Annotated in this window: 31 protein-coding genes and 2 pseudogenes; 5 read left to right on the top strand and 28 right to left on the bottom strand. The window is 30.4% G+C overall.

Annotated features, from left to right (window positions below):
• The 3 genes from BR82_RS0107050 to BR82_RS0107065 all read right to left on the bottom strand — a co-directional run.
• The coding region (locus tag BR82_RS0107050) for a beta-N-acetylglucosaminidase domain-containing protein (protein ID WP_051592777.1) at positions 1-3,619 on the bottom strand (3,619 nt) is incomplete at its 3' end.
• Between the two features lie 387 nt (positions 3,620-4,006).
• Positions 4,007-9,541 carry a family 20 glycosylhydrolase gene (locus tag BR82_RS16790; RefSeq protein WP_084300744.1) on the bottom strand — a complete coding sequence of 1,845 codons (5,535 nt, stop codon included), beginning with the start codon at positions 9,539-9,541 and terminating at the stop codon, positions 4,007-4,009.
• Between the two features lie 255 nt (positions 9,542-9,796).
• The gene (locus BR82_RS0107065) at positions 9,797-11,449 is read right to left on the bottom strand and encodes a Na/Pi cotransporter family protein (RefSeq protein WP_027089611.1); all 1,653 of its coding nucleotides are present in this window, start codon (positions 11,447-11,449) and stop codon (positions 9,797-9,799) included.
• 305 nt (positions 11,450-11,754) lie between these two features.
• Here BR82_RS0107065 and queD point away from each other — a divergent pair, with 305 nt between their 5' ends.
• From queD to queF, 5 genes are read left to right on the top strand one after another with little or no spacing between them, the layout of a single operon-like run.
• Entirely contained in the window at positions 11,755-12,180 is a 426-nt protein-coding gene (gene queD / locus BR82_RS0107070; RefSeq protein ID WP_027089612.1) for a 6-carboxytetrahydropterin synthase QueD, read from the top strand.
• Entirely contained in the window at positions 12,173-12,838 is a 666-nt protein-coding gene (queE, locus tag BR82_RS0107075) for a putative 7-carboxy-7-deazaguanine synthase QueE (protein ID WP_027089613.1), read from the top strand. The genes queD and queE overlap by 8 nt, the downstream gene beginning before the upstream one ends.
• Before the next feature lies 1 nt (position 12,839).
• Positions 12,840-13,406, top strand: coding sequence for a GTP cyclohydrolase I FolE (folE, locus tag BR82_RS0107080; protein WP_024721208.1), 567 nt, complete (start codon positions 12,840-12,842; stop codon positions 13,404-13,406).
• A gap of 10 nt (positions 13,407-13,416) precedes the next feature.
• The gene (gene queC, locus BR82_RS0107085) at positions 13,417-14,100 is read left to right on the top strand and encodes a 7-cyano-7-deazaguanine synthase QueC (RefSeq protein WP_027089614.1); all 684 of its coding nucleotides are present in this window, start codon (positions 13,417-13,419) and stop codon (positions 14,098-14,100) included.
• A 4-nt stretch (positions 14,101-14,104) separates the two neighbouring features.
• The gene (gene queF / locus BR82_RS0107090) at positions 14,105-14,581 is read left to right on the top strand and encodes a preQ(1) synthase (RefSeq protein ID WP_024721210.1); all 477 of its coding nucleotides are present in this window, start codon (positions 14,105-14,107) and stop codon (positions 14,579-14,581) included.
• A 381-nt stretch (positions 14,582-14,962) separates the two neighbouring features.
• On the opposite strand, the gene BR82_RS0107095 is transcribed toward queF, so the two are convergent.
• From BR82_RS0107095 to BR82_RS0107215, 25 genes and pseudogenes are all read right to left on the bottom strand, one after another.
• Positions 14,963-15,520: a GNAT family N-acetyltransferase gene (locus BR82_RS0107095; RefSeq protein ID WP_034864382.1), complete on the bottom strand. Its 558-nt coding sequence runs from the start codon at positions 15,518-15,520 to the stop codon at positions 14,963-14,965.
• Between the two features lie 2 nt (positions 15,521-15,522).
• A complete protein-coding gene (locus BR82_RS0107100; protein WP_024721212.1) occupies positions 15,523-16,164 on the bottom strand; it encodes an HAD family hydrolase in 642 nt (213 codons plus the stop codon).
• A gap of 110 nt (positions 16,165-16,274) precedes the next feature.
• A complete protein-coding gene (locus BR82_RS0107105; protein ID WP_027089616.1) occupies positions 16,275-17,027 on the bottom strand; it encodes a MurR/RpiR family transcriptional regulator in 753 nt (250 codons plus the stop codon).
• A gap of 5 nt (positions 17,028-17,032) precedes the next feature.
• Positions 17,033-18,709, bottom strand: coding sequence for a glycoside hydrolase family 13 protein (locus tag BR82_RS0107110; RefSeq protein WP_027089617.1), 1,677 nt, complete (start codon positions 18,707-18,709; stop codon positions 17,033-17,035).
• A complete protein-coding gene (locus BR82_RS0107115; RefSeq protein WP_027089618.1) occupies positions 18,702-19,124 on the bottom strand; it encodes a PTS sugar transporter subunit IIA in 423 nt (140 codons plus the stop codon). Before BR82_RS0107115 ends, BR82_RS0107110 begins: the two co-directional genes overlap by 8 nt.
• Positions 19,125-19,138: 14 nt before the next feature.
• Positions 19,139-19,939 carry a PTS system mannose/fructose/sorbose family transporter subunit IID gene (locus tag BR82_RS0107120; RefSeq protein ID WP_240474526.1) on the bottom strand — a complete coding sequence of 267 codons (801 nt, stop codon included), beginning with the start codon at positions 19,937-19,939 and terminating at the stop codon, positions 19,139-19,141.
• Positions 19,932-20,723 carry a PTS mannose/fructose/sorbose/N-acetylgalactosamine transporter subunit IIC gene (locus BR82_RS0107125; RefSeq protein WP_027089620.1) on the bottom strand — a complete coding sequence of 264 codons (792 nt, stop codon included), beginning with the start codon at positions 20,721-20,723 and terminating at the stop codon, positions 19,932-19,934. The genes BR82_RS0107120 and BR82_RS0107125 overlap by 8 nt, the downstream gene beginning before the upstream one ends.
• A 17-nt stretch (positions 20,724-20,740) precedes the next feature.
• Positions 20,741-21,217 carry a PTS sugar transporter subunit IIB gene (locus BR82_RS0107130; protein WP_027089621.1) on the bottom strand — a complete coding sequence of 159 codons (477 nt, stop codon included), beginning with the start codon at positions 21,215-21,217 and terminating at the stop codon, positions 20,741-20,743.
• Positions 21,218-21,375: 158 nt separating this feature from the next.
• Positions 21,376-21,948, bottom strand: a complete 573-nt coding sequence (locus tag BR82_RS0107135; RefSeq protein ID WP_027089622.1) for an SOS response-associated peptidase — start codon at positions 21,946-21,948, stop codon at positions 21,376-21,378.
• A gap of 26 nt (positions 21,949-21,974) precedes the next feature.
• The gene (locus BR82_RS0107140) at positions 21,975-22,526 is read right to left on the bottom strand and encodes a DNA-3-methyladenine glycosylase I (protein ID WP_027089623.1); all 552 of its coding nucleotides are present in this window, start codon (positions 22,524-22,526) and stop codon (positions 21,975-21,977) included.
• A gap of 21 nt (positions 22,527-22,547) precedes the next feature.
• Positions 22,548-22,871: a hypothetical protein gene (locus BR82_RS0107145; RefSeq protein ID WP_027089624.1), complete on the bottom strand. Its 324-nt coding sequence runs from the start codon at positions 22,869-22,871 to the stop codon at positions 22,548-22,550.
• Between the two features lie 147 nt (positions 22,872-23,018).
• Entirely contained in the window at positions 23,019-23,723 is a 705-nt protein-coding gene (locus BR82_RS0107150; RefSeq protein ID WP_027089625.1) for a hypothetical protein, read from the bottom strand.
• Between the two features lie 110 nt (positions 23,724-23,833).
• Positions 23,834-25,387, bottom strand: coding sequence for an ABC-F family ATP-binding cassette domain-containing protein (locus BR82_RS0107155; protein WP_027089626.1), 1,554 nt, complete (start codon positions 25,385-25,387; stop codon positions 23,834-23,836).
• Positions 25,388-25,409: 22 nt separating this feature from the next.
• A complete protein-coding gene (locus tag BR82_RS0107160) occupies positions 25,410-26,240 on the bottom strand; it encodes a YwqG family protein (protein ID WP_034864387.1) in 831 nt (276 codons plus the stop codon).
• Between the two features lie 80 nt (positions 26,241-26,320).
• A complete protein-coding gene (locus tag BR82_RS0107165) occupies positions 26,321-27,166 on the bottom strand; it encodes a DMT family transporter (protein WP_027089628.1) in 846 nt (281 codons plus the stop codon).
• Between the two features lie 93 nt (positions 27,167-27,259).
• Positions 27,260-27,934 carry a PAQR family membrane homeostasis protein TrhA gene (trhA, locus tag BR82_RS0107170; RefSeq protein ID WP_027089629.1) on the bottom strand — a complete coding sequence of 225 codons (675 nt, stop codon included), beginning with the start codon at positions 27,932-27,934 and terminating at the stop codon, positions 27,260-27,262.
• A 120-nt stretch (positions 27,935-28,054) separates the two neighbouring features.
• Positions 28,055-28,723 (bottom strand): CatB-related O-acetyltransferase, encoded by a 669-nt coding sequence (locus BR82_RS0107175; protein ID WP_027089630.1) that lies wholly within the window; start codon positions 28,721-28,723, stop codon positions 28,055-28,057.
• A gap of 102 nt (positions 28,724-28,825) precedes the next feature.
• Positions 28,826-29,239, bottom strand: a complete 414-nt coding sequence (locus BR82_RS0107180) for a peptide deformylase (protein WP_027089631.1) — start codon at positions 29,237-29,239, stop codon at positions 28,826-28,828.
• A gap of 194 nt (positions 29,240-29,433) precedes the next feature.
• Positions 29,434-30,618 (bottom strand): annotated as a pseudogene (locus BR82_RS17880) (M15 family metallopeptidase).
• Between the two features lie 8 nt (positions 30,619-30,626).
• Positions 30,627-31,067 (bottom strand): alanine racemase C-terminal domain-containing protein, encoded by a 441-nt coding sequence (locus tag BR82_RS0107190; RefSeq protein WP_027089632.1) that lies wholly within the window; start codon positions 31,065-31,067, stop codon positions 30,627-30,629.
• A 46-nt stretch (positions 31,068-31,113) separates the two neighbouring features.
• Positions 31,114-31,734, bottom strand: coding sequence for a M15 family metallopeptidase domain-containing protein (locus tag BR82_RS0107195; protein ID WP_027089633.1), 621 nt, complete (start codon positions 31,732-31,734; stop codon positions 31,114-31,116).
• Positions 31,712-32,767, bottom strand: a pseudogene (locus tag BR82_RS15380) (D-alanine--D-alanine ligase family protein). The gene BR82_RS0107195 and the pseudogene BR82_RS15380 overlap by 23 nt, the downstream one beginning before the upstream one ends.
• 144 nt (positions 32,768-32,911) lie before the next feature.
• Positions 32,912-33,898 carry a PD-(D/E)XK nuclease family transposase gene (locus BR82_RS0107205; RefSeq protein WP_027089634.1) on the bottom strand — a complete coding sequence of 329 codons (987 nt, stop codon included), beginning with the start codon at positions 33,896-33,898 and terminating at the stop codon, positions 32,912-32,914.
• A 196-nt stretch (positions 33,899-34,094) separates the two neighbouring features.
• A complete protein-coding gene (locus tag BR82_RS0107210) occupies positions 34,095-35,423 on the bottom strand; it encodes an MATE family efflux transporter (RefSeq protein ID WP_027089635.1) in 1,329 nt (442 codons plus the stop codon).
• 181 nt (positions 35,424-35,604) lie between these two features.
• Positions 35,605-40,626, bottom strand: a complete 5,022-nt coding sequence (locus BR82_RS0107215; protein WP_161635126.1) for a discoidin domain-containing protein — start codon at positions 40,624-40,626, stop codon at positions 35,605-35,607.
• Positions 40,627-40,897: the final 271 nt, after the last annotated feature.

The following is a 40,897-nucleotide window of genomic DNA, read 5'->3' on the forward strand; positions in this document are numbered from 1 at the left end:
CACCTTCTAATTGAGGCCAGCTTGCTTCAGTATAAAGACTGCTGTCTAATCCTGTTAATTCATCATATTTTGCTTGTAATCTTGTCTTATCAGCTCTTAAAACTAAGTTTCCAATAGCATCAGTTAAGTTATTTAACGCTTCTTTTACATCACTTTCTAATGCATTTTCATCATTCATGACTTCAGTTGCTGCTTCGATTGCTTCTTGCAATGCTGTCCATGAATCAGTTGTATAATTTTCTTCTTCATAACCATTTGCTTCTTCTAATAAGGCTTCTAAAGCACTCTTATCACCTTTTACAAAGTCTAACATATGAATTGCATTTGCTAGACGGTAGAAAGCTGTATCAACCGCTGTTTGGTCTGCACTTTGATCAACTAAAACATTCTCTGCTTTTTCTAATGCACTTTCAAATTCAGTAACTACAGCTGGTACAACATTATCTAATGCACCTTGAGCTTTTAAGCTATTTGCTGTATCAACGGCAATTTGTAATGCTGTTTTATCTGATTCTACAGTTTCTTTTTCTCTTGCAATAATTTCATAAATTGTTGGAACTGGATTTCCAGCATGGAATGTTAACTTAACTTCTAAAATTGTTTTATTTACATCGAATGTATTTGTTCCACTATCTAAATTACCAATATCACTCCAATTTCCATCAACATCTTTTACACTTACAGTTGCATTAGAAATTGCTTCAGGATCTTGCATAATTATTAATGAACCAACATTAGTAATTGATGTCATTGCATAAGTTAATGTATCGCCATCAGTTACACTATCTGGTGCAAATGCAGTCGTTAAATCACGATCATATAGATTTGCAACATTACCAGATGTAATGGTTGTATCAACAACATCAATAGTATCATCACCTAATACATCAACTGTTTCATTATATGGAATTTCAAATACTTGAACCCAATTATCACTAGATTCAGTTGCACTAAATTTGATATAACGAGCCATCTGTCCTTCAGCATTATATGCTGCTTCACTTACTAACTGTCCGCTTACTGTTTTAGATTGATAATTTTCATCTTTAATAACATCCCCGATTTGTGTCCATGTTACACCATCAGTTGAGATTTCTAATTTTGTAGCCGCAAATCCATCGATTCCATATGAAGTTCCTTTTGGATTACCGGCATAATATATAGCTACATCATATAATGGAATTTCTTTACCTAAATCAACTCGAATGTAGCTTCCAACAGTTGCTCCGGCACTTGAATAGAATTTTGTTGATATTCTACCGTCTAGGGCATTAGAAATAACATAATTTTGATAAGTTCCTAAATCTGTTTCTACTACTCTAGTACCTGTATTATATACTGGTGATACAACGATTTTATCAATTGTAACATCAATACTATTATTATTTTTATTTACAACTCTTGCATATGTAGCTGTTGTATTGATTGCAGCTATCATTGTTCCATCTTCAATTGTACTTTCAGCACTGATCCAATTGATTCCGTTAATAGAATACTGGATTTCTAAATCATCCAAATTATCAGCAGTTACAGATATATTAGCAACTTTCATTGCTTTTGGTAAAGCAATACCTGCTGTTTCATTTGCATTCATTACACCACTAATAGTATTTACTTCATAATTTCCTTTATTGATTTCTACTGTCTTATCAGTTAATCCTGACATCGTTCCAATTACAGCAGGCTTACTTTCAGGGAAAACATTTTCCATTAAAGTAGATTTAATTTGATCAACTGAATCTTTTAAAAGCGGCTTGATCCGTTTTTCACAAACTTTTACAACATTCATTTTAGTACCATTTGTTTCAAAACTTTCTACTTCATAAGTTTCAGCCTCATTTAATTTAATTTCAGTTGTATTAATATTTGATAAACATGAATCAATATCTCCATTTTGAGCATCGATAAATGCTGACATACTTGCAATACCGGCATCAGCAACAGCTTCGTATGCATTCAAATGCTGTTCAATTTCTTCATATAAATTTCTATTTTCAATATTTCTTAAAGCTGCTACATCATTTTTCATTGTTGTAAATTCAGCTTTTAATGCTGTAGCTGCCTCTGTTATTCCTTCATTATTTTGAAGAGCCGTCTTAAATGCTTCAATCGTATCCACTAAATATCTTGATTCATCAAATTCAAAGCCATCTTTAATATATGAAATATTATCAGCAAAACGCTGGAATGCTTCACTTGCTTCAGGTACTAATTCATCAATTGCTCTAACCCAGCTGCTTGTTCTTTCAAAATCACTAATATTCCATGAATAATCAGCACCTGAGAAAATAGCAACTTTACTTGCTTCAGCTTGTGACATTGGATTTAAGAAGAATCCACTTAAATTATCAACATCATTATCAAGATTTTCTAATGGAGACATCATTAAGTTACCATCACAATAATCATTTACTGGATAGTTCCACCAAGCTGCAAGATTTTTATCAGTTACTCCAGTTTGAGTTTTTGGCCATTCATAAGCATCTTTTGTAATTGCTGACATCGTATTAGCGCCTGTCCACATTACCACAACATCATCATCTAAACTTTGCCAGAATGGTCTAAAATAAGATGACATACTTGGTCCCCAGCCATTACAATAACGGGTTCCAACTACAATTAATGGTTTTACATCACCTTTAACTTGAACAAACTCTCTATTTACACGATTAATTAAATCAGCATGCTGTTGTCCATTATAACCACTAGCTAAATCATCGTAAGAAATCCCAAATTGACGAACTCCTAAACTATATAACTGTTCAAATTTAGCAATTAAATAATTATAATCAGTATCTGTGGAATAATTAAAACCATCACCTGGATGAATATTCCAGCAGAAACTCATATTATCTTTTCTACCTTCTTCAGCTAATTGGCGAAGTTGTTCTGCTTCATCTTCTGGATATAATTCACGCCATTGATCTTTATGATATGGATCATCTTTTGGCGCATAGATATATGTATTCATTTTAAATTTGCTTGACTCGCTCATTAATGATAAACGATCTTCAAAACTCCAAGGATATCCATAAAATCCTTCTACAAAACCTCTTAACTTTACACTTGGATAATCAGAAATGACTGTTTCTGCAATCTTATCATCAGTTTTTTGTTCAAACATTTGTAATAAAGTTATAACTCCATAGTATGCGCCATCACTATCTGCCCCAATGATTCTAATTTCTCCATTTTCATTAACATCATTACTAGCACTTAAAATATAACCTTGCTCTTCACTTAAAGCCTGACTATTTCCGCCTAATTCTTCAGTACATTGATCACAATGACTGCTATCTGAAGAGACTAAAATATTTGCTTTTTGATCATTTACTTCATCAGAAATAATATAACTAATATTATTTTCTTGTAATAAATTTTCTAATTTAGGCAATGTTGCTTCGTTTTGATCACCATGTACTACTACATTGACTTCACCCTTTAAATTCATACCTTCATTTGAAATATATGAAATTTCCTGTGGTTTTGGATAAATATCTACTGTCACATTTTCTTCGTCCTGTTTGGCATTTACCCAAGTCGGATTTGCAGTTACTAGTGAAAAAGCAAATGTAGCAGCTAATGCACTTTTTAATACTTTTCCTATTTTGTTCTTCACTTTTATTTCTCTCCTATTTTTTCTTTTTGGCTGATGATTTAAATAACTCCCTCCTTTATAATGAATTTAGATTGCAAATTTAAAAAGACCGCAAAATCATACCCTCTTATAAGGGTATAAATATTACGGTCTTGCCTAATTAAAGTAACAATCCTATAAACATCTGCCATCTATACTAATCATAACACCTTATTAAAATAACATCAATAAATATATTTTCTTTTTTTTTAAATATTAGAGCATTAGAATCTTTAATAAAAACCAAACAATAAATATTTTATTATCAAATTCATTAATTCTAAATAGCATATCTAAGATTACACTATTTTTAAAACAAACTTTATTATAAAAATTTCCGGATACCTTAAGTATCCAGAAACATTTTAATTAATCAATATTTTGTTGGCTATTAGCTCTTCTTTTCTTATTTTCAAATAAAACAATTGATGTCACAATTAATCCTACAAGTGCATACATTAAATTAATTGTATCTCCAGTTTTTACACTTGATATCATATCTCCAGAATTTACTTGATTGTTTGAATTCACTTCTAATCCTGCTATTGCTTTTGTTAAAGCATCTTTAGCATTATCTACCTCTGTTTGACTTGCTTCAGGATCATTGAATACTGCTTTAGCATCATTCAATGTATCATTCATCACTTTCCATGATGCTGCTGTGTAATTTGCTTCACTTAATATATTAGCTTGATTGATTAAACTACTTAATAAGTCCTTATTTGGTTTTAATCTTAAGTTCAAGTACGCTTTGACTAATTCACTATATACTTCATCAACTTCATCCTGCATTGCATTTTCGTCAGCTAATACAATATTTGCTTTTTCTAGTGAAGGTAACATTGCATTCCATGATGATTCAATATATTTATTTTTATCTAAACCATTGATTTGATCTATTTGTTTTTGTAATGCTGTTTTATCACCTTTGTAGAATTCTAACATCTGCATTGCACCTGCTAGTCGAGCAAAGGCACTATCTACTTCACTTTGCGTTGCATTAACATTATTATAAACTGTTTGAGCATTTTCTAAAGCTTCATTGAATTCAGCTACTACAGCTGGTACGACATTTTCTAAATCAGCTTTTTCAGCCATTTCAATAGCAATTTGTAAAGCTGTTTTATTAATTTCGATTACTTCTTTAGCTTCATAAACTTCCAATTCATAAATAGAATATCCATATTCTGTAGCCCGTTCAATACCTTGAACCTTAACATAACGAGCATTAATAGGATCAAAGTAATGTTCTTTTAATCCACTTTCCACATCTTCTACTAAACATACTTCTGTATAATTTTGTCCATCTATCGAAGTTAAAATCTTATATTTGCTAGGGCGAGCATTTTCCCAATATATTTTTACATTATCAATTAAATACTCTTGACCTAGATCTACTTCCAACCACTCACTATCATTATATTCTGATGACCATCTCGTATTATCAATATTACCATCAACTACATTTTGTGGATCAAATTGTACTAGATTATCTTCAATACTAGATACTGTTACATTTTTATGATATGCCAAATTTTGAGGCGTTTCATCATCAATTATATTTACCGTCGTTTTTGTTGTAAAACCTGTAATAGCTCCAACAACTTTACTGATTCTTACTTTAAATGATCTATTTCCATCTATTTCATCATTATCAAACAGCTTCACTGAAGCAAATGCTTCACTCTGTCCATCTTTAAATGTTACATCTTCAATCATTCTTTGGAAATCTTGATCCTGCAAAGCTGTTCCACTTTCAAGTGAGAATGAAACAGACACTTCACCTTTAGTACCGCCAACACGTTTAATAGGAATTTCTACTCTTCCAGCATCTTCGTTAACGATAATATCATCATTAGCTATTTCAATCATACCACTTTCACTATCTAAAACATATATAGCATCTAAGTGTGCTGCATATCCTCCACCATGAGGATTTTGACCACTTAAAACTAATTCTACAGTATGTTCTCCATATGCTAGTTCTTCACTTTCATACACAATCTGTTGCTCTAAAAAGTCTTCTGTTCCATAATTATCTACAACTATTGTTTCTTGACCATCTATTCTCATATTAAAAGTACCATGATTTGGACATGTTGCAGATAAAATATAAAATTTAGATCCTTTAAACTTAAATGTCGCTTTAGCTCCAATAGAATTTGTCCAGTGACTTGAATTATTATAGAATCCATCTTGTGTTTTGCGATCATCCCATGTACCTTCATACTGAATTTGATTTAATCCAGTTCCAACATCTTGATCATCAATAACAATTAATCCATCTGGCACATTTGATTCTAACTCAATTGCTGAGTCAGCCTTGTATACACCTACATTATTAATAAGCGGTACATCTTGTGAAGATAGAATATTGATTCTTATTTTTGAAGCAGTCATTGGAGCAAGACGTACTAAACGTTTATATCCGATTGTTTGACCATCAAACACTTCTTTCCATGAATCAGTATTTTCATTGTATACTTCAACACTAAAATGTTCAATTCTTTGTCCAAGCGGTATATACTCTTGAATGTTGATTACATCAAATAATGTTTCAGAACCTAAATCAATAGTTAATGAACCTGTAAATGTTCCGTCATTAGTTGCCCAATAAGTATCATAATTATTATCTGTAATATTATTTGGATTATACGTTTCTACCCCTTTATTTTCACCACGATAACTTGTTGCTGTTACTTTACTATTTATAGCAAGATCTTCATCAAATGTATTTGTAATCACTCTGTTTAATTCTCTTAATCTTGCTTCATCATCTTCATTAATTAAACCTTTTTTATTAGGTGGTACATTTAATAATAATGGTGTGTTTCTTCCTACAGAATTAAAATAAATATCTACTAACTTTTCTAAAGATTTAGTTTCTTGACTTTCATGGAAAAACCACCCTGGTCTGATTGAAGTATTAGTTTCTCCCATGATCCAATGAGTCCCTTCAGGATCACCGTGATTTAAATAATCTGTATCATAATGTGGCAATGTTAATGTATCGCCTTTAATTTTTGACCAGCAAGGTTCACCGGCATAACCTGCTTCATTTCCGATCCATCTAACATCTGGTCCCATGTCAGAGAAAATCAAAGCATTTGGCTGTAATTCTTTTACAAGTGCAAACCACTGATCAAAATAATATGTTTGTGTTACATTTGATCCTTTAGCACCATCAAACCACACTTCTGAAATTTCACCATATTCAGTTAACAATTTTGTCAACTGATTCATAAAATACACATTATAATCTTCCCCACGATCATCACCATAATTAGGTGAATTTTGATCCCAAGGTGATAAATAAATCCCTAATTTTAATCCATATTTTTCACAGGCAACAGATAATTCTTTTACAATATCTCTACCACGAATATTTTCATTAATTGCTTCATTAGTTATATCATGATCTGTACCTGGACTATCAAACAAAGCAAATCCATCATGATGCTTTGCTGTAATAATTACCTTTTTAAAACCAGTTTCACTTAAAACTTTTGCCCATTGATCTGGATCCAATTCCGTTGGATTAAAAATAGCTGGATCTTCTTGTCCATCTCCCCATTCTTTATCAGTAAAAGTATTCACTCCAAAATGGATAAATGCAGATCTTTCATCTTTATTATATTCTAATTGTCGATCAGTTGGTACTGGACCATAAGCCTTTGGTACTGTAACTTCACCACTATCTTCTTTACCTGCTAATTCTCTGATTTCATCAGCAGTTAAAACTCGATTAAAGATATTTAGTTCATCTACTGATCCATATAAATTTCCAGAATCTTCCAATCCTGCTTTGTTATTTGCACCGATTCGCTTAGCTGGTCCATTGATTACTGCACTTACTCGGTCCTGATATTCTCCATTTACATATAAGCTTGTTCCACTACCATCACATACAAATGTTAAGTGTACCCATTCTCCTATTGGCGCACTGTAATTGAATGTATAATCTTCTACACCAAATTCTGTGACCCCTACTTTCCCTGTCTTATTATACTGTTCTAATTTGAGTTCTCCCTGATCTCCTGATAATAATGCAGTATTCGTTGTTCCAGCTGGGCTCTCTCCTCGATTTACCCATATGCTGGCACTCCAGTTTCCTTCTAAATCTTTGATCCCTAGATCGACAAAACCATTTCCATTAAACTGAAGTCCTTTTCCTTCGATTCCTTCTGTCCAGCTTACTCCTCCCTGGATCTCTCCTGGATATGATCCTTCACTATCTTTTATTGTTGCTCCTGTTCCTTCGTCCATTTTCCAGCTCGTATTTACTTCTACATATGGCTCTTTCCAAATTGTTTCATCTTTATAATAATTGATTCCCTGGTTCTCTAGTCTTTCACCATGAGCGATCAATCTTTCCTGATATTCATTCCAGCTGCGATCTTCTTTTGCCGTCCAGCCTATTTCTGCATATCCCAAGATTCTTGGAAATGCCATATATTCTAATGATTCTAAGCTTGATAATGTCTCTGCCCATAATGGACATTCTATTCCTAATACCTGATCTTTTGATCCGTATTTTGTTGGTTCAAAACTGTATGCTTTTTGAATCGATATCATTCCTGCCCATTGTAAACCTAGTTCACAATTACTATCATATTTCATATCTAGATATGCATAGTTTGCTGGTGATACGATTTGTTTAAAATTACCTACAAATGATGAACCGTTTGTTTGCCAGTATTGGATTATAGCATCTTCACTTTCTACTATATCATCATAATGCTGCCATCCAATTGGTGTCTTTCCATATTTTTGAACTATCTCTGTTACTCGATTCATGAAATATGAATAATCTTCATCTGATGTTGAGTATGCTTCATCCCCACCTACATGAATATATTTTGATGGTGATATCTCTGATACCTGTTTAATTACTTCATCTATAAATTTATATGTATTTTCATTACGACATTCCAATGATGCCCATCCAACATCCCATCCTTGATATGGTTTTGTATTGTCATAACCGCTTGCATATGGTTTTCCATCCTCTGTACTGTTTAACATTGGCAATGATACCAACGCTGCCCAGGCATGTCCTGGCATATCAAATTCTGGTATTATTTCTATATATCTTTCTTGAGCATATTTTATAATTTCTTTAAACTCTTCTTGGGTATAGAATCCTGGTCTTTCCCCATTATGTGTACAAGATGTTGAAGCCCCCAAATCTGTTAAGTTGGCATATTCTTCACCTTTGATTTCTAAACGCCATCCCTGGTCATCACTTAAATGCATGTGTAATTTGTTGATCTTATATTGTGCGATGTTATCAATATGCTCCTTTACATCATCAACAGAAAAGAAATGTCTTGAAACATCCATCATTGTTCCTCGATATTCATATTCCGGTTTATCTTCGATATGTGAACCTGGAATATTCCATTCTACATCACTAACTACTTCTGACTTTTCAATATCTGCTGGTAACATCTGTCTTAAAGTCTGCACTGCTCTAAATACACCTGCTGGCTGATTGGCAACGATTTTTACCCCATTATTAGTAGTATCGATCGTATAACCTTCTTCACCCTGATCTTCATTATCAGCTGTTGTTAAAACAATGCTGTTATCAACTACATCACTGTCATTTACAACTGCTAATAGATATCCAGTTGATGCTCTAAACTTAGTTGCAATATATTCCCCAATTTTAGCTAATTCACTTGTTTCATCACTAGTTCTTCCTTTTACATTAATAACAGTATTAGTATTTAAGATAAAGTTTTCCGAATTAATTTCAAGACTATTTGGTAAAGGTATTAATGCCGGTTGTGCATTTTCAACAGTTGCGGAAATATTATTAATATTTAAAGGTGTCACTATTGTTGTCAATACTATTACTAATACTAATAATAGCTTAAATAAATTTTTCCTTTTTTTCATAATTTGTCCTTTCCGTTATAAAATATAACAATCTCTATAATAGTCCCCTTATATTCCCCTTTCTTATCCAGTTATCATCTCCTTTTTTATTAAATTTTCCTTAAATTTATTATACATTATTTTAAAAACTCTTGACATTTACAATTTATTTCATATTTTACCAAAAAAGTAACATTTGATCTAAATTGTTACCCCCAATATTATTTAATAAAAATAAAAACCTTAATACTAAAATTAGTATCAAGGTCATTTCAACTATGCCATTGAAGTCAAATCATCTCTAATTTCATCAAAAGCAATAGCAATATTTAATCCATGGTCACCTATTCTTTCAAAATCAATCAATGTTTCTGTATACAAAGCACTATGTTCAACCGTACACGTTTTATTTCGTAAACGTTTTAACTGATTGACAGAAAATTCATGAGTCATATTATCAATACTATCTTCAATATTATCTACCTTTGTAATAATATTATGTAACTCTTCTCGATTTAATACATTCAATTCCGTTAAAATATTTTTCGTCAAATCATTCATAATAGCGATTTCTGCTACTGCCTCATCTGAGAAACTTTCATTTTCATCATGAAGTTTCTTAGCCCGGTTAGCAATATTTACAGCATGATCGCCTACTCTTTCCAGATCTCCAGAAGTCTTTAAAAATAAACCAATGGATTTCGATTCTTCAATTGGCAATTCAGAAGAAATAGCGTTAGTTGTAAATTGAATGATCTCCTTATTCAAATAATCTATATACTTTTCATCTCTTAATAACTTTTCATGTTTTTCTTCATCATATTTAACAATCAATTCAAAAGACCTTTGCACATTCTTTTGAACAACATTTAACATATTTTGCGTCTCATTAAACAATTGTGTATTTGCAATCGTGCTCGTTCCAATATGATAATCATTAGTAAAAATAGACTCATCTAAATACTTAGTTGACATTTTATCTTCAAATCCTTCTTTTTCTGGAAGAATCATAAAGGCTAATTTAACCAGTTTATCACCAAACGGTAACAACAAAATTGTCGTTACAACATTAAATACTGTATGCACATTGGCAATTTGCGCCGGAATATTTGTAGGTGTCAATGACTCCATCAACTGTGCAAATGGGAAAAGTAAACTAATTATAACAAAAATCACTGTTCCAATAATATTAAAAGATAAATGAATGATCGTTGTTCTTTTAGCATTTCTTCCTGTTCCGATACTAGCAAGTACAGCTGTGATACAAGTTCCGATATTTTGTCCAAATAGTACATAAATTGCTGAAGGTAATGTAATTACCCCACTTTTAGCAAGAGCCTGCAAGATTCCTACTGATGCTGAAGAACTTTGAATGATTGCTGTAAAAACAGCACCAACTAAAATTCCTACTAATGGATTTTCAAAAGTACTAACAATATTAACAAATTCAGGTGAACTTCTAAGTGGTACCATTGCTCCAGACATCATTTCCATGCCCATAAATAAAATACCTAGTCCCGCAATAATAGTTCCAAAAGCATCTAACTTTTTACTCTTAAAAAAAGCAATCAGTGCCACACCAATAAATGCAATTACTGGTGCTAATGCTGTAATATCAATAGCAATCAATTGTCCAGTAATCGTAGTTCCAATATTAGCACCCATGATTACCCAAACAGCATTTTCTAATTTCATCAATCCAGCGTTGACAAAACCAACCGTCATAACTGTCGTTGCTGATGAAGATTGAATAACAGCTGTAATAATAGCTCCGACACCAACGCCTAAAAAGCGATTAGTAGTGAGCTTTTCTAAAATACTCTTCATTTTATTTCCGGCAGCTAGTTCTAAGCCATTGGACATCATTGTCATTCCATATAAGAATAGGGCTAACCCACCGAGCATGGTAAACAAATCTGTAAGTTTCATTTTTATCCCCCTGTTACACAGTTTATTTTATATCCTAAGTAAATTTAACATAAAATTTACAATATGCAAATACTATTAACAAATATTAACAAATTCTTAACTTTTCTATCTTTATTTTTAGTTTTTTTATCTTTTATTATACAATTATCTTGACAATTAATAAAAAACAATTACCATTATTATTAGACAGTTCATTTGTACCATCCTGTCTATAAACAAAACTAGGGCTATGCTTTTTTATATTGCTTTGAAGCAGGCTTTTTAGTGAGTCTGCTTTTTTATTTGATGGTATAGAAGGAGGAAGAATGTATTATTTAAAAACTGAACAATGCTTTGATAGCGCCCACTTTTTACATGGCTATCATGGTAAATGCGCCAATATTCACGGTCATCGCTGGAAAATCGTTGTGACCATCAAAAGTAAAGAACTGCTTAATAACCAGCAAAATAATGGCATGATCATTGATTTCAAAGATCTTAAAAATGATTTAAAAAAAATTACCGATGATTTAGACCATGCTTTGATCATTGAAAAAGGCAGTTTATCAAAAAAACTATACCAGGCATTAAATGATGAAAATTTTAAAATTATTGATTTACCATTTCGACCAACGGCAGAAAATCTCGCTAAATATATTTATGAGCTGTTAGCCAAAAGTTATGATGTTGATTGTATCGATGTTTATGAAACCCCAAATAACTGTGCCAGCTATCGAGGAAAAGATGAATAATTATCGTGTCGTTGAAAAATTTATTAGTATTAATGGTGAAGGAAGTAAAGCTGGTCAGCTAGCTGCCTTTATTCGTTTTTATAACTGTAATTTAAATTGCAGTTATTGTGATACTAAATATGCTAATGGTAAAAATGCTAAATATGAAATCTTAACTGATCAAGATATTTTGAATTATTTAGATATAAATAAAGTAATCAATGTGACTTTAACTGGTGGTGAACCATTATTACAAAAAAATATCGATTCATTAATTACATTATTATTAAAAAATAATTATCGTGTTGAAATAGAGACCAATGGCAGTATTGATATTAAGCCATTCATTACAGATGATCTACGGCCGCTTTTTACTTTGGACTATAAAATGCCTAGCAGTAAGATGGAAAAATATATGCTATTAGATAATTATCAATATCTAACTAAAAATGATGTTGTTAAATTTGTAATTGGTGATCTCGCTGATTTGAATAAAGCAAAAGAAATAATTGAAACGTACGATCTTACAAACCGTGTCAAAGTTTATTTTAGCCCTGTCTTTGATATGATTAAACCTCGTACAATCGTTGATTACATGATCAAACATCACTTAAACAATGTATTTATGCAATTACAATTACATAAATACATTTGGGATGTGAATAAACGAGGTGTTTAAAATGATCGATACTAAAAAAATTGAAAAACATATTTATGGAATTATTGAAGCCCTAGGTGATGATCCAAATCGTGAGGGTTTAAAAGAAACACCTCAACGAGTCGCTAAAATGTATGCAGAAGTTTTTGCTGGCATGAATTATACAAACAAGCAAATCGCTGAGATGTTTAACAAAACATTCGATGATGACCTCGATTTTGCCAATCAAGAAGTTATTGTCGTTAAAGATATTGATATTTTTAGCTATTGTGAACATCATCTAGCTTTAATGTATGATATGAAAGTTACTGTTGCTTATATTCCTAATGATAAAGTAATCGGTCTTAGTAAGATTGCCCGAATTGCCGATATGGCAGCCCGTCGCCTTCAGCTTCAGGAAAGAATTGGAAGTGACATCGTTGAAATCATGAAATTGATAACTAACTCTGAAGATATTGCTGTTATCATTAAGGGAAAACATAGCTGTATGTCATCACGAGGAATTAAAAAAGTCAACAGTTCGACAACAACTTGTACATTATCAGGCCGTTTTGAAACAGATGATAAATTACAGATATATTTATATTAAGGAGATTAAAATGAAAGCATTAGTATTATTTAGCGGTGGTGTGGATTCTACTACTGCTCTAGCCATAGCTATTGATAAATATGGTAAAGATAATGTCATTGCCTTATCAATTAGTTATGGTCAAAAACATCAAAAAGAAATTGAAGCTGCAAATAATATTATAAGTTATTATCAAGTCGAACATATTTATCTTGATTTAACTGAAATCTTTGCTTACAGCGATTGTTCTTTGTTACAACATTCCAATAGTGATATTCCTCATGAATCATACGCTAAACAATTAGCTAAAACTGAAGGAAATCCGGTTTCTACATATGTTCCTTTTAGGAATGGTTTATTTTTATCCACTGCTGCTAGTATTGCTTTATCTAAAAACTGTAGTATTATCTACTATGGTGCTCATAGCGATGATGCTGCTGGTAATGCTTATCCTGACTGCAGTGATGTTTTCAACAATGCTATGAATCAGGCAATTTATGAAGGAAGTGGTCATCAATTAGAAATCAGAGCTCCTTTTGTGAAAATGACAAAAGCTCAAATCGTTAAAATTGGCCTAGAGTTAAAAGTTCCTTATGAATTAACCTGGTCATGTTATGAAGGAAATGATAAGCCTTGTGGAACCTGCGGAACTTGCCGCGATCGTCAAAATGCTTTTTTAAAAAATGGAATTATCGATCCATTATTAGGAGAATAAAATAATGAGTGAAAATTTAACTTTATTAGGAAATAAAAATACTATTTATAAAGATGATTATGCTCCAGAAGTATTAGAAACTTTTGACAATAAACATCCTGAAAATGATTATTTTGTGAAATTTAATTGCCCCGAATTTACAAGTCTTTGTCCGATTACTGGACAACCAGATTTTGCTACTATTTATATCAGTTATGTCCCTGATCAAAAAATGGTTGAAAGTAAGTCTTTAAAACTGTATTTATTTAGTTTTAGAAATCATGGTGATTTTCATGAAGACTGTATAAATATTATTATGAAAGATTTGATTAAGTTAATGGATCCTAAATATATTGAAGTGTGGGGAAAATTCACACCTCGTGGAGGGATTTCTATTGATCCCTATTGTAATTATGGAAAGCCTAATACCAGATGGGAAACAATTGCTTTTAACCGTTTAGTTAATCATGATCTTTATCCAGAAAAAATTGATAATCGTTAAATAAATTTTAACTTGATTTATTATTTGAAACTATTATAATATAGTTGAAATTAGTGAAACGCGTTCGCTAATTAATTAGATATTCCATAAGAAAACGAAGGAGGTTGGTCCTTCGTTTTCACTATTTTGGGCGTGCTTTTTTATAGTCTATTTAGATTTTAAACGATCTAAATAAACTAAGATCAATAATAAAAGAATTAGATATTCCATGTATGGCATATCTTTCTATTATCAAATGACACGCCCGTGGAGATAAACATAAAACCATTTATCTATACCTCCCTAAATAGGGACGGCCATCCTTACTTATTATATCATTTTTAATATTCAAAAACGTCTCAAATTTATCTCAAAAAAATTTACATATAAATAAAGCTTTTTTTAAATGAATCGTCCTTTAGAGAATCCTAAATAAATTGTGCTATTGCTTATTTCCCTAAAATTATCCATAGCTTTTTTAGAAAAAACTCTCATCATAACAATAACATCTAAATTGCTGCTTGATAAAGCATCTTTATCATTATTTGCTACTAATACGACATTAGACATTGATTTCCAATTTCCAGCCCGTTGATAAAATTCTCTTAAGTCAGGTGCACAAGTAAATACGCCAAAATCAAGATTATCCTCCATCCATTTTGTCGCTCTTGCAACAATTTTAGAACTAAATCCTTGTCTACGAAATACCGGCAAAGTTGCCACGCAGCTTAATCCGCCTATTTGATATGATTTTTCGTTGATAATCACTTTTAATTGAACAACTGCAGCATAACTAACAATTCTATTATCAACCATGATATAAAAGCATTGCTCTATTAAATCACTATCATGTTCATCTGAATCACTTGTAGTTGGCCAAACGACTTGTAATAACTCATTAATTTGATTTTTTATTTTTAATGAGGCTTGCTGATACGAAATATTTTCAACTTTAATCATAGTTATAATAATAGATCAGTTAATTTAGCGACTGTATCAACAAGATAATCAGCTTGATTTTCCATCAATTCTTCCAAACTACCATAACCATATAGGACCCCCACACAAGGTAAATTATTTTCATGAGCCCCAATTATATCATGTTTTCGATCACCGACCATAATTGCATCAGCTGCCAAAATTTTATTTTTTTCTAATACATAATTAATTACTTCTGCTTTTTTTTCACGACTATTAAATTCACTGCCACCAACAAAATCAAAATATTGTGCTAAATCAAAATGATCAATGATCTGCTTCGCAAACTTTTCGGGTTTTGATGTTGCAACCAGCAATACTTTACCATTTTCTTTTAAAGCTTTTAAACAATCAACTATACCATCATATACCTTATTATCAAAAATTCCTTTAGTAGAAAAATACTCACGGTACTTAATTACAGCCTCATTAGCCTTAACCTCATCAAAACCATAAAAATCTCTAAATGAATCTCTAAGCGGTGGTCCAATAAAAGGTAACAGATCATTTAGATCATTTACTTCAATTCCATAATAATTTAAAGCATAACGCACTGATTTAGTAATTCCCATCATAGGATCAGTTAATGTTCCATCAAGATCAAACAATATATATTTTTGTTTCATAATCATCCTCCTATACACTAACCCAATTCTAACATCATTCATCCTATCTATTAAAGTTTTATATCAAAAAAATAGTAAAATAAATCAATTAGATTCATTTTACTATTACATTATTCATCATAAAAAACAAACTCTTGATATTTTCTAACTAATATTGTTAAAGCAACACCTAAACAATTCATCGAAACAATTTTTTCACTTTCTAATGAAAATTCAGTAACATCATAATAAAGTTGATAAGTAGAACTTTTAGTTAAAAAATTTTTTCCTAATTCAGTAACAGATAAAATAGGAATACTTTTCATATTTAAACCATTAACAGTTTTAACAATTCCTGAAGTATTACCTGAAAAGGAAATAATAATGACAAAATCTTCACTTGTAAGAGAGTGCGAAATAACTTCAAAATTTGATTCACCAGAGACAATATAATTAGAACGTCCCGCTAAAAACAGCTCACTTGAAAATTGTTTTGCATAATTATTTTGGACAAAACCCGTAGCATATATGATAACTTGTCGAGCATGATGGATATCATATACTAAAGGAACGTAATTGACCTGGGTAGCGTATTCAAACGTTTTATTGATTTCCTTTTTATATGTTTCTACTAAATCTGTTGGGATGATTGCTTTTTTTACTATTTCTTTTTTTAATGCATATTTTAGTTCTGAATAACCGGTAAATCCTAATTTTTTTGCTAATCTTAAAACTGAACTTTTTGACGACAGCAAAATTTTTGCTAATTCATTGATCGTCATATTTATAACTTCTGGTTTATGACTTTTTATATATTGTATCATTTCTTTTTCACTATCATTTAAATCAGCATATAACAATTCTGCTTGTGTGTCAAAATCCATTATTATTACCTCTCTATCATATAAACTATTGCCTGGTATGGTTCTAGCATAATTGTTTTATCGTCTTTTGTCAAAATATTATCGTAATTTGAAATAATTAATTTTCTATTTTGGCAATTTTTTGGTAATGTATAATTCACTCTTTGTGATGAAAATGAACAAATACAAAGTAATATCTGATCTTTATATTTTCTTTGATAAGCAAAAATGTCTGAATCGTTTTCATCAATTAATTCAAATGTTCCCTCTACAACAATGGGATTTTCTTTTCTAATTTGAATAAGTTTTTGATAATAATAAAATACCGAATTTTTATCTTTCAACTCATTTTCTAAATTAATTTCTTTATTATCAGGTGAGTGATCGATCCATGGCTTACCTTTTGAAAAACCAGCATCATCCTGACCATTCCATGGAAATGGTGTACGAGCATTATCTCTTGATCGTAAATAAGCACATTTTTTTATATATTCTTCATCTTCACCATTTTCGCGCATCTTTTCACATACAAAAATTGTTTCTATATCTTTGTATTGTTTCAATGATTTAAAAGGAACATTTTTCATTCCTAGTTCTTCACCTTGAAAAATATAAGGCGTTCCTTTCATCATATGCAAAAGAGTTCCTAACATTTTAGCCGATTCCACACGATACTTTTCATCATCACCAAATCTAGAAACCGCCCGAGGCTGATCATGATTATTCCAATAAAGAGAATTCCAGCCTTCATCTAGTTCTTTAGCCCATAAAGTTAAACTTTTCTTTAAATCACTTAATTTAAATTTGATATCTGAAAACTTACCATATTTTCCATAATCCAAATGCATGTGATCAAATTGAAAGACCATATTCAATTCTTTATTATTAGGATCAGTATACAACTTTGCCTGTTCTACTGTGGTATTAGCCGTTTCACCAACTGTCATTACATCATAATGAGAAAGTACTTCTCTATTCATTTCTTGTAAAAACTCATGAACTCTTGGCCCATTTGAAGCCCCTTTATAATATGATTTAGAATAATCATATTCACCATCTGCAGCATCTGGAAAATCTTGCTTTTTACTAATCAATGAAATAACATCCATTCTAAAGCCGTCTATTCCTTTATCTAACCAAAAACGCATTTCATTATAAACTGCTTTTCTTACTTCCGGATTTTCCCAATTTAAATCAGGCTGTTCTGGGGCAAAGCAATGTAAATAATACTGATTTCTCTCTGGTACATAACTCCATGCTGAACCCCCAAACGTAGCACCCCAGTTATTAGGTAAACTGCCATCTTCTTTAGCATCTTTCCAAATATAAAAGTCAGCATATTTATTATCCTTCGAAAGCTTTGATTCTTTAAACCATTGATGCTGATCACTTGTATGATTGACAACTAGATCCATGATTATTTTAATATTCATTTGATGAGCTTTTTCTAATAATTCCTCGAAATCTGCCATTGTTCCATAAATTGGATTAATTTCTCGATAATTTTCAATATCATATCCATTATCAACCAATGGTGATTTATAAATCGGATTCAACCAAACAACATCAATACCTAATTTTGATAAATATGGTAATTTCTCGATGATTCCTCTCAAATCACCGATACCATCATCATTAGAATCTTTAAAACTTTGCGGGTATATTTGATAAACAACGCTGCTTTTCCACCAATCTTTACTCATCTTCGTCATCTGCCTCCAAATTTCTTACAATATCATTTACAAAAACCGTTTGCTGTTTGGCATCTTCGATTGCACTACGAATAACTGTTTCATCAACTTTATCATAGTTAGATAAAGATAGCACGACACTTAAAACAATAGGCAAACTCATTCCCGTAATAATATAAACATTAGGATATTGCAAATATTTTATTGCTTCTTGATTAACACTGCCACCTAACATATCAGTAAAAATAATATATTCATCATTTTTATCGATTACGCCGATTGCATTTTTTAATTGCTGCTCTACTGGTACATTATCCATATATGCACAAACGGCTTCTATATGATCTAAGCTTGAAACTATATATTGAAGGGTATCTTTTAATCCCTCAGCCATTAAATGATGGCTCGCTAAAATAATTTTTCTCATATCCATATCTCCAACTAAACTGATAAAATTCCAAAAAATGAACAAATTAAAGCTATTATAATGATTAAGAAAATAACCTGGATTACCGATAATTTTTTAGAAGCTAATAATTTATAAACTAAAAATGTTAATCCTACTGGTAATAACGCTGGCATTATTTGATCTAAGATGCCTGATTGAATAGCTAGTTCTACTTCTCCTGATTGATAAACAAGACCTACTGTAACTTTAACAACCGATGGAATTAAGGCCCCGATAACTGTTAATCCCATGATTGATGCTGCTTCTGTAAAAACTGATAATTTATCACCTAATTTAGTAATCAGCTTTAATCCTGAATCATAACCTAAATGAAATAATTTAATTCTAAAAACAAAGAATACCAAATTCAATAATAACCAAATAACAGCACCGGTCGGATTACCTTCTAAGCCCATATAAGCTGCAATTGAGCCCATGATTGTTGGATATAATACCCAGATAAGAGTATCACCAATACCTGCTAGCGGTCCCATCATTCCTGTTTTAAAATTTTGTACTGTATCGATTGCTTTTATCCCATCTTTTTCTTCCATCGCTACACTGGCACCTAATAAAATATTTCCCATCCAGGTCGTTGTATTAAAATATTTATAATGATTATTTAATGAAGCAATATATTCTTCATCATTTTGATAAATTTTTCTAAGTACCTTCTCTAAACCAAATACAACAGCTGGTCCCTGCTGATTTTCATAATTAAATACGTTACATGCCATAAACATATAACGAATAGCTGCTTTAGTTAAATCTTTCTTTTCTACTTTATTACTCATCCCAATCATCTCCTTCTTCAAATGTAACATTTTCATTTGTTGATAACTTTTTACTTTCAGTTGTGAAAAAGTAATATGCTAATGCTAAACCAATAATTGAAACCCCAAACATTGGAACATTTAAATATGCAGAAAAGACAAATCCAATCATAAGCATTGATAAATACTTTTTAGCTGGCATTACTTGTAATAATAACGCAATCCCAACAACAGGTAACATATTACCAGCAATTGATAAGCCATTTGTAAACCATTCTGGTACTGCTGTTAAAATTGTATTGACGATCGTATCACCAAACAATACACATAACGTCGTTGGAATACCTGTAGATAATGCAAAAATAGCAGGTCCTATCCATAAAATATGATTCATTTTCTTAAATTTCATTTCATTACATGCTCTTTGTGCTGCATGAGTTACATATGTATTCAATAATTTAGCAAATACGTCTAACTGAATTCCCAGCATTCCAACCGGCACCCCTACTGCCAAAGCTACTGCCTTTGCTTGTTCAATATCATTTGTTGTTTTACAAGCAACATATACGCCCACTAAAGAAGCAAGTCCCCAGTTAGGAACTGATGAACCGCCAATATTGGCAACACCTAAATTCATTAATTGAAATGTTCCCCCGATAACCATAGCTGTTTGCATATCCTGCATAATTAATCCTGCAAAAAAAGCTACCATGATTGGAAACCATGTCGTTATAACTAAACCTTGTTGATCAATAACCATCCACATCGATAATAGGATGATCAAAATACCCTGTATTATTTCCATATTTTTATCCTGCTTTCTTATTTAATGTATGTTTCTAATGTCTCTTCAGTTTCACTTGGCACATAGTGAAATGTAACTGGAATATTCATTGATGCTAATTTCTTAAAATCATTAACTTCTGTTTCATCAACAGATACCATTTTTTTTACTGTCCTTTTTCCTTCACCATCAAACATGATTCCAATATTAACTTTAGGAATAACAACCCCATTTTCTGCTAATTTAACTAATGTTGAAGGTTCCCGTACGATCATAAAGACATTATGATTATCATACTTTCCAGCCTTAAAGTTTTTGATTGCGGTCTCTGTATCGATAATTGACATTCCTGTTCCTGCTGGTTTGGACATTCTCATTGCAGCTTTTTGAATGTCATCTTTACTCACCTCATCATCAACAACCATTAATCTTTTTGCTTTTGTAGCTCCTGCCCATTGGGTAACTACGATTCCGTGAATTAATCTTTGATCTACTCTTGCTAATACTAAACTCATTTTTTATATCCTCCTTGTCCTTTGACGTAACTTAGTTTATCTATTTTTGTAAACACTTTCAATGGGTTGGGACGTTTATGGAACTGGTTCCGAAAAAATGAAAATAGTGTCATAAATACGGAAATTTTCTCAAAAAAATAAGCATATATATAATATGCTTAAAATAAACTAGTCTGTAATGATCCAGATATTATTTTTAGTGGTAAAGGTTTTACTTTTAATAAATATTTATAATCATTACTCTTGAGCCAGATATTTTTTTGTTGATAATTAAAGATCAAGGGCATTCGCTGATGAATTCCTTCCATACTTTCATTAGCATCTGTAGTAATGATTGCGACTTCTTTTTGACCATTAACAATGCGATATAGTCCTGCCATCATCATTAACTGGCCATTTTCATTTTCAAAAGTAAATTTATGTTTGTGAATATCCCACTCATAAAAACCATTAGCAGGAATGATACAGCGATGATTGATAATATCTTTTTTAAATAAAGATTTTTCTTGGATCGTTTCTTGACGGGCATTGATAACCAGCTTATTATCAAATATCTTGTATCCCCATCTTGCTTTAGATCCAATTAATTTATCGTTGTTATTTTCAATTATAAAAATATTATCGCTAGGATAGTAATCTATCTTATCTTTTAATGCCAGTTCGAAAGGATAATCAATTTTATCCTCTAGTTCCATTAATGCTTTTAATTCTAAAAAATATCTACTGCACATCGCAATTAACACTTCCTTTAAAATATCTATTTATTGTAACAAAAACAATTTAATTCATGATCATTAACAATTCCTACCGCCTGCAAATATGAATAGATCGTTATCGATCCTACAAAACTCATACCTCTTTTTTTCAAATCATTAGAGATCTCATCCGATAATTTTGATGTAGTTTTGAAATTATCGTCAATATTTTTGATGATTTGATTATTACTAAAACCCCAAATATATTTAGAAAAACTACCAAATTCATTTTGAATATCCATAAAAATTTTAGCATTTTTAATTGCTGCAGCAATTTTTCTTTTACTCCTAATTATTTTTTCATTATTTAATAACTCAGTTACCTTTGTTTCATCATATCGAGCAATCTTTTTTACATCAAATTGATCGAATGCCTCTTTAAACGCTTCACGTTTTTTTAAGATCGTTATCCAAGATAAACCAGCTTGGAAAGTCTCCAATAAAAACATTTCATATAATTTTTCATCATCATAAACAGGTCTTCCCCATTCATGATCATGATAATCTTTATATATCTCTGATTTTTCATCTACCCAAGTACATCTTTTAACCATTTTACTTTCTCCTCGTTTATATTATTCATTAGATATTTCTAATTTATCATCAAGTATCGTAACCCAAAAAGCATCACTATCATCAAAATCATTATTTTTAAATGGATATGAAGGAATGATCTTACTATTCATCGAAACATATATATTATGTAACACATTATTTTCTTCTGATGCATCGTATTCAACTAAAATAAAACATTTCTTAGAATTATTACGTCCAAAATATGTTTCATAAACGGTAATAGCTTCAGTTTTAAAAAAATCTGTTTCTTTCTTTTGCGATGAAGTAGTTTGGTATATTTTATCATTTTCAGGATCTTGATACGCGATTTTATAACTGTACATCCCATTAATATTAGCTAAACCTATATTTAACTGCTGGCAATAAATTTCATCTTTTAAATCATCGATTACTAGATAATTATAATACTTATTATCATCTTTAAATAAATATGCTTGAACATTCGCTACTTTATTACCTTTTTTATCATATCAAACAGCTTCTTGATAATCTAATGCTGTATCAGGATCAAATCTTAGCCACTCTTTATTAGTTTCATAATGATAATAAGTTGTAACACTTATAAATGTCATGACTAAACATAAGGCTATTGTAACTACAGAATATCCTAAACCTAATTTAACTGAAGTTATTCTAACCTCAGAAACACTGATATTATTATTTTCAATAATCGTTTTCTTCACTTTTTCAAAATGATAGATCATGAAAATAAAACAGCCCATAATTATCACTACTAACAACCAGGATGCTTTTATCCCTAGTAAATAAGCTAAAAATGCTATCAATAAACTAATTAAATAATATATCAAGATCCTTTTTATATGATGTTTATCTTCTAAAAAATCATAAAACCCCCTAATCATAAATAATATTCTACTTATACCAATAAATATCAAAATATATTTAAGAGCAAACACTTGATATGGCGTTGCCTTTAAAACTAAATCAAGCATATTAACAATTATAAAAACCAAAGCAAAATAATATGCAAATCTAAACGATCTATTAATATCTTTGATCATTCTGATCGCTAAATAAAAAAACAAGCCTGATATCAATGATATAATACTAGAAATTATCTCAAATTTAATATCAATAAACGATAAAATAAATCCGGCTATAACCCATTTAAAAATCCAACTAATATCTTTATCCCTTTTATTAACTGCTTCCATAATTTTCCCTCCCTAACTTACTAACTATATCTTATCATTTAAATATACATCGATACAACATTTAAAGATGCGCAAATCAAAAAATCATATTCGCTTGAATATGATCTTTTCTAAATTATTTTTGTCGAACATTCTTCTAAATTAATCACTTCATCAACAATCGGTAAATAAAACTCTGGTTCATGACTAACTAGAATAACCGCCCCTTTAAAAGCTTTAATAGCACTTTGTAATGCTTCTTTAGCATCAACATCTAAATGATTAGTCGGTTCATCGAGCACCAAAACATTAGCCTCTCGATTCATGATCTTACAAAGACGAACTTTAGCATTCTCTCCACCAGACAATACTTTCATTAATGATTCAATATGTTCCCTCGTTAAAGCGCACTTAGCTAGCATCGATCTAATTTCACCATTATTACGATCTGGAAATTCTTCCCATAAATAATCTAATGCTGTCATCGAAACGATAGCCTCTTCCTGTTTAAAAAAACCAATTTCAACAAAAGGATCTTTTTCTACTGTGCCACTATAAGGCTCTTGCATCCCAACCAGTGTTTTTAATAATGTTGTTTTTCCTAAACCGTTGACACCTTTAACAGCAATCTTTTTATTTCTTTCAAAAACAAGATTTAGTGGCGTAGTTAAAGGACTATCATAGCCAATTACTAGATCTTTACATTCAAATAATACTTTGCCTGGAGTCCTCGCTTCCATAAATGAAAATAACGGTTTTATTTTTTCTTTTGGCTTTGAAATCAAATCCATTTTGTCCAATTTCTTTTGTCTTGAACTAGCCATATTTCGAGTAGCTACTCGCGCTTTATTTCTTGCGATAAAATCTTCAAGATCAGCTATTTCTTTTTGTTGTTTTTGATAACTTGCTGCTTGTTGTCTCTTTTTTAGTTCCGCCTGCTCTAAATAATAATCATAATCACCCTTATATCGTGTCAATACCCCATCTTCTAAATGATAAATAACATTTATGACCTGGTTTAAAAAACTAATATCATGACTAACTAAAATAAAAGCATTATCATAATTTCTTAAAAAATTAATTAACCAGTTAACATGCTGTTCATCTAGATAATTAGTTGGCTCATCAAGAATTAGAATCATTGGATTTTCTAATAATAGTTTTGTTAGTAAAACTTTTGAACGCTGTCCCCCGGATAAAGCATCAACTGGTTTATCTAAACCAATATCATTTAAACCTAAACCACCTGCAACCTCCTTGATCTTTACATCAATGGTATAAAAACCACCATGATCTAAAATTTCCTGAATCTCACCAACTTCTTCCATTAATTTATTCATCATTATATCATCACAATCTGCCATCTGTTCATACATTGCCAGCATTTCCTGCTCTAGATCATAATAATATCTAAAAGCATCTTGTAATACTTGATAAATCGTTTGTCCTGGTTTTAAAACTGTATGCTGGTCCAAATAACCAGTTGTAATCCGTTTACACCACTCTACCTTTCCCGAATCGGGAATGATTTTACCAGTAATAATATTAAGAAATGTTGACTTACCTTCACCATTAGCCCCAACTAAGCCAATGTGTTCACCATTTAACAACCTAAAACTGGCATTTTCTAATATTGTCCGTCCGCCAAAATCATGACTAACATTTTCTACATTTAATATGCTCATTTTTCTCTCCTGCTTACATTATTTAATAACAATCCCAATTATATAATACTTTTGAAAAATCTTTATCTTTCAAATCAGCTTCTGTGATAAAAAAATTACAAATGCCACTATCGCCCCACATGATTTCTTTATCTGCAACACCAATACTGTCAATTTGCAATAACAAAATATATTGACTGTAACTAACCATACTTCGTGGATCTACTTGAGTAAAAGCTGGGTATCCAAATAATTTATGCCCGAATCCACTATTTTCATTAAACTCATCTTCTGACAATATTTCCTCTGGTAAATCGTAATATGATTCAATTAAATTATTGGGATAAAAATGATTCCACTTATTAGTAAACAATTGATCAAATTTATAATCACCTTGACAAATTCCTTCTTTACTACTAACAAAATTTAATTTAAAAGTATCTTCTATCGGAAAATAACCTTCTTTATCAGGTGAATATTTTTCGATGATTTCTGTTTCTCTAACACGATAATCGATTTCTGGATAATAGATAACACGACTCTCTTTTTGAGAAGTCATATCATCAAAATCCAAACCATATAAATCATTATCCAAAGCCCAAAACTGTAACATTCCTTTATGTAGATCATATTTATTTTTTGGTAATTCCTCTAAATTTATTTGTCCAATCAGTTTTAATTGCTGATTATTATCACTGACTGGCACTAAATCTTTTTTTCCTAAATATGGCAGTCCACCAAACTTACTAGTAAAAATACTACAATCATCAATACTTAAATTTATCTTAATAACATCTTTAATTGTTTCCTGATTTAAACTAGTCATTACTTTTAAAACCATTTCTTTAGTAATTTTATTTTTTCTTTTAAACATAAACTATCCCCTTTAAATTAATCATAAATCTTGTCACTTTTAATCTTAACATGAATCTTGCCCCATATCTAAGTACTTTATTATTTATCAATCAATGAAGCATAAAAAGCTGTCATTAAGACTATTGACCCACCAAAAACTTCTTTCATACTAGGCATTTCATGTAATAAAATCAACGCTAGAACGATACTATAGACACTTTCCATTCCCGAAATTATACTTGCTGTATGGACTTTTATTTTTTTCAAACTACTAATATATATACTATGAGCTATCGCTGTACAAACAATCCCCAAAAAAACAAGTGCTAAAAAATCAACTATTGTTAAATTTATTTTTACAATAAATAAAGATGGTAATAATACAAATGCTGCTACACCTTGTTCATATAAACAGATCGTTTTACCATCATAAGATTTAGAAAAATATCGATTTATTAAGCAGAGTAAAGCATAACTCAGTGATCCTATCATGCCAATTACTATTGCTGATGTCATTTGATTTTTTAAACTAAACTCAGGAATCGTTATTAATATTCCTAAAAGCATTACAATAGCAACAATAATATTTTTTAGCTTTAATTTTTCTTTATAAAAAAAGGGTTCTAAAAAAGTTACAAAAAGCGGAAAAGTTGAAAAAGTAATTGTCCCAACAGCAACAGTTGCCATTTCAATAGCCTGAAGAAATGTAAACCAGTGAATTGCCATTATTACACCTGCTAGACCAATTAAACAATAATCATTTCTACTATTTAGTAAAATGTTTTCTTTTTTTATTAACATGACGATCAATAAAAAGACGGCTGAAAAAAATGCCCGTGCAAACGTAATGAAAATTGCAGGTAGTCCTACAAATTTACCAATTACTCCAGCTAGACCAAATAACATTACAGCTGCATGTAATGAAAAAATTTCTTTGTTTTTCATTTTATCACTCCAGTTATTACTTATGATAACTATTTAAAATACTTTTGACAAGAAAAGATCTTAATAAACACTTACTAAGATCTTCAAAATTATTTAGATAACATACAAAATAATACATAAAAAATGTAATACACTACCTAATAAAATCCATAAATGCCAAATACTATGCATATAGCGATGTTTGTTTTGAAGTCCGTAAAAAACCGTTCCAATTGTATATGCAACACCACCCAATACTAATAACCAAATACCATTATATCCGATTGCTTCAGGTAAAAGATTAATTTTAAAAATAATGCACCAGCCCATTGCCAGATAACAAATCATCGAAAATTTTTGATTACTTTCAATATCAATAGCATTCAAAACAATTCCTAAAACTGTACAACCCCAAACAATCGCAAAAATAGTCCAAGCCCAGAATTCATCGATCGGTCTAATTGAACATAATAATACTGGTGTATAAGTTCCAGCAATTAAAACAAAGATCGAACAATGATCCATAATTTGAAAAACTTTTTTACTTTTAGTATTTGGTGATAATCCATGATAAATACTGCTCATCGTATATAAAAGAATCATTGAAACACCATAAATAATTCCTGATCCAATTCCATACCCATTACCTCTAATAGCACCAAAAACAATACACAATACTAATACTGCTATCCCAAAAACGCCACCAACAATATGTGTAACCATATTAAATATTTCTTCACCACGGGTATATACTGGTAAAACACGATCATCTAATTTTATTCGCTTCATTAAATACCTCCACTCTATAACTATGTATATATTCCTATTCCATCATAAATTCATATATTAATAAAACAAAAATCTATTATATCCAGGAATATTATTACTAGCTCATTATATAAAAGCTGATCAATAATTTTTATTCCTATCAAATAATATTTTTTTTATCTCTTTTCTTACCTCATTTAAATCTTCATTACATAATAATGGTAACAATTCAACAAGCTCTTCAGGTGTAGAATCCCACCAGTTCAATTTTTCTAATAATTCAATTAATTCATCAAAACGTTTTTTTATCAAACGAGCTGGATTGCCACCTACTACACAATATGGCGCAACATCTTTAGTCACGATTGAGTGTGCTGCAATAATCGCACCATTTCCAATCTTAACACCTGGCATAATTGTACTTTTTCTTCCGATCCAAACATCATTTTCAATCACTATATCTCCTTTAAATGGTAATTGTTTTAAATGAGGTGGTGTTTTTTGAGCCCAAATTCCCCCAAACACATTAAAAGGGTATGTTGAAATACTGCTAATTCGATGATTAGCACTACCCATTATAAATTGAGTTCCACAAGCAATCGAACAAAACTTGCCAATTATCAATTTATCACCAAATTCCGGCCAATTGAAAAGAACATTATTTTTTTCAAAACCCGTTGGATCAACTGGATCATCATAATATGTATAATCACCAATAAAAATATTGGGAGCTGTAATTACGTTTTTTATATAACATGATGTCTTATATTCATTTGGAAAAACATCATTAGGATTAGGGATATTATTCATTCTTATTCACTCCTTTTTTATCTCACATCCTTTCACCTATTATTACCGTAGCAACTGCTCTAATTATTTGAATCTTTTTCATTCACATACCTCCAGTTACATTTAAATCAAGATTCCTTGACAATGATCTATTTCATGTTGAATTATTTGTGCCAAATAATCTTGAAATGTTTTTATTTTCTTTTTAAAATTCTCGTCAAAATAAACAATTTTTATTTTTTCATACCGTTTAGTTTTTTTAACCCCCTGATGTGATAAACAACCTTCCTCGGTTTCATAAAATCGTCCTGATGTTTTTAATACTATGGGATTGATCATTACTAAATATTTACCGTTATCATTAACTACAATGATATTTTTGTTTACCCCAATCATATTGGCAGCCATCCCCACGCACTCTTGTTCATGAGCTTTTATTGTATCCAACAAATCTTGAACAACTGGTAAATCTTCTGGTGTTGCCAAAATTGATTTTTGACTTAAACTAAATTGATCTGTAACTATATCTCTAATCATATTTCCTCCAATTTTGTCTTTAAAATATTTTATATAATTCAAACTCTTTTTTATTTTATCATTTTATCATCTTATTATAAAGGACTGAAGCATTTAGCACCAGTCCTTTATTAAATATCATTCATTTTAATACATGTCTCGACTATTTCCTAGGAAATTTTCGATAAACTGTTATCCTTATTTTTACACTTCTATTAATCTACTGCTTTTAATTCATAACTAAAACCATATTTAAGAATATAATCTTCTAGAGTCCAATCATTATCATAAATGATCTTTGCCGCTTTTTTACCTACATAACGAAAATGCCACGGTTCATTAGCCATTCCTGTAAGCGATGCTTTGTTTTTAGGATAACGCAAAATAAAACCATACTTATATGCATTTTTTACAACCCATTTATATTCTTCAGTATCTCCAAAAACTAATTTTTCTTTGTCAATAACACTTTAACTAGTTAAATCTACTCCTAATTGATGTTCACTTGACCCTGGCTTTGAAACTAATCCAGATGCTGTAATAGCATCATATTTTTTAAAATATTCATCATATATTTTAGTTTGACTTTCATATGAGCGATATCCACTATTTAAAACTAAGTGATAATCTTCATCCAAAGCGTCTTGATACATTTGTTCTAGTGCTTTTGCAGCATCTTTTCTTAATTTTTTATTTTCTGTATCAGGAGCAATAGAAATATTAGGTTCTACTAAATCTTGAAGCTCATAATCTTTAGGTAAAACAAACCCTTTTTTTATTAAAACTAAAGTATTTTCAGGCTCTAATATCTCATATTCTTTAGTTACCTTATTTTTAGCATCAATAAAAGGATAAGTCGTTGATAAAACTGCTGAAACTGGTTCTTTACCGGATGTTATGTATTCATTAATATTTTTAAAAGACATTCCTTTTACATCCAAATATGGTTTTATTTTTGCGTAAGAATATTTATTATCAATAATCATTTTAAAATCTTCTATATCTGCAATTTTCATCAGCTCTATCATTTCTTCATAGCTATATTTAAGTTTTTTTAATTGTTGATAACAATCTTGATAAAACGTATCAATATTTTTGATAATATCTTTTTTTAACAAATCTTTTTTATAGTTTTTATAAGTTTGATATTCTAAGTAATGATGATGATTAGAAAATTCATCCCATTCACTAATAGTTATTAATTCATCAGTTTCTAAAATACGCTTAACATCTTCTTCATCAAGATTTAAAATAATACTTTGTTCACTAAAATTATAGCCTTTTATCATTAATATAATTCGATCATAATTAAAAATCGCAATGATCGATAAAATAACAACGACAGCTAATATTGCAATAATAACTTCATACGATAATCTTTTTTTCTTTTTATGTAACATCTTTTTTTTCAAAATCCTTTCCCTCCTACATACACTTTTAGTAAACGATTCCCTATCTGACTTAATATTTCATTACTTATAGTTTTTGCTGCCTGTGCTAATTCTTCAATACGTATTTCATTGTGACCATCATTACCAACAATTATTACTATCTCATTATTATCAAGATCATTTACCTCAATGACATCTACTAACATTTGATCCATACATATACGTCCAATGATTGGACATTTTATTCCTTCGTCTATTGTCGCAACTGCATATGCTTTAATACCTAATTTCTGACACTGCTTCGCTATGACTGCTAAACCATGACCATATCCATCAGTTATAACAACCGCCATTAATGATGTTTCTCTATGGAGCAGTGCTAATAATTTATTAAGATTATAACTAGGGGCATCTAAATCAATTTCTAGCCAGCTGCGACTAGTCAATGTATCTATCATAAGTTTTTCCTTTCATAATAAAATCTTTAATTAATGAATAACTTTTTTATACATATGACTGCCAGATAATAATAATGAATCCATCTTGATTATTACCTGATATCTGGTATTTTCTTTTATTGCTTAAATATAATCGTGTTTTGCTACTCAATGCACAAACAAAAAAGACTTCAATAATTTTATTTTTATATTGAAAAATGTAGGGATTATAAATAGAATACTTTTTAATCTTGGCATGGTATGTTTCCAAACTCCATTGTTTTTGATTAATAAGATACGCTGGAATAGTTCCAACATAACGAAAACATTCTTGTTTAATATGATTTGAAACATTTTTTAAACTTCGTTCAATAAAACCATGATTATACATTTTGTGCTTTAAATCTAGATATGTATTTAAATCACTACAAACTATATCATAGCATAATCCTGTTTGATATTCACTAATATTACTAGTAGCATCTAAACCTTTAATTAAGCTAATTTTAGGATCATTATTAAGCTCTTTAAATATTTTATTTATCTTCGTTATTACCCTTTTTTCTAAAACAATTTTTTGATAAGAATCTATTTCAATACAATATTCTTTTGGTAAAGGGTAATCTTGATTTACAAGAATTTGTGTCCCTTGAAAGATCTGCTCTTTATTCAGTACAATCGTTTCCATCTTTAAGTCCCATTTCAATAATCCTATCTATCAGTTCAATAAAATCATAACCTATTCCTTTCATCATTTGGGGAAAACGACTGTGTGTAGTAAAACCGGGAATAGTATTAACTTCATTAAAATAGATTTCATTATTATTTGTTAAAAACATATCTACTCGTGCAGACCCTTGACAACCTAACGTACGATAAATGAGCATTGCTGTATCTTGAATTTTTTTAGTTGTTAGCTCATCGATTCTTGCTGGCAAATGAATTTTTGAAGTTTTAAGTGTATACTTTTCATGATAATCAAAAAAACCATCAGCCAATTCTATCTCATCTACCAAACCTACTTCTAAAATATCTTTACCTATAATCGCACATCCTACTTTCCTCCCTAATATTGCTTCTTCAATAATTACTTCATTGTCATATTTAAAAGCATTATCAATTGCTGGTTTTAAATCCTGTATATCCAGCACTTTTGAAATACCATAAGACGAACCTGCTTTAACTGGTTTTACAAATAACGGAAATTGCAGGGTACTAATTGCCTTACTATAATCACTAGTATTTTTTATGACAATAGCATCAGCTACTTTTATCCCCTGATTTTTGACTAGTTCATGAGCTCTTTGCTTATCCATACATAATGCTGATGATAGTATTCCGCATCCAATCACCAGAATATTCGCTAATTGCATCAATCCTTAAACTGTTCCATCTTCACCATTTTTACCATGCAGAATAGGAAAAGCAACATCAAGATGACAATACTTAACTCTATTTACACTAATTTCCATTATTTCCTGACACTTTGGATTTAGACAAATACACACACTAATATTATTTTCTAAATACTAAGTATCATCCAAAATCTTATCAACAGTGCCTTGATAATAATACCATTTTCCCTCTCTAGTGATACCAATCATATACAATTCGTATTTATGATAAGAAAAATATTTTATCACTGTATTAGCTGATTGTAAAGAAACTTCGTATTCACTTAAATTCCCGCCAAATAAAACTGCTATTGTTTTTTTCTCCATATCATATCCTCTCTTCAAAAGAAAAACACTTTTATTTGATATCTATATGATATCTAAAATAAAAGTGCTATTTTTTAATATCTTCATATAAAAATATAACAAAATCCCCATTATTTTCTTACTTTTTTCTGATATTAGAAACAATTAATTACTATCTATTATTTGTTTAAATACTTCAAAATCATCTTCTTCAAATATATATTCATATATCAATTCCATTTGCTTTTCATTTAAACTCTCTACCCATTTGTGACAGTCTTGATGATACTGCTTTTCAAGCAATTTAATACATGTTTGTTTAAGCGTTTCTTTTTTCCCTATTTCAACTCCTTCTTCTCGTCCAATCTCAATACCCTGTTCAATCCCTTGTTCGATTCCTTCTTCGATCCTTTTGGCTGTCTTTTCTTCGCGCTCCATCTCTAAGGATTCGGTTCTAAGCTTCGCTAAAGCTAACTGGTTCGCTAATGACCATATCGGCTCATTACTTCTAAACTTGTCATACATCTTTATCACCATCTCCACGATATCTTCTTCTCTTTCCTTCATTATAGCAGGATATTCATTTTTTATAAACAAATAACATAATCTTTCTAGATCATTTAATCCTGCGATTCCTTTTTCTTTGATGATCTTATCGATATGTCTCATCTTGATAAAATAACGGTAATTAAGATTACCTTTTTCCACCTCTCCCAGATCATCTCGAAACGCATAATCTTTGATCAAACGATCATCATCTTCATTGATAAAGATGATTTGATATACCGGTCTTAGCTGATGATATTTTTCACCGGTATCGATCTGTTCTACTAACAGTCTGGCCCCATAGAACTGAAAGCGGGTACTTTCGCTTTTACTATTGCCGGCCATCTGCATTTCAATATCAATAATTCGGCCCTTTTCATCAACCGCACAGATATCGAGGATGATATTTTTAGCGAGGACCGTATTTTGATTGATTTCCGGATTTTTAACGATCATTTGTTGGCAGTCAAGATGAGTGACGGATTTAACGATAAACTTTCTCAGTTTTATAGATTCTAAAGTATCTCTGGAAAGCAGATATTTAAAGAACAGGTCATTACTAAAGCGAACATTATTATTATCAATAACAGTTTTTTCATGAATCATATTTTTTCCTCCTCATTATCTTTTACAAGATTATTAGAGAAATTACTTCTTTTTAATTCAAAATTATAAATTTTAATTAATATTTATTTGTTGTTAAAGTTTTTATAATAAACTAAATGTTAGTCTCTATTATAATTATTTATGTAATTATATTGAAAGTTTATTTTTGTTAATAAAATAGGATACTTCTCGTATCCTATACCAATTTTCGATTCATCCATTTACCACTTCTATATCGCCAAACAAAGAAAATGCAGCGCACTACCCAATCGATAAACATTGCAATCCAAACACCTAATAACCCTAGATTCATATATTGACCTAAAATATAACTAAAACATAATCTAAAAATCAGCATTGAAGCTGCAGATACTATCATTGTAAATTTAGCATCATTAGCTGCTCTTAAAACATTGGGAAAAGTAAATGATAAAGGCCAAATAGTGGCAGCAATGATTGCATGCAAAAAAATACATTGATATGCAAGATCAGTAGTTTTAGATGAAAGAGAATAAAAAGTTAAAATAGTAGGTGTAGCTATAACCAAAACACCAATTAAAACTACCATCGAAATATATGTGATCTTCATTAATTTTTTTACATAGTATTTTGCCTGCTTATAATCATCAGCACCAACACATTGTCCTATTACAGTAACCATGGCTAAAGACATTGCCATTCCTGGGATGATTTGCATTTGAGCTAAATTATTAGAAACAGCATTTGCTGCAATCGAATAAGTACCGAAGGTAGCGATCAAACTTTGCACTAAAATCTTACCAAATTGAAACATTCCATTTTCTAAACCCGAAGGAATTCCAATTTGTAGAATCTTTTTTATATACGTAAAATCAAATTTCCAATGCAAATAATCATCTATACAAATATCTAAATCTTTATGACTTAATGTTTTTAAAATAACACAGCATGCCACAGCTCTTGCAATTAATGTTGCTAAAACCGCACCAAAAACACCCCAATTTAATCCAAAAATAAATATTGCATTTAAAATGATATTAATTACATTCATTACTGCACTATTGATCATTGAAATCTTTGAATTACCAATTGCTCTAAACAAAGCAGCACCCGAATTATATAAAGCAATAAAAGGATATGACATGGCTGAAAACAAAAAATAGATTTCAGCATTTTTCATTACTTCAACTTCAACATTACCAAAAATTAAATGTAATAAAGAAGCATTAAAAAAGATTACAATAGCCATTATCACTAATGAAATTATAGCTGTAATTAAAATTAGCTGCTTAGCTGAATGTTTTGCCTTATCTACTGCCCCCTGTCCAATAAATTGAGCAGCTACTACAGCACCCCCAGTTCCTAAAGCCGAAAAAATATTGATCAGCAAAATATTTATACCATCAACTAATGAGACTGCAGATACAGCAGCCTCACCAACACTAGCCACCATTACAGTATCAAAAAAACCAACCATAATAATTAGTAACTGTTCTACAACGAGCGGTCCAATTAATTTTTTTAAATCTTTATTACTAAATAACATATATTTTCCCCCTATGCAAACATATTATACGCTTATCTATTTTGAATAGTAAACAATTTCTATTTTTGAAATACAAAATAAAAATATTTCTTAACTGCTTTAAACTATTAATTTAAATACTTTTAAGGGTACCCAATAAACCGGATACCCTTGTTATTTAATATTCACTAAGTTTTTATACTTAACACTGAACTTTCTTCTTTTTATTAATTTGAGATAAAGCTATCAGAGCAGATAACGCACCAATTGAAACAATCGGCATGATTGTAATAGTATCGCCAGTAGCGACACTTGCTGTTGTATCGCCTGCTTTGACTGGATTGCTAGTTTCTTTTATTTCTACTTGTAATCCCGCAATTGCTTTTGTTAAAACAGCTTTTATAGTATCTACTTGAGTCTGTGTTGCTTCTGGATCATCTAGTACTGTCTTGGCTTCATTTAAAACATCTGTCACTACCGCCCATGACTCAGCACTATAATTAGCAGCATTTAAACCATTGGCCTTATTGATCAATTCTTGTAATAAGTCTTTATTTGGTTTTAATCTTAAGTTCAAGAACGCTTTTACCAATTCTGTGTATACTTCATTAACTTCATCCTGCATTGCATTTTCGTCAGCTAAAACTGAATTTGCTTTATCCAATACTGGTAACATTGCCTGCCATGATGATTCGATATATTTACTTTCATCTAAGGCATTGATATCATCTACTTGTTTTTGTAATGCTGTTTTGTCACCTTTGTAGAATTCTAACATATGCATTGCATTTGCTAGTCGATCAAAAGCATTATCTACTTCTTCTTGAGTTGCATTAGTTTTTGCATATACTTCTTTAGCGTTTGTTAAAGCTTCATTAAATTCAGTTACTACGGCTGGTACGACATTTTCTAAACTTGCTTTTTCAGCCATTTCAATAGCAATTTGTAATAAATATTTATTAGCGCTATTTTTTAATTCTAATGCTACAAATGCATCAGTTAATTTATTGCATAACTCATCTAATTGCTCTTGTGATAATTCATTTGGATCTTGAATTGCATTATTTACATTCTGTCTCGCTTCTTCAAATACTAGCCAGCTTGCTTTAGTATATAATTCACTATTTAAATCATTATAACTTTCTAATAAATGTTGAGCTTCTGTAATATCAGCTCTTTTTAATAAATTATTTAATGCCTCATTAAGCGCATTTGCTGCTTCATCAATTTGTGGTTGGGTAATATAATCGGTATTAAAGATTTCTTTAGCATATTTTAATATTTCTAACATTGAATTATAAGTAGATACAGTATAATCATCTTTATTACGCTCATTTGCATCATTGATCACTTTTTCTAAATCATCCTTATCTACATCTATTACGGTATCTTCATTATAAAATAATTCAAATTCAAAAATTGATGGTCGTGATGCACTTGTAATATTTAATCTAATTTTTGAAGCTGTAATAGTATCAAACTGACTACCGAATTCATATCCATTCGTTACACCAGCAACAGCCATTTTTTCAGAATTATCAACATTATAAGTATGTCCAACAACCCAGTTTTCACCATTCCAGTACTCTATATTATAACTTGTGATATAATTATATGCTGCTTTATATTCTACGATTCTCGTTTGATTTACTGATACTTCTTCATCAAATGTTAATTCTAAAGTTGCACTAGTAATATCATTAGTTGTTGCCCAGCGTGTCAATAAAGAACCGTCGATTGCTTTAATTCCTGTAAAGTTTTCATTATAGACATTGCTTGCCACCGCATCAATTGCTGTAGATGCAATATTTTCTGGACCTGCAATTTCAATTTTTTCATTAACGATTTTGAAATTATCAAGTTTTCCGATAATACCACTACCTATTTTTTCTGTTGGCAATATCATTGATGTTGATAAATTCTTAGTAACATAACTTCCAAATTCTGTTCTTTTTCCAGCACTAATTAATTTATCATTTACATAAAGATTAGTACCATCTTTATCGGCAGTTATCATAATTTTTAACCATTTTTCTGTTTCCACTTCATAATCAAAAACATATGTATAACCATCTCGTTCATATCCTAATTTACCTGTATATTCACCAGCTTTATTTTTTTGATTAAGATTGATCTTACCATCGTTTCCTTCAAATAAAGCAGCATCTTTTGATGTATTTTCATCAATATAAATATCAAATGATACAGTAGCTGGAAAACCGATACTATCAAATGGCATCTGTAAATATGAATCTCCATCTAGTACTAAAGCATTTCCAGATATTCCCCTTGCTGTAGTAGAATTCAATATACCATTATAATCATTTCCACTAACATCTATTGCTTTATTATCATTAATTGTCTCAAAATCAATATCAACTACTGTCTCTGTCTTACTTTGAACATATCTAGCAGGATTACTTGTAGCACTTGGTCCTGTTTTTAATAAATATTCATAAGATGTTTTAAATTCATCATAAGACTGATCTTCAGTCTTTTCACCATACCAAGTACGCTCACCAATCAAAGCAATACCATATTTTAACCGATCAAAAATATCAAAATCACTAACGCCATCTAATAAGAATCCATCATCATTCCATAGTACCACTGATGCACCTCTTAATTGCGGATGTGAAATTGGTAATACTGCACCACCACTTCCACGAGTAGTAGTAATATCATTAACACTCCATTGATTATATAATTTTTCAATATTTAAATAATTATTATAGTTGTTATTTCCACCTGGAACAATATATAACCAAGATCCAGAACAATTAATAATTGGATTACCATTAGCAACTGTTTTTTTAACATCAGCCCAGTATGGAGCCCATAAATAATATGTTACTTCTTTGTTTTGCGGAGTTACATAGCCTTTAAAACCGGAACTTCCATCACTAGATGCCCATGCTCTTGCTTCATAACCACGATCTTGAATATACTCAGTATAATGATTAATATATTGCTGCATTGCTTCTGAATATATAGGTGCAGAATTATATTCATCTGTGCCAAAATGGAAAATTGGTGTTTGAATTACGGCATCTCCAGGAGCGTTTCCTATTAACTCTTGAGTTAACTCATCTACAAAATCAATTGTTGGCTGATGCAAAGTAACATTATTAACATCAGTTGAAGAATCGTCTAATATTTTTAAATGACGAACATCATACATATTATCATGCATTTCTGGAAGTAGAGAAAATACGGCACTATGAGCTGGTGTATCCAATTCTGTAACTACGCTAACTCCATATTTTGCTGCTTCTAATTGGTATTCAATATAATCTTCTTTTGAAATTTGATATGAATGACTACCAATATTTTTGTCATTTTCAATTCTAAATGATGATAATTCTTTTGCTTGTTGAATATTTTCTTCTGATCCTATTTCTGAGTTAGTAATTTTATCACCACGATCATCATTAATATGCATAACAATTTCATTTACTTTAAATAAAGGTAACATCTCTGTGATTTCTTTAATATAATCTAATTTAATTTCCGAACGTGCAATATCTAAAGCAATTGATCGTACTTCATATTTTGGATAATCATGTGCTGTCCCTTTAGGAATTGTTAATTCATCCAAATTTAAATATAATGCCTGTACAATTGTAACACCACCATAAAACACACCATTTAGTGTAGTTGAATCAATAGTGACATAATCATCAACAGTCATGATATATCCTTCATCGCCAAGAATTGCAACATCATCTTCATCTGTTAATGAAAGATAAATATCACCATCTTCAGGATTAGTTCCTTTTTTTACATCAATATCTAATCCTACTAATTTATTCAAATATCCTGATAAAATATTTGCCTGCACTTCTAAACTTTCATCATTATAAATAATCTTTGAATCTTTAGAAATAGAATAATTTCCATTTTCACTATGCCATTCTTGAATTGAAGGAATTACATTTGGAAATTCATTTTTACCACTATCTTCATATTTACCAGGAATATGAATTTTATTATCATTACTACTTATTGCAATATCATTTTCATCATTTTTATTAGTAACTTTATACATAATATGAACATCTTTATCAACTAAAGGCTGATAATAAATTCCATCTAAACTAATGATTGATTGATAATCCGAACCATAAATCTCCACATCAAAATTCTTAGTAATTGCTTCTGAAAAGATAATTTTTTCATTAGAATTTTCTGGTAATTCAAATCCCTCAGATTCTAATTTTGTAAGTGCCATCTTAGCCGTTTCGATTTCTGGTTCTAACATTGCATATCTATATGCTTCAATTTCAAATATGCTTCCACCATATTTATTATTATTGCTAGGATTCGTAAACATTTTTGTTTGGTTAACTTTTATATATCTTACTTCTTGAGGATCAAAAGCAATCTCACGCATATTTTCAACATTGATCATTGAATTATCTTTTACATCTAAAATTGTTGTATAATCATTACCATCTTTAGAAATTTCAACCGTATATTCTAAAGGCTCTCTGAAAAAATTAACATTTACTTGAGATAATATCTCTACTTCTTTTAAATCTACTATAATCCATTGATCATCTGTTTTATCAGCTGACCATCTAGTTGTTTCGTCACCATCTACTACTTTTTCTCCTACAAATTGAGGATATTTCCAACTATCGCCAACTTTTCCTCCTTCGACTCCCGAATATGATACATCTTTTGATAGAGCTAAATTTACATTGTCTTTTTGTGCTCCATTTATCTCAATTTCATAAATTGAATAGCCCCAACTAGCTTTCACTGGTTCATTACATTTAATACGTACATATCTTGCTGATGCATCGCTAATGAAAGCATCTTTTTCAATTGTTTGTTTTCCCCCTTTTGCATCAGTATTTACATATAGATCAGTAAAATTATTACCATCTAATGAAGTTTGTATTTGATATGATTTTGCATATGCACCTTCCCAAGAAATATAAATTCTTAATAAATCATATACATTTTGTAAATCAACAGTAATCCATTGTTCTACAGTCCCATCTTCTGAAGGTCCCTCATTTTCACCTAAACCAGTAGCCATCTTAGAACTCCAACGAGAACTTTCATCGTCATCAATTCCATCAACAGCCAGTGCCCCAACTAATTCTGAACGGGCAGGTCTTACACTCGATGTAATAACCGGCTTATTTAATGCAATATTTTCATATTCTTCAGCAGCATTGACTAAAACAATTTTTTGCGAAAAACATGATAACATCATTGAAAAAAGTAAAATAATTGATCAATGGTATTAAGTTAAGAGAAAATGAAAAATCATTGAATTAAGATAAGATGGTTGTTAAAGTAAAAACAGCCATCTTTTCTGTTATTCATAAATAAAAATATAAAAATATGGATTTTAGATATACTTAAAAAGAACTAGCATCTAGCTCAAAAAATTTTATTGTTATTCTAAAATAACGTGTTATAATAATTCATGTTAGGACGTTCTATAATTTAACGGTTGACATGATTTGGGTTTTATAGCA

The sequence above is a fragment of the Thomasclavelia saccharogumia DSM 17460 genome, from assembly GCF_000686665.1.
Taxonomy (GTDB): domain Bacteria; phylum Bacillota_I; class Bacilli_A; order Erysipelotrichales; family Coprobacillaceae; genus Thomasclavelia; species Thomasclavelia saccharogumia.

Excerpts from the sequence above, each read along its gene's own strand:
- BR82_RS16790 (WP_084300744.1), bottom strand. The coding sequence starts at position 9,541 with ATGAAAAAAAGGAAAAATTTATTTAAGCTATTATTAGTATTAGTAATA.
- BR82_RS0107065 (WP_027089611.1), bottom strand. The coding sequence starts at position 11,449 with ATGAAACTTACAGATTTGTTTACCATGCTCGGTGGGTTAGCCCTATTC.
- queD (WP_027089612.1), top strand. The coding sequence starts at position 11,755 with ATGTATTATTTAAAAACTGAACAATGCTTTGATAGCGCCCACTTTTTA.
- queE (WP_027089613.1), top strand. The coding sequence starts at position 12,173 with ATGAATAATTATCGTGTCGTTGAAAAATTTATTAGTATTAATGGTGAA.
- folE (WP_024721208.1), top strand. The coding sequence starts at position 12,840 with ATGATCGATACTAAAAAAATTGAAAAACATATTTATGGAATTATTGAA.
- queC (WP_027089614.1), top strand. The coding sequence starts at position 13,417 with ATGAAAGCATTAGTATTATTTAGCGGTGGTGTGGATTCTACTACTGCT.
- queF (WP_024721210.1), top strand. The coding sequence starts at position 14,105 with ATGAGTGAAAATTTAACTTTATTAGGAAATAAAAATACTATTTATAAA.
- BR82_RS0107095 (WP_034864382.1), bottom strand. The coding sequence starts at position 15,520 with ATGATTAAAGTTGAAAATATTTCGTATCAGCAAGCCTCATTAAAAATA.
- BR82_RS0107100 (WP_024721212.1), bottom strand. The coding sequence starts at position 16,164 with ATGAAACAAAAATATATATTGTTTGATCTTGATGGAACATTAACTGAT.
- BR82_RS0107105 (WP_027089616.1), bottom strand. The coding sequence starts at position 17,027 with ATGGATTTTGACACACAAGCAGAATTGTTATATGCTGATTTAAATGAT.
- BR82_RS0107110 (WP_027089617.1), bottom strand. The coding sequence starts at position 18,709 with ATGAGTAAAGATTGGTGGAAAAGCAGCGTTGTTTATCAAATATACCCG.
- BR82_RS0107115 (WP_027089618.1), bottom strand. The coding sequence starts at position 19,124 with ATGAGAAAAATTATTTTAGCGAGCCATCATTTAATGGCTGAGGGATTA.
- BR82_RS0107120 (WP_240474526.1), bottom strand. The coding sequence starts at position 19,939 with ATGAGTAATAAAGTAGAAAAGAAAGATTTAACTAAAGCAGCTATTCGT.
- BR82_RS0107125 (WP_027089620.1), bottom strand. The coding sequence starts at position 20,723 with ATGGAAATAATACAGGGTATTTTGATCATCCTATTATCGATGTGGATG.
- BR82_RS0107130 (WP_027089621.1), bottom strand. The coding sequence starts at position 21,217 with ATGAGTTTAGTATTAGCAAGAGTAGATCAAAGATTAATTCACGGAATC.
- BR82_RS0107135 (WP_027089622.1), bottom strand. The coding sequence starts at position 21,948 with ATGTGCAGTAGATATTTTTTAGAATTAAAAGCATTAATGGAACTAGAG.
- BR82_RS0107140 (WP_027089623.1), bottom strand. The coding sequence starts at position 22,526 with ATGGTTAAAAGATGTACTTGGGTAGATGAAAAATCAGAGATATATAAA.
- BR82_RS0107145 (WP_027089624.1), bottom strand. The coding sequence starts at position 22,871 with ATGTACAGTTATAAAATCGCGTATCAAGATCCTGAAAATGATAAAATA.
- BR82_RS0107150 (WP_027089625.1), bottom strand. The coding sequence starts at position 23,723 with ATGGAAGCAGTTAATAAAAGGGATAAAGATATTAGTTGGATTTTTAAA.
- BR82_RS0107155 (WP_027089626.1), bottom strand. The coding sequence starts at position 25,387 with ATGAGCATATTAAATGTAGAAAATGTTAGTCATGATTTTGGCGGACGG.
- BR82_RS0107160 (WP_034864387.1), bottom strand. The coding sequence starts at position 26,240 with ATGTTTAAAAGAAAAAATAAAATTACTAAAGAAATGGTTTTAAAAGTA.
- BR82_RS0107165 (WP_027089628.1), bottom strand. The coding sequence starts at position 27,166 with ATGAAAAACAAAGAAATTTTTTCATTACATGCAGCTGTAATGTTATTT.
- trhA (WP_027089629.1), bottom strand. The coding sequence starts at position 27,934 with ATGAAGCGAATAAAATTAGATGATCGTGTTTTACCAGTATATACCCGT.
- BR82_RS0107175 (WP_027089630.1), bottom strand. The coding sequence starts at position 28,723 with ATGAATAATATCCCTAATCCTAATGATGTTTTTCCAAATGAATATAAG.
- BR82_RS0107180 (WP_027089631.1), bottom strand. The coding sequence starts at position 29,239 with ATGATTAGAGATATAGTTACAGATCAATTTAGTTTAAGTCAAAAATCA.
- BR82_RS0107190 (WP_027089632.1), bottom strand. The coding sequence starts at position 31,067 with ATGATAGATACATTGACTAGTCGCAGCTGGCTAGAAATTGATTTAGAT.
- BR82_RS0107195 (WP_027089633.1), bottom strand. The coding sequence starts at position 31,734 with ATGGAAACGATTGTACTGAATAAAGAGCAGATCTTTCAAGGGACACAA.
- BR82_RS0107205 (WP_027089634.1), bottom strand. The coding sequence starts at position 33,898 with ATGATTCATGAAAAAACTGTTATTGATAATAATAATGTTCGCTTTAGT.
- BR82_RS0107210 (WP_027089635.1), bottom strand. The coding sequence starts at position 35,423 with ATGTTATTTAGTAATAAAGATTTAAAAAAATTAATTGGACCGCTCGTT.
- BR82_RS0107215 (WP_161635126.1), bottom strand. The coding sequence starts at position 40,626 with ATGTTATCATGTTTTTCGCAAAAAATTGTTTTAGTCAATGCTGCTGAA.